Consider the following 56,728-nt stretch of genomic DNA (forward strand, 5'->3'; position numbering starts at 1 on the left):
TCGGTCATATCTCGATCCGTTCGTCCCGGGCATGATCGCCGGACAGGGCTGGCCGCCGATGCGTTTCGACCGGGGTCGGCACGCACGGCTGCGGGGAAAATTCTCTCGTCAGGCTGGCGATGGTGACGCCGGCGAGCGCCGAACGGATCGCGTCGTTCGCCACGTTCATATGCCCGCGCACCCGGCAATCTGGCTCCAGCACGCAATCATGCGCGCCCTTTTCGGCGCAGGCGGTCATCGCGATCGGCCCTTCGACCGCCTCTATGACATCCGCCAGCGTGATCGTCGCGGGCGGGCGCGACAGGCGCACGCCGCCGCCGGTGCCCCGGCTCGATTCGAGCAGGCCCGCGGCCGACAGCCGGCTGACCAGCTTCTGCGCGGTGGGCAAGGGGATGCCGGTTTCGGCGCTCAGCGTCGTTGCGTTCATCCGCACATGCCTGCTGGATGCGGAGCCACGCGCCGCGCCCGCGCCGCAATGACGCGCGGCGGCCGACATCAGCACGACGGCATAATCAGCAAAGCTCGACAGTCTCATGCGGAATTTGCGAACCATTCTCAAATCGGATCGAATCAATCCGATTGGCATGTGGCTCCCCAGGCGGCGTAAATCAAGGGCTTTGTGCCCGGCTTCAGCTCATCCGGTTGAGCGCCGCGACATCGCCGCCCAGCGAACGGCGCAACATGGTCAGCTGCGCGACCGCGCTCGGCTCGGTCAGCAACTGGTGCGGGGTCAGGCCGATGAAATGCCGGATCTCGCGGATGAAATGCGACTGGTCGTAGAAGGTCCCGTCCTCGCACAGCGTCTGCCAGTTTTCCCGGTCGATCGCGATCCGGGCGCTGCACCGAAGCGCACGATATTTGCGCGCCAACAGCTTGGGCGGCGCGCCGTACAGCTTGCGGGTCAGGCGCGCGACCTGGCGCGCGGACAGGCCGCTTTCGCGCACCAGTTCCTCGACGCGCGGCGACGCTTCGCCCGTCAGCCAGGCATCCACCGTGTGCAGGAACCCCCATGTCGCGGACGGCAACGGACGCAGCAGGCCGGACAGCATCTTCCAGACCTCGTCCGCCATCGACGCCGGATCATCCATCGTCCGCAACCGTTCCAGCAGCCCGACATGCAAATCGCCGGTCGGGCACGCAGCCATGTCGCGCGCGCGGTCGGTCCACAGGCTGGCGTCCTCGCCCTGCAGCGCGAGCCAGCCGGCTGGCAGCAGCGAAACGCCCAGCACATGCGAGGGACGATCGAGGATGAAGCGGGTGGCGCCCATCGTCGGCCCCAAAAGGCAGATTTCGGGTGTTTCCGTCGATCTGCCGTCGTGGAAATGATAATCGCCGCCGCCGGTCAGCATGAAGCGCAACTGGGGAACATCGGCGCGGGTCACATCGGCATAGCGCGCCATATCCACGGCAAAGATGTAGAGCGAACCGAAATAGGATCGCAACGCATATGGCGGAGCGAAATAGCGCAGGCTTATGGGGCCTCTTGCCCCGTCCACACTATAGGATAGCGGCTCGTGCGAATGGGCCACGATGACCGCCCCCGGCATATTGTGACTGCTAGAGTGTTTCGACGCCATCGGTCCTGTTCCGCCCCCGGAGAACTTCGATTGTGCGGCCGCGCTCAAGTTGACGCAAGCGCAACCTCGCTGCCCCCGCTATTTTTACAGTCGCTCAACCGCGCGAAGGAAGCAAAAAATGACCCGGCAGCCAGAAAGCTGCCGGGTCAGGAAAAGGTCTCTTAAGCCAATTGGCCAAGAGCCTTCGGGTCGCGAAATCGCTTTACCCCCGAATCGGGATAAGTTTATTGGACAGAATCGCCATCCGACTATTCAAAAACATCGGATTCGGGACGATTTCTGTTATCAAATGGCGTTCGCGGCACAGTGTGACGTTTAAGCGACAGCGACTCGACGCTGCCGCGTCGCGCTGGCATAGCGCGCCGATGTCATATCGCCTTCTCCGCCCGCTGCTGTTCGCCCTCGACGCCGAAAAGGCGCACCATGTCTCGCTCGGCCTGTTGCGGCTGATGCCGACGCCGCGACCGGCCGAATCCGACCCCGCCCTGGCGCAAACGGTCGCGGGGCTGACGTTCCCCAATCCCGTCGGCCTAGCGGCGGGCTATGACAAGGACGGGCTGGTCGCGCACAAGATGCATGGCCTGGGCTTCGGTTTCGCCGAACTGGGGACACTCACTCCGCTGCCACAGGCCGGCAATCCCCGGCCGCGCCTCTTCCGCCTCGTCGAGGATCGCGCCGTGATCAACCGGATGGGCTTCAACAATGGCGGCCAGGCGGCGGCGGCCGAGCGGATCGCGGTGCGGCGGCGACCGGGCGGACCGGTCGTCGGCGTCAATATCGGCGCGAACAAGGACGCGGCGGACCGCATCGCCGATTATGTCACCGGCGTCGTCTGCATGGCGCCGCTCGCCGATTATCTGACGATCAACATATCGTCCCCCAACACGCCGGGGCTGCGGGCGTTGCAGGATCGCGGCGCGCTCGACGCGCTGCTCGGCGCGGTGATGGCCGCGCGCGCGGCCGGCGGGGCGCGGGACGGGCGCGCCTTGCCTCCCGTCTTCCTCAAGGTCGCGCCCGACCTGCTGCCGGCCGATGTCGCCGATATCAGCGCCGCCTGCATCGATCATCGCATCGACGCGCTGATCGTTTCCAACACCACCATCGCCCGGCCGGCGCTGCGGTCGGCCCATGCGCGGGAAACCGGCGGCCTGTCGGGCGCGCCGCTGCACGACATGGCGCTGCAACGGCTGCGCGACTTTCGCGGGGCGACGGGCGGCGCGCTGCCGCTGATCGGCGTGGGCGGGATCGCCACCGCCGCCCAGGCCTATGCCCGCATCCGCGCCGGGGCGAGCCTGATCCAGCTCTACAGCGCGATGGTCTATGAAGGTCCCTATCTCGCGCGCCGGATCAACGCCGGGCTGAAAATGCTGATGGATCGCGACGGCGTGCGGAATATCGGCGATGTGGTGGGGATCGACGGCTGATCCGTTGAACCGGGACATGATCTTGCCCGCCCTCCCACGCCTGCCGGTTGCCCTGGCCGGATCAGGCGATAGGGTGCCGCGCATGACCCATCGCCTGCTTGGCCTGCTGGCCGCCATCCCCGCCCTCTGGCTCGCGCCCGCCGCGCTCGCGCGCGATCCGGTGTCGATCAACGCCACCGTGTCCGCCGCCGATCCCCGCGCCGCGCAGGCGGGGCGGGCGATCCTGCGCCAGGGCGGCAGCGCTACGGATGCGGCGATCGCGATGATGCTGGCGCTCAACGTCGTCGAACCGCATAACAGCGGCATCGGCGGCGGCGGCTTCCTGATGCACCATGACGGCCAGACCGGCGTGCTCGAATCGATCGACGGGCGCGAAACCGCGCCGGCCGCCGCCCGACCCGACCGCTTCATCGGCCCGGACGGCCAGCCCCTGTCCTTCCGCGACGCCTGGCCGGGCGGCTATTCAGCGGGCGTTCCGGGCAATGTGCGACTGGCGTGGGATGCGCATCGCAAATGGGGCAAGCTGCCCTGGGCCGCGCTGTTCCAGCCCGCCATCACGCTGGCCCAGGACGGGTTCGAAGTGCGGCAGCGGCTGGACGCGGCGTTGAAGGCCGTGGCGCCGGTCTGGGCCGACTTCCCGGAGATTCGCCGCCATTACTGGGTCGATGGCGCGCCCGCGCCGATCGGCACCATCCTCAGGAATCCGGCGCTGGCCGCGCTGTTCCGGCGCATCGCCGCCCAAGGGCCGGACGCTTTCTATCTGGGCGAAAATGCCAGGGCGATATCCGACGCCGTGACCAACGCGCCCAGAAATCCGGTGCCGATGACACTGGCGGACCTTGCCGCCTATCAGGCCAAGCCGCGCAAGCCGGTTTGCGGCACCTATCGCGTCCACACCGTCTGCGGCATGGGGCCGGCCTCGTCGGGCGGCATCACCGTGCTCCAGATACTGGGCATGGTCGAACGCTTTCCGCTGGGCGCGTGGGGCAAGGACGATGTCCGGTCCTGGCATGTGATCGGCGAAGCGATGCGCCTGGCCTATGCCGACCGCGAAACCTGGCTCGGCGATCCCGACTTCGTCACCGTCCCCATCGCCGGGCTGATCGACCCCGCCTATCTCAAGCGACGGTCACGCCTGATCGCGCTCGACAAGGCGATGGCGCGCCATGATCCGGGCACCCCGCCCGGAGCGCAGCCGCGCACGCCTGCCGCGCCGCGGCCCGAATCGGGCACCAGCCACTTCGTCGCGATCGACCGTAACGGCGATATCGCCGCCTGGACATCGACCATCGAAAGCTTCTTTGGCAGCCAGCTGATCGCCAATGGCGTCATTCTGAACAACGAACTGACCGATTTCAGCTTCACCCCGCAAAAGGACGGCGCGCCGGTCGCCAACCGGGTGGAACCGGGCAAGCGCCCGCTGTCCTCCATGTCGCCGACCATCGTCTATGACGACAAGGGCACGCCCGTCTTCACCGTGGGCGCGGCGGGCGGCAAGACCATCATCATGCAGGTGGTCAAGGCGATCATCGCCCATTTCGACTGGGGCCTGTCGGCGCAGGATTCGATCGCGATGGGGCTGATCTTCTTCAACAAGGACGGACTGGTGCTGGAAGCGGGCACACATCTGGAACCGATGAAGGCGCCGCTCGAAAAGATCGGCCATGGCGTCACCGTGTCGCGCATGGGCCTTAAGGCCAACGCCGCCGAACGTGGCGCCGACGGCCGCTGGACCGGCGCCGCCGACCCGCGCAGCCCCGGCGTGTCGTTGCAGGAATGATCAACTTTTGAGCGCAAGCCCCGCCACGTTGAATTCGAACGGCGCGGTCTTGTCCTTCGGGCCGACCACCAGATCCACCTTCACCTTCCGCGCGTCCCTGATCGCGTCATAGGCGCCCTGCGACGGGGCAATGGTGATGCCGTCCTTCGCCTGGGTCATGCGCCCCTGCCATTCGTGACTCTCGCCATCGTCCGTGGTCGCCGCGATCCGGCAATCGGACAGGTCGCAACTGAAGGGCGCGCCCACCAGCTTGACCGTCACGTCGGCCGTCCCCTCCGCCAGCGGCTGGACCAGCAGCACCGCGAATGTGTCGGGCGCGGTCAGGGTGGCGACGCTGTTGGCACTGCCGAGATAGGCGATTGTGGGCTTGCCGCCATCGGCCGCTTCATATTTCCAGACCTGGCCAATCCGATCGCGCTGGGTCGGCGCCTTGTCGCCTTCCGAACAGGCGGAAAGCAGGCCCAACAGGGCCACTATCGTCATTGCACGCATCGAAACACCTCCTTGTCGGAGGATCAACGCGCCCCGGACGCCAGCGGTTGCCTCAGCCGGCGTAGCGCGCGGCGGTCGCCCGGATCAGCGCGATCATGTTGGGAATGCCCTGGGTGCGGTTGGAACTGAGCTGGTTCTTGAGGTCGAACGGCGCGAGCGCGCCTTCGATGTCGGCCGCCGCGATGTCGGACGGCATCTCATCCTGCACCGTCATCAGCACCAGCGCGATGATCCCCTTGGTGATCGCGGCGTTGCTGTCGGCCAGGAAATGCAGCCTGCCATCGTCGCGCAGGGTCGGATAGACCCACACCGCCGCCGAACAGCCCCGCACCAGCGTCGCGTCGGTCTTGAGCGGATCGGGCATGGGTTCGAGCGCACGGCCCAGATCGATCAGCAGGCGATACCGATCGTCCGCGTCGAGAAATTCATATTCTTCCTGAAGGTCGGACAGGGTCTGCGCGTTGGTCATGGCCGGGCATATAGGGGGAAATATGCCGCGGGTAACCCCCAAAGCCCCGCATCCGGCCGCCTTGAGGTCCGTTTCGAAACAGGCTTTCGGCATATCCGCAACGGCGACGTCAATGCGCATTTTCGCGCATTTCGAGACAGCCTCCTACAGATCGACCCCCGCGGCGATCGCCTCCAGCTTGCGGATGCGTTCCTTGAGGTCGGCGACTTCGATCCGGGTCGCGGTCGAATGCGGCGCGCTGTCCTCGCCCCGGCGCATCAGTTCGGCGCGCTTGAGATCGAGCCAGCCGCTCCATCCCTTGAGCGCCACAAGCGCCAGGATGGCGACGGCGGCGAGCGCCGTGGCCGCGACGATCAGATAGAGAATGGGTTGATAGAGAATGGGATCCTGCATGGGGGTGCCTTCCCGGCTGTCTGGGGGGCCGCGCCTGGTCGCGGGCCGGTTGCATGTTTGACCTTCGTGCTTCAGCGCAAACGCGCTTTCCTTGTGCTAAACGATGCGACCCCGTGAAAGCCTTTCGATTTTATATGCTCGACGGGCGATTTTTCGACCGGCGTCGGCTTTGCTTCGACCAACGCTGCCTGCCCTGCGCTTTTTTAGCGCAGGCTGTCGATTTCGTCGGCCAGGCGCGTATTGCGGCTGGTATAATAGGTTTCGATGTCGGCCAGGCGACGGTCGATGTCGCGGAACTTGGAGCGGACATCGCGGGTGGAGCGCGCGGGATTGGTGCGCACGCCCTGCCAGAATTTCTCGTCGTCGCGATCCGAATAGAGGCCGCTCGGCTTGTTCTCGGCGAAATAGGCAGCCGCGAAATAGGCGATCAGCGTCCAGGGAAAGGCCCCCATCAGCGTCACCAGCACCGCGCCGACACGGACCCAGACCACATCGATGCCGGTATAGTCGGCAATGCCGGCGCACACGCCCATCCATTTGCCATGGGCCTTGTCGAGGTAGAATTTGGTGCGGCGGGCGGTCATAGCGGGGTCCTCCGGTCAAAGCTGTAATCGTCCGTCTCCAACGGACGCGCGGGGCGGAAATCGGGATTGTCGGCGGCGACGATGCGCTCGACCGTCTGCAACCTGTCTTCCAGCCGCCGGGCGAGCAGATGCAGCTCGTCCAGCAGCCGTTCGTCCTCGTCGGTGATCTTGGGCGCCTGCTTCCACTTGGTGATATAGTGAAAGATCAGCCAGGGCATGCCGATGAACAACATGCCCACCACGACGATGGGAACAAGTACGTCTTCCATGGGGTCAGGCTCCCTTGTTCATGCTGGCCTTGAGCGCGGCGAGATCGGCATCGACCTTGTCGTTCGACTCCAGCTCGGCAATCTCTTCCTCCAGCGTCTTGGGCGCGGCGCCCATGCCCATGGCGTCGGCGCGGCCCTCGGCCATGTCGACCCGGCGTTCGAGCAGGTCGAAGCGGGCAAAGGCGTCATTGACCTTCTCGCCGGCATAGGCTTCGCGCATTTTCAGGCGATTCTGCGCGCTTTCCATGCGCGTGACCAGACTGTTCTGGCGCGCGCGCGCCTCGCGCAGCTTGGCCTGGAGCTTGGCGATATCCTCTTCCGACGCGCCCAGCGCCTCGTCGAGCGTCGCAATCTCCTGGCCCAGCTGCTCGGCCATGTCGGCCGCCTTCTGCCGTTCGACCAGCGCCGCCTTGGCCAGGTCCTCGCGGTCCTTGCTGAGCGCGAGCTGCGCCTTTTGCGTCCAGCTGTCCTGCAAGCCTGCAAGCCGCGCGATATGCCGGCGCATCTCCTTCTGGTCGGCGATGGTCCGGGCGGCCGACGCGCGCACCTCGACCAGCGTTTCCTCCATTTCCAGGATGATCATGCGGATCATCTTGGCCGGGTCTTCCGCCTTGTCGAGCAGGTCGGTGACGTTGGCGGCGATGATGTCGCGGGTGCGGGAAAAAATACCCATGGGAACTACACTCCTGATGGTCTTTGTGGGGAGGCGCTTACGCCAGGTAACGGGCGGGCGCAGGGGCCGGTTGCGACGCCGCCATGACGGCGGCTTCGCTGGCGCGGGCCGGGCCGACCGCCGACAGGATCATGGTCGATCCGAACAGGACGGCGGCAAGAGCCACGGACAGCGCCTGGCCGATGCGGCCCGCTTCGATCTTGGTCTCTTCACGCATGGACTTCACTCCTGAACCTTTGGCCTTCATGTCTTTCCGCGCTTGTCGCGGTTACCGACAATATAGCAGGAGCTGTGCCAATTTGCCGGAACGCACGGAAATCCGCGCCTTTCCATCGATTGCCGCCTTAAGCTGAGCAAAATTATTGCCGAATGATGGTAATTTTTGCTAACTATTGGGAATGGACAGGAATACCCAGTTTGTCGGTCAGTCGCTGGCCTTTCTCGACGCGGTGGAACTGGCCGGCCGCGCGGCCGAACTCAACCGCCCGGTGCTGGTGATCGGCGAGCGTGGCACCGGCAAGGAACTGATCGCCGCACGGCTGCATCACCTGTCGCCGCGCTGGGGCGAACCGTTGATCGTCATGAACTGCGCGGCGCTGCCCGAAACGCTGATCGAAGCGGAGCTGTTCGGTCACGAGCAGGGCGCGTTCACCGGGGCGAACCGCGCCCGCCCCGGACGCTTCGAGGAAGCCGACGGCGGCACGCTGTTCCTCGATGAACTGGGAACGCTGTCGATGGCGGCGCAGGAACGGCTGCTGCGCGTCGTCGAATATGGCGAAGTGACGCGGATCGGCGCATCCAGGCCGCTGACGGTGGACGTGCGCATCGTCGCTGCCACCAACGAGGATCTGCCCGCCGCCGCACGGGCCGGCCGTTTCCGCCCCGATCTGCTCGATCGGCTGAGTTTCGAGGTCATAACCCTGCCGCCGCTGCGCGCGCGCGAAGGCGACGTGCGCGTATTGGCCGACCATTTCGGCCGGCGCATGGCGGCGGAGATCAAATGGCCGCAATGGCCAGGCTTCACGCCCGCGACCATGGCGGAACTGGAAGGGCATGACTGGCCCGGCAATGTGCGCGAACTGCGCAACGTGGTGGAACGCGCGGTCTATCGCTGGGACGATGCCACCCGGCCGATCAGCGCCATCAGTTTCGACCCCTTCGCCTCGCCATGGAAGCCGGCACCGCCAGGCGCGCCGCCCGCTTCGGCGCCCGCGCCCGCACCGCCAGTTCCCCAGGTGCCTGGCCTGCGCGCGGCGGTCGACGCCCACGAAGCGGCGCTCGTGCGCGCCGCGCTCGCGCATCACCGCTACAACCAGCGTGCGACCGCCAGGGCGCTTGGCCTCAGCTACGACCAGTTGCGCCACTGCATGAAGAAGCACGGTCTGGGCGTGGCGGCATAGCGCTGCGGCGCTGTCAGTCGAACAATTCCTCCAGGAAGCTTTTGCGGCGCTTTTGCGGATGATGCTGGCCGCTCCCGTACCCGCCATTGCCGTGGCTGCGGTCGGGGCGATAGCCCGGCTGGGGCGGCGCGGGCGGGGATGCGCCGACGGCGGAACGCTCGATGATCTTGTCGAGTTCGCCCCGGTCGAGCCACACGCCCCGGCATTGCGGGCAATAGTCGATCTCGACCCCCTGGCGATCGGTCATGGCCAGCCCGACATGACAGACCGGGCACAGCATCCCGGCAAGGCTGGCGGCATCACGCATCGTTCATGTCCTCTGGCCGGTCGGGGCAATGGTTCACGAGGGTAAGACTCCATCCTGTCGGGTCTTGAAAAACAAAGGATCGAGTGCGCCGATGCGGTCTTCGGGCGGTATTTGAGGGGGGGCAAATCCCCCGAACCGGCACCGAGCGCACTCGATGCGGTCCGACATCACGTCCGGTTCCCTTGTGGGGAGGTCCGGCCGCCAGAGGGGCCCGGCCCGCAACATCGATATTGGTTCGATGCCGGCGCAGTGCAAGGGGACGGACGACGAGCAATGATTTGTAACCGTTCCGCGAACGGCGCGCACGGGGGCGAAGCGCTTGACCCTCGCGCCTTCTCGCGCCATCGCTCGCCCATGTCCGAAGACCAGCACAGCCCCGCGCCCCTGCGCCTGTTCAACAGCCTCACCCGCACGGTCGAGCCGTTCGCGCCGATCGAGCCGAACCATGCGCGCGTCTACAGCTGCGGGCCGACCGTCTACAACTACGCCCATATCGGCAATCTGCGCGCCTATGTCTTCACCGATACGCTGCGGCGGGTGCTGCTGTGGAAGGGGCTGGACGTCACCCATGTCATCAACATCACCGATGTCGGCCATCTGACCAGCGATGCCGACGCGGGCGACGACAAGATGGAAGCGGCGGCCCGCGCCAGCGCCAGGAGCATCTGGGACATAGCCGCCCATTATACCCAGGCGTTCAAGGCCAATATCGCCGATCTCAACATCATCGCGCCCAGCGAATGGACGGTCGCGACCGACTATGTGCCGCAGATGATCGCCTTCGCACAGAAGATCGCGCCGGCGCATTGCTATCAACTGGACAGCGGCCTGTATTTCGACACCGCGACCGTGCCCGGTTACGGCGCGCTCGCCGGCGGGCGCGATGATGCGGCGCACGCGCGGATCGACCCGGTCGCGGGCAAGCGCAACCCTTCGGACTTCGCGATCTGGCGCGCGTCGCCGCCGGGCGAACAGCGCCAGATGGAATGGGACAGCCCCTGGGGCAAGGGCGCGCCGGGATGGCATCTGGAATGTTCGGTGATGAGCGAGGCCAGGCTTGGCCATCCGTTCGACATCCACACAGGCGGCATCGACCATCGCGAAATCCATCACCCCAATGAAATCGCCCAGAACCAGGCGTTCCACGCCTGTTGCGGCGGCACGGTCGACGCCGCGACGGCGGGATTCACCGGCGCGCGCTGGTGGATGCACAATAATTTCCTCGTCGACCGCAGCGGCAAGATGTCCAAGTCCAGGGGCGGTTTCACCACGCTCTTTTCGCTGACCGGCCGCGGCGTGCATCCGCTCGCCTACCGCCTGCTGTGCCTTGGCGCCCATTATCGCAGCGAACTGGAATTTTCGCCGGAAAATCTGGGCGCGGCGCTGACGCGATTGAAGCGGCTGGTGATGGCGATCGAGGCATTGAAGGCACGCGCGCAAGGGGTGACGTGGCAATCGCCCCGGCTCGATTATCTGCGCGCCAATCTCCACCCAGGGCTTGCCCCCCTGCTCGAACAGTTCGACGCGGCGATCAGCGACGATCTGATGACGCCGCGCGCGCTGCCGCTGGTCGAAGAAGTGCTGGGCATGAAGAAGGTGCCGGTCGACGAACGGCTGTGCCTGATCGCCGCGTTCGACCATGCGCTGGGCCTCAATCTTTTGACGCTGGCCCGCGCCGACCTGCGGCTTGCGCCCGCTGACGCCACCATGACCCCCGCAGAAATCGACGCCGAGCTGGACCGGCGACAGGCCGCGCGCGCGGACAAGGATTTCGCGCTGTCCGACCATATCCGCGATTCGCTGGCCGCGCGCGGCGTGGACGTGATGGACGGCGATCCGTTGCGCTGGGAATGGCGCGTGGCGCTCGACTGACGCCTTTTCAATTCCCCGGCGCTATGACGGCGATATCACGCCGCGAAACGCCAGTTCAAAGCCGGAGGCAAGCGCGCCGCGATCGCCGATCGGCCGCGTGCCTGCATGAACCGTCAGGCATCGGGTCATCACCAGCAGCGTTTCGACCCGCATGTCGATTTCCCGTCGGGAAAGCCCTTCCAGCACCGGTTCGATGATGGCGCGAAGGGCGCTGCGGAGGCGATGGTCGACGCGCACGACAAGGTCTGAAAATTTCGGGTTCCGCGCGGCTTCGGCCATGAATTCGAGCGTGAACGCGGCCCGATCGCTGTCCAGCAGCCAGATGATTTCCTTCGAAAATGTCTGGACGATGGCGTCGACGTCGCGACCGGCGCTGTCGCTGATTTTCATGATGTGCAGCATGAAATCGTCGAAGTCGCGCTCGCACAGCGCGAGCATGATCGCTTCCTTGTTCTCGAAATATTGATAGATGTGGCCAACGCTCATCCCTGCTTCGGCGGCAACGCGGCTCATGCTGGCCGCATGGATGCCTTCGACCCGGACGCAGGCGCGCGCCGCATCCAGGATCTGGGCCTGCCGCCGCCCGGTGCGTTCTTCCTGCCGCATAACCGCTGCCGCCGTCCGTACCATCGTCACCTTTCCTCACCGCTGTCGTGCACGCATCCAGGGATGCCGCGATATCCTATCTGCCTCAATACCGTACGAATGATCAATCATTCTTTTAATTGACTCTGCGGGTAAATGGGCGCAGTAGCGATTCTGCTTGGGGTCGGTCGTTCGAGCGAACCGTCGCAAAAGCCGATGAGGAGAGTGTGGACCATGACGTCGCAGCAGAGCTTTACCGATCCCGAAATCCAGAAATGCCCGTTCCCCTTCTACGACAAGCTTCGGGAAGAGCAGCCGGTATTCCATGATCCCGAAACCGGCCATTATGTCCTCACCCGGTACGAAGATGTCCGCAAGGCGCTGGTCAGCCATTCGGTCCTGAGCAACAAGACGCCCTATCTGGGCGACCGCTGGACACCGCAAGCCAATGAGATCATGGAAAAGGGCGGCTGGTTGCCGATGGACACGCTGGTGTCCAACGACCTTCCCGAACATCGCACCTATCGCACCCTGGTCGACAAGGTGTTCACCACCGGCAAGGTGAAGGGGCTGGAGCCGAGGATCGGCGAAATCATCGACGAGCTGATCGACGATTTCATCGACCGGAAGGAAATCGACTTTCTGGCCGATTTCGCCGTCCCGTTGCCGATGTACGTCATCGCCGAACAGCTTGGCGTGCGGCGTGAGGATCGCGAAATGTTCAAGCGCTGGTCGAACATGGCCGTGGAAACCACCGGCCCCGTGACGCCCGAGCGCGAGCTGGAGCTGGCCCATATCATGGTCGAAATGCAGCAATATATGGCGATCGAGATCGAGCGCGTTCGCACCGAACCCAACGACATGCTGCTCAGCCGACTGGTCAACCTGGACACCGAAGGGCGCAATCTCACCAACCAGGAACTTCAAAGCCTGATTTTCCAGATTCTGGTGGCGGGCAACGAAACGACAACGACAACGCTTGCTTCGGGCATGCGACTGATGATCGACCGTCCCGACCTGGCGGAACAGGTCCATGCCGACCCGTCGCGCGCCAAGGCGCTGGGCGAGGAAGCCTTGCGCGTGGCCACGCCGCTGCAATGCCTGTGGCGCACCGCGCTGGAAGACGTGCAGTTCGGCGATGTGACCATCCCCGCCGGTGCAATCGTGGAGGTGCGCTTCGGCGCGGCCAACCGCGATCCGGCGCAGTTCAGCTGCCCCGCCGAAGTCGATCTTGAGCGCAAGAACGCCACCAGCCACCTGGCGTTCAGCGCCGGCATCCATCTGTGCATCGGCAACCAGCTGGCGCGCGGCGAATTGCGCATGGCGTTCGAGGCACTGACCCAGCGGCTCAGGAATTTCCGCTACAGCCGGGGCGAAGACAGCTGCGTTCCGCTCGAAGGCTATACGCCCTACGGCTTGCAGACATTGTGGATGTCGTTCGACCGCCGCTGACCGCATGAAGGCCATCGCCGCCCTGCATGGCCGGGGCGGCCGATGTGCCGTTCCGGGTGGCCGCGCCCTCCGGCGGCAATGCCCGGACAGGGTCGGGTCCGATGCTTTCAGCCTTTGTAAAGTGCGACCAGCCGATCCTCATAACGCGCGCGGATGACATGCCGCCGGATCTTCATCGACGGCGTCATTTCGCTGTTCTCGATCGTGAACGGTTCGTCGGCGAGCACGAAACGCCGTATCCGCTCGATGACCGAAAGCTCCGCATTGACCCGGTCGACCGCCGCACGCAGCGCCGCCAGATAATCCGGCTCGTCATGGACGGCATCGACCGCCCGGCCCCGCGCCGCCGCCCATTCGCGCGTCCATTCGGCGTCCGGCACCAGCAAGCCGACGATATGGGGGCGGCGGTCGCCATAGACCATCGCCTGCCCGATTTCGGGTTGCAGCGTCAGCATCCCCTCGACCTTTTGCGGTGAGACATTGTCGCCCTTGTCGTTGACGATCAGGTCCTTCTTGCGGTCGGTGATGCGGATGCGGCCGGCGGCGTCGAACTCGCCGATGTCGCCCGTATGCAGCCAGCCATCCTGCAACACGCGCTCGCTTTCGGCCGGGTTGCGCCAATAGCCGTGCATCACCAGCTCGCCGCGCACGACGATTTCGCCGTCCTGCGCGATCCTGACCTCGACCCCGTCGAGCGGCGGGCCGACCGTGTCCATCGCGATCCCCGCGGCCGGCCGGTTGCAGCTGATCACCGGCCCCGCTTCGGTCTGGCCATAGCCCTGAAGCAGGGTGATGCCCAGCGACTGGAAAAACAGGCCGACATCGGGGTTGAGCGGCGCGCCGCCCGATACCATCGCCTTGATCCGCCCGCCAAAGCGCCCCTGCACCTTGGGCAGGATCGTGCGGCCGAGCAGCGCCTTCATCGGCAGGTCGAACAGCGAGCGCCTGCCCTGCTGCTCCTTCGCGCCGATGCGCAGCGCCTGGGCGAGCAGGAAGCCCGGCAACCGGCCCTGCTTTTCGATCGCCTTCATCACCCGCGCGCGCAGCACTTCGAACAGGCGCGGGACGACCACCATGATCGTGGGCCGCACTTCCTCGATATTCGACGCCAGCTTTTCCAGCCCTTCCGAATAATAGATCTGCCCCGCCAGCAGGATCGGCAGGAACTGGCCGCCGCTATGCTCGTACGCATGGCTCAGCGGCAGGAAGGACAGGAATATCTCGTCGTCCCAGCCGAAATCCTCTGCCAGCAATCGGGCAGCCCCCTCGATATTGCACAATATCGATCCATGATGCTGCATCACGCCGCGCGGGCTGCCGCCGGTGCCGCTGGTGTAGATGATGCAGGCGAGGTCGCTGCGCCCGGCGGTCTGGGCGGCGGCGCAGCTTTCCACATCGGCCGCGTGCGCCGCGATCAGCTCATCCCATAGATGGCAGGCGATCTGCCCCTGCATGCCGCGCACCGGCTCCATGCCGATGACGAAGGCCGCCTGCGACCGCAGCACCGCCGGCATCATCGTCGCGGCCAGCTTCGCGCTCGACACGATCACCCCGCGCGCGCCGCTGTCGGTCAGGATATGCTGGTGATCGCGCGTCGTGTTGGTGGTGTAGGTCGGCACGGTGACCCCGCCCGCCGCCATGATCGCCAGGTCGGCGATGCAGAATTCCGGGCGGTTCTCGCTCACCAGCACCACCCGGTCGCCGGGCCGCAGCCCGTTCGCGCGCAGTGCGGCGGCGAGCGCGGCGACCTGGGCGGCGACCTGCGCCCAGCTCATCGACTGCCACTGGCCCGCGCGCTTGCGCCACAGGAAGGGCGCGGCCCCCTTCTCCTGCGCCCGCGCAAAGAACAGTGCTGCCAGATTGGGAAATGTCTCTATCGCCCTCACCGCATCGGCTCCTCCGGTTGGACGCATCGACCGTGCGCCTGGCGCGGCTATACGCTCGCCCTGCCGCGACGGCTATCGGATTTAGGCTCATGGTTGAGACCGCACGATGCGGCGTCAGCGCATTGTCGGACCCGTCAGTCGAACAGCCCGTCCTGCACATCCGCTGGCGGATTGAGGCCCAGATGCTTCCAGCCCGGCCCGTTGAGGCAACGCCCCCGCGCGGTGCGCGCGATCAGGCCCAGCTGGATCAGATATGGCTCGATCACCTCTTCCACCGTGTCGCGCGGTTCGGACAGTCCCGCCGCCAGCGTTTCCACCCCCACCGGCCCGCCGCGATAGATATCGGCGATCATGTGCAGGTAGCGCCGGTCCATCAGGTCCAGCCCCAGATGATCGACCTCCAGCCGGTTGAGCGCCGAATCCGCCGCCTTGCGGTCGACTTCCGCCACGCCCGCGACATTGGCGAAGTCGCGCACCCGGCGCAGCAGCCGGCCGGCGATGCGCGGGGTGCCGCGCGCGCGCCGCGCGATCTCGCTCGCGCCATCCTGGGTGATGCCAAGGTCGAGCAGCCGCGCCGCGCGCCGCACCACCAGTTCCAGTTCGGGCACGGTATAGAATTGCAACCGCACCGGAATGCCGAAACGGTCGCGCAGCGGCGTCGTCAGCAGCCCCTGCCGCGTGGTCGCGCCGACCAGGGTGAAATGCGGCAGGTCGATGCGAACGCTGCGCGCGGACGGCCCCTCGCCGATCATCAGGTCGAGCGCGCGGTCCTCCATCGCCGGATAGAGGATTTCCTCGACCGCTGGATTGAGCCGATGGATCTCGTCGACGAACAGCACGTCGCCTTCGTCCAGATTGGTAAGCAGCGCGGCAAGGTCCCCCGACTTGGCGATGACGGGGCCGGATGTGGCGCGAAATCCCACGCCCAGTTCCTTGGCGACGATCTGCGCCAGCGTCGTCTTGCCAAGGCCGGGCGGGCCAAAGAACAATACATGGTCGAGCGCCTCGCCCCGTGCCCGCGCCGCCTGGATAAAGACCCGCAAATTCTCCTTCGCCGCCTGCTGGCCGATAAATTCGTCCAGCGTCTTGGGGCGCAGCGCGGCGTCGGCATCCTCAGCCCGGCGGGCCGGCGCGATGAGGCGGTCGTCGCTCACTTCGCCGCCTTCCGCAACGCCAGCCGCACCAGCGCTCCCCTGCCCGCACCCTCGGCACATGCGTCATGCTGAACCTGTTTCAGCATCCATCGCGCCTCAACTGCGGTTCTATCGGCGGCGAACCCAGCCCAACCGCCAGGTCGACCCACTGCGGATTGTCGGCCTCGATCAAATTGATTTTCCATTGCCGATGCCAGCGTTTGAGTTGCTTTTCGCGCAGAATCGCCTGCTCCATAGTCTCGCACATCTCGAAGCGGACCAGATGATGGACGGCGTAGCGGGCCGTAAAGCCGCGCACCGCATTCGTCCGGTGCTGGTAAAGTCGCGCGATCAGGTCCGATGTGACGCCTATGTAGAGCGTGCCGTAGGGTCGGCTGGCGAGGATATAGACGCACGGTTGTTTCACTGTCTCGACCCTCCGGCACGAAACGCGAAATGGATGCTGAAACAGGTTCAGCATGACAGGGGTCAGTCAATCCCCTCATTTCGCCGCCTTCCGCAACGCCAGCCGCACCAGCGCGTCGAGCGTCGCGCCCTCGCCCACTTCCGCCTCCGCCGCCGCCACCGCCGCGCTCGCTTCGGCCGGGCGAAAGCCCAGATTCTGCAATGCCGACACCGCATCCGCCGCATTGCCGCCCACCGGCATGGCGACCATCCCCGCCGCCACCGCGCTGCCCGCCGGCGCAACGCCGACCTTGTCCTTCAATTCCCGCACGATCCGTTCGGCGAGCTTGGGCCCGACGCCGTTCGCCCGCGCCACCATCGCCTTGTCGCCCATCGCCACCGCGCGATGCAATTCGGCCGGTTCCAGCGCCGACAGGATCGCCAGCGCCACCCGCGCGCCCACGCCCTGCACATGGGTCAGCAAACGGAACCAGTCGCGTTCCTCGGCGGAAGCGAACCCCATCAGCCGGATCGAATCTTCGGCCACCAGCATTTCGGTATGCACCGTCACCGCTTCGCCCACCGGGCCCAGCGCCGACAATGTGCGCGACGACGCCCCGACCAGATAGCCGACCCCGCCCACGTCGATGACGGCATGGTCCAGGCCTGTACTGTCCAGCCGCCCCTTCAGCTTTGCGATCATGCCATCCGCCCTTTGGTCATGGTCTGTTCTTTACATGCTGTGGCGCGGCGCGCCAGTGCAAAGAAAAAGCGCGCCGCCACGGCACCAAATGCGGCGCAGCGCGTAATGCAGGCCATTCCCCGCAACAAACCGAAAGACGACGTTTCCCATGCTGCCCCAACTTGGCCCCAAGGATTTTGAATTTCCCGCGATCATGCTGTCGGGCAATGTCGACCATGGCATGTATCTGCACTTCAAGAATGCATTGTCGACCGCACCGCAGGCCGGCCTGGTCGCGGTGGAAATTTCCACGCTGGGCGGCGACCCGGAAATCGCCCGGATGATGGGCGAGGACATCCGCTTCCTGTCGGATCTCTACCCCGATCGCCGCCTGGTTTTCCTGGGCAAGACCGCCGTCTATTCGGCCGGCGCGACCTTCATGAGCTTTTTCGCGCGTGAGAACCGCTATGTCACGCGCGGCACCCGGATCATGATCCACGAACGATCGATCACCAAGCAGATCCACCTGTCCGGCCCGCTTTCCACCTGCATCGCCTCGCTCAAGGCCACGATCAACGAGATCGAAGCGTCTATAGCGATCCAGAATGAGGGGTTCGCCAACCTGGTGCTGGGGTCGCAGATCAACATCGACGATCTGATCGAAAAAGCGACCGAAAACTGGTATCTCGAAGCGAACGAGGCCTGCGCGCTGGGGCTGGTCGAAGCGGTCCTGTAGCCTCGGGGACTGTCTCGAACCGCGCGACAGAACGGATTGGGGCTTTGGGCCGGGGCGGATGCGCCGAAGACGCATTTGGAAACACACTCTGACGCGCCAAAATCGTCATTGGCAGACGATTGGATATTGCATTGCAACAGGGTGTGTCGTCTGATCGACATATGTTAAAAGCCGCCCTGCACCACCTCACCGCTTATCGCTACAGCCGCCCGATCCGGCTTGGGCCGCAGGTCGTCCGCCTGCGGCCCGCCCCGCACAGCCGGACCAAGGTGCCCAATTACGCGCTGAAGATCGAACCGGCGGGCCATTTCCTCAACTGGCAGCAGGACCCGCACGGCAACTGGCTGGCGCGGATCGTGTTTCCCGATCCTGTCGACCGCTTCAGCATCGAGGTCGACCTGCTCGCCGATCTCGACATTATCAATCCCTTCGATTTCTTCGTCGAACCCTATGCGGAAAATTATCCTTTCACCTATGACGAGCAGTTGAAGACCGACCTCGCCGCCTATTTCGACATAGAGATGCAGGGTCCGCGCTTCGAGGCGCTGGTGGCGGAACACGCCGCCTTCCGCGGCCGGACCATCGACTTTCTGGTCGATGTGAACAGCAGGCTGCAACAGCGGGTCGGTTATGTGATCCGCATGGAAACGGGCGTGCAAAGCCCGGAAGAAACGCTGGATATCGGCACCGGATCGTGCCGCGATTCGGCCTGGCTGCTGGTGCAGCTGCTGCGGCGGCTGGGCTTTGCCGCCCGCTTCGTCTCGGGCTATTCGATCCAGCTGGTCGCCGATGTCGAACCGCTCGAAGGGCCCAAGGGGGTGACGCAGGATGTGGTCGACCTCCACGCCTGGGCCGAAGCCTATGTGCCGGGCGCCGGCTGGGTCGCGCTCGATGCGACCAGCGGCATGTTCGCGGGCGAGGGGCATATTCCGCTGTGCGCGACGCCGCATTATCGTTCCGCCGCGCCGATCAGCGGCATGGCCGAACCCGCCGAAGTCGATTTCAACTTCGAAATGAACGTCAGCCGCATCGCCGAAGCGGTGCGGATCACCAAACCCTTCACCGATGCGCGCTGGGCCGCGCTCAATGCGCTGGGCGAACAGGTGGACGCCGACCTGATCGCCCAGGACGTGCGGCTGACCACCGGCGGCGAGCCGACCTTCGTCGCCATCGACGATCCCCAGGCGGGCGAATGGAATGGCGATGCCGTCGGCCCGACCAAGGCGGGCTATGCCGACCGGCTGATCCGCCGCCTGCGCGACCGCTTTGCGCCCGGCGCGCTGCTGCATCACGGCCAGGGCAAATGGTATCCGGGCGAAAGCCTGCCGCGCTGGGGCTATTCAATCTTCTGGCGCACCGACGGCGTCCCCGTATGGCGCGACGTCAGCCTGATCGCGGGCGAGCCGGAAGCGGGCGACGTGACGGTCACCGCGGACATGGCCGGTCGCTTCCTTAATGCGATGGCGGACGGGCTGGGGGTCGAAAGCGATTTCGTCCAGCCGGTCTATGAAGACGCGCTCGCCTGGTCGGTCAAGGAAGCGGAACTGCCCGCCAACACGCAGCCGGGCGACCCCAAGTTCGACAATCCCGAAGAGCGCAGCCGCATGGTCCGCGCGTTCGAGGGCGGCCTGTCCAAGACGGTCGGCTATGTGCTGCCGATCCAGCGCTGGCAAAGCCAGGTGTCGCAACCCCGCTGGCAAAGCGAAATCTGGAAGGTGCGGCGCAAGGCGCTGTTCGCGGTGCCGGGCGATTCCGCGCTCGGCTATCGCCTGCCCTTGGGCACCCTGCCCTATGTGCCGCCGTCCGATTTTCCATATATCCATGCCCAGGACCCGAGCGAACCGCGCGGGCCGCTGCCCGACTATCGCGCCCAGTCCGATCCAAGGGAGCGCGTCGAACGGTCCGAAGCGGCGCAGGCCGAACATCAGGAGCGCGTCGAACAGACATTCATCGAAGGCGCGGTGCGGACCGCCATCACCGTCGAGCCGCGCGGCAATTTCCTGTCGGTGTTCATCCCGCCGGTCAAGACGCTGGACGACTATCTGGAACTGATCGCGCAGGTCGAGCGCGTGGCGGAAGCGACGCGCATCCCCGTGCGGATCGAAGGCTATACCCCGCCGCCGGACCCGCGCCTCAACCTGCTCAAGGTCACGCCCGACCCCGGCGTGGTCGAGGTCAATATCCAGCCGGCCAAAAGCTGGGCGGAAACGGTCGCCATCACCGAAGGGGTGTACGAAGCCGCGCGCGAAACCGCGATGACCGCCGACAAGTTCATGGTCGATGGCCGGTCGGTCGGCACCGGCGGCGGCAACCATCTCGTGCTCGGCGGCGCGAGCGTCGATGAATCCCCCTTCATCCGCCGCCCCGACCTGCTCAAGAGTTTCGTTCTCTACTGGCAGCGGCATCCCTCGCTCAGCTACCTGTTTTCCGGCATGTTCATCGGCCCCACCAGCCAGGCTCCGCGCATCGACGAGGCGCGGCACGACAGCCTGTACGAACTGGAGATCGCGCTGGCGCAGGTGCCCAATCCGGTAAGGGATGGCGACGGCGCGCTGCCGCCGCCCTGGCTGGTCGACCGCCTGTTCCGCAACCTGCTGGTCGACGTGACGGGCAACACCCACCGCACCGAAATCTGCATCGACAAGCTGTTCTCGCCCGACGGCCCCACCGGCCGCCTCGGCCTGGTCGAGTTTCGCGGGTTCGAAATGCCGCCAGACCCGCAGATGAGCCTGGCGCAGCAGCTTCTGTTACGCGCGCTGACGGCGTGGTTCTGGCGCGAGCCGCAGCAGGGCAGTCTCGTGCGCTGGGGCACGACCCTGCACGACCGCTTTTTCCTGGGGCATTTCGTCTGGGCCGATTTTCTCGAACTGCTCTCCGATCTGCGCGGCGCGGGCTATGATTTCGATCCCAACTGGTTCGAAGCGCAAAAGCAGTTCCGTTTCCCCGTCCATGGCACGGTGAACGCAGGCGGCGTCGAACTCGAAATCTCCCATGCGCTCGAACCGTGGAACGTGCTGGGCGAAACCGGCGCGATCGGCGGCACCGTGCGCTATGTCGACAGTTCGACCGAACGGTTGCAGGTGCGCGCCAACGGTCTGGTCGACGGGCGGCATATCGTCACCTGCAATGGCCGGCGGGTGCCGATGACCGCCACCGCCGTACCGGGCGAAGGGGTGGGCGGCGTGCGGTACAAGGCGTGGGCGCCGGCCAATTGCCTGCATCCCAACCTGCCCGCCGACGCGCCGCTGACCTTCGACGTGCTCGATAGCTGGAGCGGACGGTCGATCGGCGGTTGCGTCTATCATGTCGCGCATCCGGGCGGGCGCAATTATGACGATGTGCCGATCAACGCCTATGAGGCGGAGGCCCGGCGCAAGGCGCGGTTCCAGGATTATGGCCACACCCCCGGTCCCGTCGACATGCCGCCGCCCGAACCCCCAGGCGAATTCCCGATGACGCTGGACCTGCGGTTCAGGCATCGGGTCGCGTGACGATGGTCGATACGCCCGGCTGGGCGGACGACTATCTTGCCCGCGCCGCGTCGACGGGAACGGACGGCGACCTGTTCGCCGCCGCGCCGTCCGACACTGCCGGTCACTGGCAGACGCTGTTCGCGCGGTTGGGCGCCATTGCCCAGGGCAGCCCGGCGGCGCTGGCCGACAAGCTTGCGCGGCAGGCGCTCGACCTTGGCATGGCGTTCCGCCTGACCGGCGACGACCAGGAACGGGTCTGGCCGCTCAGCCCGCTGCCGCTGTTGATCGGCGCGCGGGAATGGGCACAGATCGAACGCGGGCTGGCGCAGCGCGCCGAGTTGCTGGAGCGCGTGCTCGCCGATATCTACGGGCCGCAGACGCTGGTGCGCGATGGCCGCCTGCCCGCCGCCGTGATCGCCGGCAGCCCGCATCACTGGCCGATCATGACCGGCGCGCCCCCGCCCGCCGGGCATCATCTCCATTTCTACGCCGCCGATCTCGGGCGCGGCCCCAACGGCGAATGGCGCGTGCTGGCGGATCGGGTCCGCACCCCGGTCGGCGTCGGCTATGCGCTCGAAAATCGCCTCGCCCTGTCCCGATCCACCGGCGACCTGCTGGGGGCGATGAACAGCCGCCGCCTCGCGCCCTTCTTCTCGGACCTGCGCCGGGGCCTCGCCGCCGATTGCGCGCGCACGGAACCGCGCATCGGCCTGCTCACCCCCGGCCGCTTCAACCAGAGCTATGCCGAACAGGCGCATCTGGCGCGTTATCTCGGGCTGTTGCTGGTCGAGGGCGAGGACCTGATCGTCACCGACGGGCAGTTGTTCGTCCGCACCATCCAGGGGTTGAAGCGCGTCGATGGCCTTTGGCGCTGGATGGACAGCCGCTTCCTCGATCCACTGGCCTTTGACGGGGAATCGCGGATCGGCGTGCCCGACCTGTTCGATGCCTGCGCCCATGGCGGGCTGATGGTCAGCAACTGGCCCGGCGCCGGGGTCATCGAATCGCGCGCCTTCGCCGCCTTCCTGCCACAGCTTGCAAGCGCGGTGCTGGGCGAAGCGCTGGTCCTGCCCAATGTCGCGACCTGGTGGTGCGGCCAGCCGACCGAACGCGCCCATGTCGAAACGGCATTCGACCAACTGGTGATCGGCTCGGCGTTCGACCGCGACGTCGCCGGGCTGGAAGGGGTGCGTTCGCTGCCCGGCTCGGCGCTCGACGCCCCGGCGCGCGCGCGGCTGCTCGCCGCCATGGCGCGGCGGCCGATGGACTATGTCGGGCAGGAAGTCGTGCGCCTGTCGACCACGCCCGCGATCGTCGAGGACCAGCTCACGCCGCTGCCCTTCACCCTGCGCGTGTTCGTCGCGCGCGATGCCGCCGGGGGCTGGCGGATCATGCCCGGCGGCTTCGCCCGGCTCGCCGCCCATGGCGACATCCGCGCCGCGCTGATGGGCGAAGGCGACCTGTCGGCCGACACCTGCATCATCGACGACCTGCCGGTGCCGCCCGACACGCTGCTGGGATCGGACAGCCCGCCGATCCGCCGCGTCGGCGGGATGCTGCCGGCCAAGGCAGCCGACAATCTCTATTGGCTCGGCCGCTATATCGAGCGCGCCGAAGCGACGCTGCGCGTCATCCGCGCGGTCGTCGGCGGATCGATCGAGGCCGACCTTGGCCCCACGCTCGCCTCGCCGACGATGAGCGGGCTGATCGACATGCTGGTCGGATGGAACGCCGCCGTGCGCGATGGCGGTTCGATCGCCGCGCTCTGCGCCAGCGCGATCGGCGACGCCGGCCAGCCCGGCAGCGTCCGGGCGCTGATGACGACGGTGGCGGGAATCGGCGCAGGGCTGCGCGACCGGCTGGCGGTCGACTTCTGGCGGCTGCTGCGCCAGCCGTTACCCATATTCGATGCCCTGGTCACCGAAAGCCTGCTCGATGCGTCCTCGCGGATGATCGACCGGATTTCCGCGCTGTCGGGGCTTGCGGCGGAAAATATGGCGCGCGGCGATGGCTGGCGCTTCCACGACATGGGCCGGCGGATCGAACGCGCGATCATCGGCTGCCAGCTTGCCGCCCGCTTCGGCGCGGACGGCGCGTCGGCCGATGACCTGACCGTGCTGCTCGACCTCAACGACAGCCAGATCAGCTATCGCAACCGCTATCTGACCGGAGCATCGGTGCGGCCGGTGCGCGACATGGTGCTGCTGGAGCCGCACAATCCGCGCTCGCTCAGCTACCAGGCCGCGCGCATCGCCGACCATCTCTCGGCGCTGCCGGTACTTGCCACCGACGGCCTGCCCGAACCGCCGCAGCGGCTGGCCGGCGGCATCGCCGCGCTGCTTGGACCGCTCACCGGCGACAGCATGACCATGGCCGATCTCGCCGATGCCCAATATCGGCTGCTCGGCCTGTCGGACGCCATCGGCCAGCGCTATTTCCTGCAATGGCGCAAGGCGGAAAAGGCCGAAGGGTCGGCGCTGCTGTCATGATCTACCAGGTCCGTCATGTGTCGACGGTGCGCTATGCCGCACCGGTCCAGCTCGCCCGGTTCAACCTGCGGCTGCGGCCCGCCGCCTGGCCGGGGCAATGGACATCGGACTTCACGCTCGGCGTCGATCCGCCGGCGCGGTCGGTCGACGGGCGGCCCAGCGCCTGGCTGGTCAATGTCGCGCGGCTCGTGATCGAAAGCCCGATCCGGCAGCTGCGGATCGAAACCAGCTTCCGCGCCGGTGTCACCGACGCCGCGATCGCTCCCCGCGCCGACGATCCCACCATCGCCGAGGCAGCCGCCGCCGCGCTGCTGGATCGCGCGACCGGCGCCGCTGCGCCCGCCAATTATCTGTTTGCCTCGCCCCGCGTGCCGCTGCTTGCCCAGATCGCCGCATGGGGCGGCGACGACCTGTCGCCCGACCGGCCGGTCGTCGCCGCCGCGCTGGCCCTCGCCCGGCGCATCCAGGCCGAATTCGCCTATATCCCCTTCGCCACCGACGCGCGCACCCCGGTCGCGCAGGCCTTTGCCGCGCGCCATGGCGTGTGCCAGGATTTCGCGCATGTCATGGTCGCCGCGCTGCGCCTCGCCGGCCTGCCTGCCGCCTATGTCAGCGGCTATCTGCGCACCGACCCGCCGCCGGGCCGGCCCCGGCTGGTGGGCGCGGACGCGATGCACGCCTGGGCGATGCTGTGGTGCGGGCCGACGCGCGGCTGGATCGGCTTTGATCCCACCAATGGCTGCATCGCCGGCGACGGCCATCTGTTCGTCGCCATGGGCCGCGACTATGCCGATGTCGCGCCGATGGACGGGCTGTTCGTGGGCGGCGCGGGCCAGCGCCTCAGCGTCATGGTCGACGTCGCGCCGGTGGCGGAATAGGGCAGCGTTCGAATGATCGGGATCGCCTGGCGCCCGTTCGGCCTGAACGAAGTCAAACCGGCTCGAACATCAGCAACATGCCCCTGCGCGGCCGCACCGTCAGGCGGCTGATCGGTTCGGGCTTCCAGCCGGGCTTCACCGCCAGCCGATAGCGGCGCAGCACGGTGGCGATCACCGTCATCACCTCCTGCTGGGCAAAGCCCGCGCCCACGCACACGCGCGGTCCCCGGCTGAACGGGAACCAGGCCTGCTTGACCATTTCGGCATTGGCGGGATCGTCGAACCGGTCGGGGTCGAAGCTGTGCGGACAGGCCCAGTTGTCGCTGTTGCGCTGGGTCAGCCACGGCGCGACCACCAGCATCGCCCCGACCTTGAGGTCCTTGTCGCGCATCCGCATCGGACAGGGCACCTCGCGCGGGAAAAAGGCGAGCGGCGGGTAGAGCCGCAGCGTTTCGCGAAAGATATTGCGGACATGCCCCATGTCCTTGAGCATCGGCGCGGTAAAGGCCTGCTCCCCGGCTGCCTCCATCACCTGCGCGCGCGCGCGTTGCTGAATATGGGCGCATTCGGCGAGCAGGTAGAGCGCCCAGGTCATGGTGCTGGCCGTCGTCTCATGCCCGGCCAGGAACACGGTCGACACCTGCCCCATCACCCCCTCGAAATCGAAATGCTCGCCCGTTTCGGGGTGCTTCGCCTCGATCAGCGATTGCAGGATGTCGGCATGGGGCGCCGCGCCGGTCGCGTGGAACGCATCGTAGCGTTCTTTCACGATCGGCCGGAACACCGCATGGATCGCCTCGGCCGGCTGTTCCGACCGTTTCTCGAACCATTTGCTCGGCAGGCCGTAAAGGCCCAGCATGGATGCCGAATGCGCCGCCCGCTGGAACCGTCCGAAGGCGTTGTGGATGATCAGCGACCGCTCGGCGTCCAGCGTCTGCGAAAACAGCGTGCGAAAGATGATGTCGGCCGCGACATGCGTCATCAGCGGATCGACATTGACCGGCTTGCGCAGGTCCGCGGCCGCTAGCCGGTCCAGCAGCGCGTCGGCCGCCCCCACCATCAGCGGCATCGACTTGGCCAGCGCGGTATGGGCAAAGGCCGGATTGACCATCGCCCGCTGGTTCTCCCAATCCTCGCCATTGGCGGAAAACACGCTGTTGCCGATCAACGGCCGCATGCCCTTGACCATTTCGCGATGCTTGGGAAATTCGGTGCCGCCGCGCAGCACCTGGTCGACCAGCGACAATTCGTTCAATATATACATGTGCTGGCCGCGCCCGCCGACCTCGCCCATCTTCATCGTATAGCTTTTTTCGTACAGCACATGGATCCAGCTGTTCCACCCGACGGTGAAGCGCTTGAGCTTTTGCAGCTTGCTCGCCTTGGGCTGGGGATAGGGGGGCTGGAACAGTTCGGTCATGCTATCGTCCTGAAACGCTCGACCGCCTGGTCTACCGTACTGCGCCCGGCGGTCAGGCTGATGAAATCGACGGGCGATGGGCGGTCGCCGACCCGCAGATAGTCGAAATGCGCCTCATATTTGTTCGACCAGCCGCCATGATAATTTTCCGGGTCATAGAACAGGTGGAAGCGCGGCGACAGCATGTCCACCCGCGCGACATGCGCGTCGCTGTGCAACAGCAGCGGATTGACGTTGAAATAGGCCGCGCCGTCGGGCGGCGAGGAAATGTCGACATAGCGAAACCGCTTGTCGGCCAGCGCGCGCAGATCGGCATGATACCAGGTCGCATCCCGGCGCAGGCCGACCACCGGCACCACCTGCCCCAGCCCCAGCATCACGAAATGATCGGGCATCGCCCCTCCGCGCAGGTCGAACAGGCGGCGCATGACGCTCATGCCCAAAATCGTGCCGGCGCTGTGGGTGACGAACAAAATTTCGTCCCATGGGCCGTCCAGTTCGTCGGCGATGCGCGCGGCGAACTGGTCGAGCCGCGCATCCAGCGCCTCGCCCGGCCCGCCGGCGGCGAGCCTGTGATGATAATAGGTAAAGCGCAGCAGCCACGGCACCACCAGCTTGGTGATCCAGCGCCCCGACAGCAGCGCGCTCGCCGCCACCCCCGCCAGCGCCGCCGCCCACAGCGGCAGCACGATCCACAGCAGCAAGGCCGGGATCAGCGCGAACAGCAGCGGGATCATCACCGCCAGGAAGGGGGGATAGAGGATGGTCAGCACCGGCCCCGGCCGCAACTGCTTCATCCGCTTGAACTGCATGTGGCGGGCATGGCCGACATAGGTGGCGATCGACCGCCAGCCCAGCTTGAGCGGATTGCGGATCCACACCTTGCCGACCAGGTCCTCCCAGCGCAGATATTCATAGTCGGTCTCCACCCCCGCATCCGGATTGGACACCGTCCAGATCGCCGAGTTGATCGGCCCCGCCCGCCGCGCGCTCACCTCCACCGCTTCGCCCGACAGCGCGGCATAGCGCGCCGCCTGCTCGCGATAGAGCTGATGATAGAAACGCACGCCGCGCGGATCGAAACCGCCGAGGTAAAAGACTTTGCGCTTGAATTTTTCCACCGGCCCCGCCCTAATCGGGGCATGACCACGCCCGAACGCGATTACTGCTATTTCATAGATCACCGCAAATACAACCGCAATGTCGGCTGCCGGCGTCACGACAACGCCTATGGCATCAACGGCGGCGGCGGCGAGCGCGACCGGTGGCGCGCCGATTACGCGCTCTACCGGCACATGCGCGACAATGGCGATCCGGTGGCCCTGCTCGCGCTTGCCGGGTGCCTCGCCTATGGCTGGTTCTTCTGGAACTATCATCCCGGCCGCTGGCTGTGGCGCGGACAATTGCTGCGCCGCTTCGTCAAGGCGCCGGGCCAGCGCAAGGATTGACGTGCGTCCTCGCCGACGCGGTTCGCGCGGCGGGATCAGCGCGCGATGAATGCCATGGGATCGACCGGCCGACCGTCGCGGCGAACTTCATAGTGAAGATGCGGCCCGGTTGATCGCCCGGTTGATCCGACCTCGCCGATCATCCCTCCCTTGCGCAAATAGGTGCCGGGAACGACGTGGATGCGCGACAGATGCGCATAACGGGTTTCATAGCCATTCATATGGCGGAGCCTCACGAGCAGGCCATAACCTCCTGCCGCCCCGGCTTGCGCAACCCATCCATCGGCGGTGGCATATACGCCCATGCCGGGCCTTGCGGAAAGATCCGCGCCGGAATGAAGCATGCGCCGGCCCAGGATCGGGTTGACGCGCATGCCCATTGGACTAGTCACCGTCGCGCTGCGGGGCACCGGGGTCGAGGGTGTAGGGCGCACGGGCGGGCGGTCGCTTGGCCGCGTGTGGCTGGCCTTGCGCCATTGATCGAACAGCGCGCGCAGCCGCGCCTCGTCTTCCCCCGATGACGCTGCACGCGCCGATGCGCAAATTAGCCCGGCCATCCCGATCAGGCCCCATATCCGTGCGACCCTGGCGACGCGCCTCGCCACGGACTGGCGACAATTTTCCATCATTGCGCCTCCGGTCGGGCACCTACGGCTGCGAACGGCGCCTGCGGGCGCTGTACCCAGGGCAACAACGGCTTGTCACGCCGGAACCGCCAGCGGTCGGCCCAGCCTTGACGGGACAAATCCTGCGCTACTTCGATGATCGTGAGAATGGCAAGGGATACCGGGATCGACATAGTGAGTAGCGGACGGATGAAGGGGCCAACCTGGACGACATATTCTACCGGCACCTGAGTATCAAAGAAGTAGCTGTCCTTCACCAAAACGGGCAGGCGATCGATGTTGAGATCGAGCGGGATGCACACGACATAGGCGACAATGATCGCATAGCGCCGGATCCCGCTTCGGCAGGGCTCCATGAAACAGAATAACAGCACCAGTATCTGCGTGTAGGAACTCACCTCCGTCGAAAACAGCGCTATGCCGATGCTGAGCGTCAACATCCTGTAGCGGGGAACGACTTCGGGCCGCAGGAAACAGGCCAATGCGGCCAGCATGACTATCGCCTGCGCGCCCCCCATCAGCACGGGCACGAGAAATTCGATCAACTCGACGCGGGACGATCCGATATAGAGGGATGTAGGAAATATCTGGGAATTGGTAAGCTGCTGCAATGGCAGCAGCGAAGACGCCATCCAGATATCCAGCGGGTTGTTGATGATGAGCCCTTCGGCGTAAGAAGTAATATTTTGATAGATTTCGGCCGGACTACCCGATCCGAACAGAAAATAGGTCACGCAGAATATGATCGCGGTGGCCAGCGCCGCTCCTTCTGCCCACCGCCAGCGGCGATGCAGCAACTGCGCTGCGATGGTGCCGATAAGGTACACCTTCATGTTGACAGCCAGGCCAGCGTATATCCAACGCATCCTGGCCGAACGCACGAGCGGCCCATAGGCGAGCAGAACGAAAATATAGGTGATCAAAATCACGTTGCCGCGATCAAGGCCCCACATCATCGGCAGTCCGATCGATATCGCCAACGATCGTGGCAGCGCAGTCCGCCGGTCGACTTTCATCAGCGTGCGTGCGGTCAGGATGATACACAGCGCATATATGACGTGCAGCGATCCAATCCCTAGCCAGTCGCATTCCCTGGATGGGCCGCCCTGCGCTGAGGTGTAGCAGGGACCGTAGGTGATCAGCCGAAGCATGACATAGGTCAGCGGCGGATAGATCGTCATGTAGGAATCATATGCGCCCGGCTCATGTGACCAATAGGCGGGATTGAACCAGTCCATCCAGGTATCGCCGATATCGTAGAAGAACGGCTGCGGGAAATGCTGGTAGGTAAAGAAGAACCCGAAACTGTAGGCCAGGCCGACAACGATCAATATGGCAAAGCCATATTCCAGTCCCAGAAACGAGAATAGCCGAGCTTTCACGCCGACTTCTCCGAGAAAACCAGTCTTTTGAGCACGAAGAAATTGACCACCGACACGAAAATGGTCGCGATCAGTCCGGCGATATAGGGTGATTCCACCACCGTTGCCACGAGCGCCAGCGTCGCCAGGTTCAGGACATAATTGCCGGCATAGGACAGGATAAAACGCATCCGGCTGCCTGGTTGCCCGGCGAAGGTATAGCGGCTGTAGGTGAAATAATTGAACGCCACGCCCAGCACATGCGACACGATCTGCGCCACATACATGTCCATGCCCGCCCACACGAACAGGGCGAACAGGCCATAACCGAAGGCCATGTTGATGACTCCGGCCTGATAGTAGCGGAAAAGCCGCTTCCACTCGCCGGGCGACTTCCAGTCGAACATCGCGTCAATATTCCGGCGGAAAGTTGATGCGTTCGCGCTCCAGCACCAGCGGCTGGTTGCGCGTGCGGTCGGACACCAGCCCGATCTGGACGCCCAACAGCCCCAGGAACAAGAATAGCAGGCTGAACTGTCCTTCCAGCATGGCCGCGAACAACCACAATTGCACAGACCGGCCGGTAAAGGCCGCGACCATCGCCCCGATCAGGCATATAAGCGTCAGCAGGCCGATGAAAAAACCGACATAGAGCGGCGCTCGCAAAAGATTCTTGGACGATCCGGCCAGGCCGTTGAGCGCAAAGTCGAGCAGCGTGAAGAAATTATTGTTGGATCGCCCTCCCGCCCGCAATGGGCGCTTGAAGGAGATGGTTTCGATGCTGAAGCCGGTTTCGACCAGCAGGCCGCGAAAAAACGGATGGGGTTCGTTGAGCGTGCGGATCGCCTCCACGACGCGGCGATCGTAGATGCCAAAGCCGGTGGCGTTGGGAATGATGCGATAATCGCCGAACCGCTGTTGCAGCGAATAGGACAGGCCGCGCATGAAACCGAGCACCGCGCCCGACTTCTCGCTCTCGCGCACGCCCAGCACGATGTCGGTGCCGTTGCGCCAGCGCGCCACGAATTCGGGGAGCAGGGCGGGCGAGTCCTGAAAGTCGGCGCACATGGATATCACGGCGCGACCGCCGGCCTGGTAGATGCCGTGGGTGGGCGACCGCATCTGACCGTAATTACGGGTATTGACGATCAGCCGGATGCGCGGGTCGCGCGCGCACATCCCCTTGATGATTTCGACAGTGCGGTCCTGCGATTCATTGTCGATGAAGATGATGTCGAAACTCTCGCACAGCGGCTCGAGTTCAGCGATGACCGCAGCGGCGATCGCTTCGGCGTTGGTTTCCTCGTTGCGACAGGCGATGACGACCGAGACTTCGGGCGTGATGGCAACATTGCTCATGACGCCTCCGGGGTGACGCGGGCGCCGACAGGGGGGCGGAGGCGATAGAATTCGATTGCCGCCCAAAGCATCGCCAGGGCGATCGCCACCGCCGCCGCAGGCCACCATATCTGTCGCTCACTGTCGACGAAGGGCGGTTCGAGGATGCGGACATTGGCTGAAGACGTCAGATTCTCCACCGCAGTTCCCTCCAGAAAGCGCAGATAGCTGTCATATAGCGCTCGCTGGATTCCCAATTCGCGTTCCAGCTTGAACAGCTGGCTTGACTGCGCGACCGCGTTGCCGACCGTGCCTTCGACGGCACTCTGCGTCCCCTTCACCTCTTCCAGCTGACGCCGGATCGCGACGATTTCGGCCTTGATCTGGGTGATCATGACATTGTCGTCGGTATAGAGCTGGCGCGCGGTCTCAAGCGCGATCTGCTTCGCCTTGATCGCGCTTTCCAGGTTCATGATCCGGTCGGTGACGATCGCCGCCTCGGCCAGCGGACTGGGATTACGGTTGCGCAGGCGAAAGGCGTCATAGGCGGCCTGCGCCTGGGCGAGGTCGCCCGATGCCTCGGATACGAGCTGACGCAGCACGCCCCGCTTATATGCTGTCTGCGTCCGGCTGATCTGGCCCAGCCGTTCCTGGATCGCTGTGGCGTAGGCAGCGACGATGTCGCGCGCCAGCGCTCCGTCGCGCCGCTGCATCTCGATCAGTATGATACCCCCGCGCAGCGATCGAATATCGACCTGTCTGTCCAGCCAGCGATGCAATGCCAGCCGGTCCTTGCCGAGTCTCTTGTCGAGCTTCGTCCGGTCGATGACGATGTTGCGGACATAGTAGCTTTTCCCCACTCGCAACGCGATCTCGACCGCGGCCTGGTTGCCGAACACATTGTTGATCGCGCCCAGCTGCCCGAGCGTGCCGCTGAGGCCCAGGCTCTGCGGATCGGTGGGGGTCAGCGTCACGGCCGCGCGATGACGTTCGGGAAACACCGACAGCAGGGCGAACAGCAGGATCGGCAAGCCGAACACCAGCGCCCGGGCGCGAAAGTGGGAAAGCCAGCGCAAGCCGGTAATCGTCCCCACGAAGCTGCGTGGCGGGGTCATCGTGCGACCGCCACGACCGTTGCTGCGCTCAGGCCCAGTTGGAACAGCGTCTGCGTGACATCCTTGAACTTGGCCCACCAGCTGTTGCCCTGGGTCCTGACCGGCACAAAGACGATGTCGCCGGGCAGGATGCGGGCGTTGAGCGATCCGCGCTTGCGCGAGACGACCTCGCCATTGGCACGGACCAGAAAGATGTTGCCCCGGTCCGCCGCACGCAGCGTGCCTCCAGCCATCTCGACATAGTCCTTGACCCGCCTGGGCGCTTTGCCGCCGCCGACCAGGAAGGATGCCGGGCGGTAGACCGCGCCGAACACGCCCACCGTGGACGCCATCGGCGGCACGTAGATCGCGTCATTATTCTCCAGCAGGATGTTGCCGGGAACGTCGGCGGCATCTGGCGACAGTTGCAGCACGACGCGCCCGTCCGGTTCAACCTGGCGCAGGCGATCCAGCACCGCGCGGGCGCCCGCGATCTGGCTGCTGCGCTCGGCCTCGCCGATGGCCGTGTCGGCGGTCAATGGCGCCGCGGCCAGGGTCAGTTCCAGCTGACGGATCGCCTCGCGATAGCTTTCCTGCTGCTGAATCTTCACCGATTGCCGTGTGAATTTGGTGCCGAAGGGGTAGGCGCGGGGGGTGAGGCCCCCGGCGCGCGCCATAATCTCGTTGATAGGGGTATTGGGCGCGGCGTAGTAAATGCCCGGCTGCCGCACTTCACCCTCCACTCGAACCAGCACCGACTGGCGATCAATCGGCATGGTCAGACTGCCCGTGGACAGCATTTGCACGATGTCGCCGCCTTTGATCGGCTCGCCCCCTGCCGCCGTGAATGCGATTTGGCGAGGCCCGACCTGCTCGGCTTCGCCAGTGCGATAGAGGATGACGCGCGACCGGTCGGCCAATGTGTTCGGTCCGCCCGCGGCCGCCAGCATGTCCGCCAGATTCTCGCCCGGCTTCGCCTCGTAGATCGCTTCTTCCTGCACGCTGCCGATCACGGCGACCTGCTCGCCGGCGGGCGGAATGAACAGAACATCCTCATTTTGCAATTGCACGTCGTTGACGCTGCGGCCGCCACGCATCAGCTGGTAAAGATCGAAATCGACCACCTCCTGGCCATTGCGATACAGCTTGATACTGCGCCAGCTGCCACCGGACGAGGGGCCGCCCGCCTGAAACACGGCATTGGCAAGCGTCGACAGGCTGCTGAGCGTGAAAGCGCCGGGATTGTTGGCAAGGCCGGTCACATAGACGCGGATGCCGCGCAGCTTGCGGATATCGACCGAAACCGTAAAGCCCCGGAACTGCGTGCCGATCGCGCGGGCGATCACGTCGCGCAATTCGGCATGGCGCACGCCGGCAACCTGGACGGGGCCAACGCCGCTGATGAACAACCGGCCGCTATTGTCAACCTCCTGCTCGATGCTGCCGTTCATGGATCCGGCGAGCGCGATCACGATCGTATCGCCCGGTTGCACCACATATTCCGGTGGCACGGTTGCCGTTGCCGGTGCCGCGAAGTCGCGTTGCGCCGGCAATATCAGGGATTCTCCATAGCGCGGCAGCTTCCGGCCCAGCAGACGCTCGACATAGATTTCGAATTCGCCCGGCTTGGCGAACTGGCGGGTCAGCGCCTGGTCGTCTTCCTTCCGCTGGCTGCGGGCGCCCAGCAACTGTTGCAGGGTCAGCATATCGTTGCTGTTCGTCGTCACATTATATGGCTGGATGGCCTGCTGGCCAACGAAGGGATTCTCGGAAGCCGTGCTGCCCTGCGAAAGGCCCGATGCGCTCACATTGTCATTGCCCTGCCGCGATGACGATCCGGTCCCGTTCATGCTGTCGAGCGGCGATCCGGAAGGAATGCCGGTGTTCATCTGTGCGACCGCGACCGGCGCGACCGCAAAAGACAGCAGCAACGCGGCGATCCTGCCACGCCCGATTGTTCTGCTCTCGACTGCTCTTGTCAAATTCCCGCCCTTTATATGCATCGCTGTCAACACTTGCGCTATTCTATCCTCGGTCATGCCCGACCGCACAAAACAAAAAAATCGGAAGGCGGTTGGTCCGGGGATTGCCCCTTTTGCCGCTCGATGATCCGCCCTCTCTTGCCCAAGGCGTTCATCGACATGCCGACTGAACCAGCCGGCCGGCGATGTCGTCGATAGCAGCCGGCAGATCATAGGCCAGACGCAGGCCCAGCGTCTCACGCGCGCGCGCCACGCTTGGAATATATCTGTCCACCCGGTCGGACGTGAAGGACGGAACATCGGCATCCACGTCGAAACGGCGCGCCACCATCTGCGCCACCTGCCCTACCGTATAGGCCTCATCCGATCCGACATTGAATATCGGGCAACCGCTGTCGGCTACCGTAGCGATCGTCATCAGCCAGTGCACCAGGTCGTCTGCGTGCATATAGCTGCGATAGACCGCGTGTCGCGCCTTGACCTCGATCCGCCGACCCGCCAGCCCGTCGGCCAGGAAGTTGCCGATGGCGAAATGCTGGTCGCGCGGCAGATAGGCGCCCACGAAAGCGAAGCAGCGGGCCACCGCCACCGCCACCCCGTCCGATCCCAATTGCGCGATGCGCATCTCGGCGGCGCGCTTGGCGATGGCATAATCCTGTTTGTAGGTGACGAGTTCGCTGACCGCGCCGCCGTCATCCTCTTCGGATATCCGCTCGATCAAAGGGTCAATCTGCCCGTAAACCGCGCCGCTGCTGGTATAGACGATCCGGCTCGATCGGTGATGCAGCGCCGCGATCCGGCAGAAATTCTCGGTCGATGCCTCGATATTGGCACGTTCCTGCGCAGCGGCATCGACATAGCGCTGCGCGTCTGTGGAACTGGCGGCATGAATGATGATGTCGGCATCGGGCAAGCGGTCCACCGCTCCCACATCGGCATCTATCAACTCGACGCCCGCGGCCGTCAGATCGGAATGCGTATAGGCAAGCTGGCGGGCATGTCGCGCGACCACGATGATGCGGCCAATGTCCCACGGGGCCAGCCGGCCGCGACGAAAGGCATCAAGAAAGGATTTTCCGAAAAAGCCCGAACCGCCAATGACCATGAGGGACATGGACGTCACGGCTTGCGCGCCCCTGCGCGATCGGGCCGATTACAGATCGGCATAGTCGATTTCCGGCGTCATCCGGTCGATGGGATTGGATTCCATTGATCCGCTTTCGGTGATGCGGCTGGTGATCTTGGGGAAATAGGTCTGTTCCGGATCTATCGGGACAATGAAAGCCTGCGGCCCGGCTGATTCCATCCTTGCGAGGAATTCGGGCGAGCGCTCAAAGCCCAGCTCCAGTTCCAGCACCGGGATATCCCAGGCGTCGAACACCCGGTTCCACTGGGGCAGGCCAAGCCCGGACTGACGATCGCAGCCCAGATATTTGCCATTGAAATAGCTGCGCTGGGTCATGCGGATCGATGCATGGCCCTGATCGTGGAAGATGAACATCTTGAGATTGCACTGGTTGACCGAAACCGTGCCAAGTTCCTGCAGATTCTGCGCGAAACCGCCGTCGCCCTCGATCAATATGGTGCGGCGTCCGCCATGGGCGGCGATTGCAGCACCGATCGCCCCCGACAGGCCGTAGCCCATCGACGCCAGCGACTTGTCCGTCACCACGCGCTGACCGAATTTCTGCTTGTACAGTTGCATCGACAGCGTAAAGGCGCTGCCGCTGCTGCACGGAATGATCAGATCGTCCGGGCGGGTCAACCCCTCCAGCGTGACGATGAAATCATAGGGCGAGATATAGCCCTCGCCCGTGTTGTTGACGCTTTCGACGCGGGGGATAGCCTGGCGGATGCCTCGCGCCTTATTCAGCCAGTCGTCCTTGGCCGGCAAGTCGCGTTCCAGAAGCCGCGTGATGAAGTCGTTGGCATCCACCCGCAACTTCATGTCGGTTCGAGGGTGTCCCTTTTCCAGTTCGCTGGCGTCGATCTCGACATGGACGATCGTCGCCCCCCGGCCGAACTCCTGCCACCTGAAGCCGGTCTGTTGCAAACCCAGCCGCGTGCCGACGGCTATGATAAGGTCGGCTTTCTGGATGATGATGTTGCTGCTGCGCTGTCCCCAGGTATTGGGACGGCCCAGATAGGTCGGGTCGTCGCCATCCAACCGGTCGGCGCCGTTATAGGTCGTCATGGATGGCACGCGCAGGGCGTTGAGCCGCGGGCGCAGGGTGTCCATGGCCGCATAGTCAATGCCCCCGCCGATCAGCAGGATCGGCCTTTGCGCCTTTGCATAAAGGTCGGCCACCGCGTCGATGTCGGCGGCCAGCGCAACGGGCAGTCCGCAGTCGGCAACAGGGGGCAACGCCTCTTCCTCCACCGACGCGGCCTGCACGTCCAGCGGCATCTCCAGGAACACCGGACCCTTGCGAGGCGTCCAGCTGATCGAAATTTTCTCAAGGAACTCGGCCGCAGTCAGCGGCTTGCGCAGGCGATAGGCTTCCTTGGTCGCCGAACGTACCAGTGCGACGCCGTCGATTTCCTGGATGCCGCGCGATCGCAATTCGCTATTCGCCAGGTCGGATGTCTTCACCTGACCGCCGATCACCAGCAGTTCGCGGCTTTCAAGGAAAGCGCCGGCGATGGCGGTCACGATATTGGTCAACCCCGGTCCCGCCGTGACAAGCGCCAGCGCCTTTCGACCGTCGCCTATCTCGTTGAAATATTCCGCGGCGATGCCCGCCGCAACCTCATGCACGACCGGAACGCCGGTCAGGTAGCGGTCGAGGCTCTCGGTCAGGTGCATGATATTGCCCCCCCCGACGAAGAAATAATGGGTGTATCCCGCGGCCTTCAGCCAGGCGGCGATCTGATCGCTGTATTTCACGGACAATCCTGTTCGGTCAGGGCAAGCAGGGAAGAAATGATGTTGACGATCTGGTTGGCTGACAGACTGCCCGGCGTGCCCTTGTCATAACCCCAGTCGGCGTGCAGCGGAAGGTGGATCTGCCCTTCGAACGGCTCAAGATGGCTGTTCATGTCGTCGACATAGACAACCAGCCATTTGCCACGTTCCAGCCAGGCCTGTTCCTTGGCAACGGCCAGCTTGCTGCCCAGCCGCCTGATATCCTCCTGCCCGAAAATCGGCAGCACATCGGCATCATGAAACGCCATCGCCTCACGGATCGACTGGACGTTGCGCGTCGAAAGGATCGCGAAGCGTTCGGGATGCGCCCGCAGGATGGGCTTGAGCAGGTAGAAGAAGTCGTAGGGCGGCATGACTTTTGGCCAGTCCGGGTCCTGCATCATCACTTTGCGCGCATCGAAAAAAGCATGCGCGAATGCCCAGTCTTCTTCCGTGGGACTGACGGTAGGCAACGATTCCGGGGGAATATAATGATGCTCGCTATAGAGCCGGAAATATTGCCACGCATCGGTCACCGCCGCGCGATAGACCAGGAATTCCTCATAGCTGATGTCCTGGCGGAAACCGGGTCGCCCCTCAGCGCATCTGTTGGCGACGCTATAGGCTTCGAAGGCGCTGTTGAAAAGGACGCCGTCGAAATCGAGCAGGAACTGAAGCTGCATCAGAGCCTCGCGCGGATTTGCACGACGCGCGCTGCGGCCGACGACGCGATGTCGCCATGATGGGCATGCTGCATGTCCAGCAGGGCGCCTTCAACAGCAAAGGCCGCATTGAGCGCGCCGTCCTCCAGGAAGCGCTCGACCGGCATCACGCATTTGCGCGTTTCCACACATTCGACCAGTTGGCGCAATTCGGTGTCGCTGCGCAGCAGCGCGATCGTGTTCTTGTTGACCGATCCGCCCATCGTAAAGCCCAGACCCCGCTTGTGCGCCGCGCGGGCCACCGTCTTGACCATCGCGATGGTTTCGTCGCTGTCGACGTTCGTCCCGCCATAGCTGGCCGTCAGATCGCTGCGGCCCACCGTCACTTCGGTCAGCTTGACGCCTGCATCGAGGATGTCGTTGATCCGCCGCACCGCATCGATCGTCTCGATCGTCACGCCGACCTGCTCGAACCCGCCGTCGGGCAGCATCTCCTGATATTTGCGCATCGCGAACGGGCTCTCGATCATCGGTGCGACGATGCGAGAGATGCCCATCATCATGCAGAACCGCATGTCCGACTTCGCCTCGCACCCGCCGATCTTGACGAGATAGGGCAGGCCGTTGCGGGCGGCGAACGCGGCTTCGGCGGCGATGCTGTCGCGCGACAGCCCCTCTGCCTCGAATTCGCCCTTCAAGGCGACGATCTGGCTGAAATTCATGGCTTTTGCTCCCGCTTATCGCGACGGCCGGCTGGCGAGGAAGGCACGAACCTTGTCGCCGACATATTCGATATGCGATGCGTCGAGACCGGGGAACACCCCGATCCAGAAGGTGCGCTCGGTTACGATGTCGGCGTTGGTCAGGTCGCCCACGACGCGATAGTTGCGCCCCTTCATATAGGGCTGACGCAACAGGTTGCCGCCGAACAGCAAGCGCGTGGCGATCTTCATTTCGTCGAAATACTGGGTCAACTCTTCGCGCTGGAACCCGACATTCTCGCGCAGCGTCAGCGGATAGCCGAACCAGGAAGGCTCACTATTGCGCGTCGGCTCCGGCAGGATGAACACATCCTCGAATTCACGGAACACTTCCGTCAGCAGGTCGAAATTGCGGCGGCGGGCGGCGATGAAATCTTCCAGATGATCCATCTGCGCCAGGCCGACGGCGGCCTGCATGTCGGTGATCTTGAGGTTGTAGCCGACATGGCCATAGGTATATTTATGGTCATAGCCCTGCGGCAGGCTGCCCAGCTTGCGGCCGAACCGCTTGCCGCAGGTATTGTCCATGCCCGGCGCGCACCAGCAGTCGCGGCCCCAGTCGCGCATCGATTCGATGACGCGCTTGAGGCGCGGCTTGTCGGTGAACACCGCGCCGCCCTCGCCCATGGTGATGTGGTGCGCGGGATAGAAGCTCAACGTGCCGATATGGCCGAACGTGCCCACGCCCTTGCCGTCATAGGTCGCGCCCAGCGCGTCGCAGCAATCCTCGACCACCCACAGATTATATTTCTCGGCGACGCGCATCACTTCGGCCAGGTCGAACGGATTGCCCAGCGTGTGCGCGATCATGATCGCGCGGGTCTTGTCGGTGACCGCCGCCTCGATCATCTCGGGCTTGATGTTGTATGTCGGGATGTCGACATCGACGAACACCGGAACCAGCCCATATTGCAGCGACGGGTTGACCGTGGTCGGAAAGCCGGTGGCGACGGTGATGACCTCGTCCCCGGCCTTCAGCGCGTCTCCGCGGAAATAATGCGATGTCAGGGTCGACAGCGCCAGCAGGTTGGCCGACGATCCCGAATTGGTGGTCAGCGCGTGGGCGACCCCCATGCGCTTGGCCAGCCGCGCTTCGAACGCCTCGTTGAAACGCCCGGTGGTCAGCCAGAAATCGAGCGCGGAATCGACCAGCATCTGCATGTCGGGCGCGCCATAGACCTTGCCGGACACCGGCACCGGGCTGCTGCCGGGGACGAACGGCTTTGGCGCATGGAAATTGTCGGCATATTTGCCCACCAGGTCGAGGATGAGGGCGCGCAATTGCGGCTCGTCACATTGACCGACCAGCGCTTCGATCGCTTCGGGTCCGGCCTCCAGGGTCGAAATCATAGACTATACTCCAAAATATTCGCGCGAAAGCGGTCGCGATAATCCCGCAATTGGGCCAGGCTGACGGCGCGCGCATCCTCACCGCGCGCCACGGCCCTGTGCCATTCGACCACCTTTTCAAGTGCTTGCTCCAGGGGCAGGCTCGGCCGCCAGCCCAACACGCTTCGCGCCTTGGAACAATCGAGCTTCAGGATGCGCGCTTCGTGCGGCTGCTCTCCCTGTTCGGGCCGGTCCCATCCGCTCGCCCCCCATGCCTCCAGCATCCGTTCGACGATCCAGCCGACGGGCTTGCTGTCATCGTCGGCGGGGCCGAAATTCCATGCCGAGGCCATCTCCGGGTCGCCGTCCATCATCCGCTCGGCGATCAATATGTAGCCGCCCAGCGCTTCGAGCACATGCTGCCAGGGCCGGACCGATCCCGGCGCGCGGATCAAGGGCCGCCTGCCCGCTTCCAGCGCCCGGACGATGTCGGGGACCAGCCGGTCGAGCGCCCAGTCGCCGCCGCCGATGACATTGCCCGCACGCACCGATGCCAGCGCGGCATCCCCGCCACCGCTGAAATAGGACCGGCGATAGGAAGCGATCACCAGCTCGGCCGCGCCCTTGCTGCTGCTATATGGGTCGTGGCCGCCCATCGGGTCGTTCTCGCGATAGGGCCACACCCATTCGCGATTCTCGTAGCATTTGTCGGTAGTGATGCACACGATCGCCCGGACGTCGGGCGTCCTGCGACATGCTTCGAGCAGATGGACCGTGCCCATCACGTTGGTTTCATATGTTTCGACCGGCGCGTCGTAGGAATAGCGGACCAGCGGCTGGGCGGCCAGGTGGAACACCACTTCGGGCCGGGCCTGCGCCATCGCCACGGCCAGCGCGGCGCCATCGCGCACATCGCCCTCGATATGTTGCACGACCTCGCGCACCCGCGCCTGCTCGAACAGGCTGGGGTCGGTCGGCGCGGCCAGCGAATAGCCCGTCACCTGCGCCCCCAGATCGGACAGCCACAGCGCGAGCCAGCTGCCCTTGAACCCGGTATGGCCGGTAATGAACACTCGCCTGCCGGCCCAGCCGGCATCCTTCGCCGTCACGGCGTCACCACTGCTTCCAGGGCGCGCCCGCGGCCCATAATTCTTCGAGATGGATTTTGTCGCGCAGCGTATCCATCGGCTGCCAGAACCCGTCATGCCGGAAAGCGACCAGGTCGCCATCGGCCGCCAGCCGTTCCAGCGGGCCTTGTTCCCAGACCGTTTCTGGTCCTTCGATCAGGTCGAGCACGCTGGGATCGGCGACGAAGAAGCCGCCATTGATCAGGCCCCCGTCCCCGTCGGGCTTTTCAAGGAAGCTGGTGACGCAGTCGCCGTCGAACTGCAATGCGCCGAAGCGCCCCGGCGGCGCGACGGCGGTGATCGTCGCCTTGCGGCCATGGGTTTTATGGAAATCGACGAGCGCGCCGATGTCGACCGAAGCGACGCCATCGCCATAGGTGAAGCAGAAAGGCTCGCCGTCGACCAGATAGGGCCGGATCTTCTTGAGCCGCCCGCCCGTCATCGTCGTCGCGCCCGTTTCCACCAGCGTGATGCGCCAGGGCTCGCTCCAGTTCTGATGCACCTCGACCGCATTGTCCTTCAGGTCGATCGTCACATCGGCGGTATGCAGGAAGTAATTGGCGAAATACTCCTTGATCATATACCCCTTATAGCCGAGGCAGATGATGAACTCGTTGATGCCATGGAATGAATAAATCTTCATGATGTGCCAGATGATGGGCATGCCACCAATCTCGACCATAGGCTTGGGACGGACCGAAGTCTCTTCACCCAAGCGACTCCCCAGTCCGCCTGCGAGAATTACCGCTTTCACTTTAATCAAATTCCCCCGGAAATTAATGTCGCTCGCCTTGGAACTCTTTCGTTCTGTTGAGCGCCATATACTTTGTCAACCCGCTAGTAACAAATTCGAAACTATCCTGCCCACTGTCGCAAAGACGTCACGGCGGGCGAAAAACCGTCAGCTTCGCCGCAATATTTTCATCGCGCCGCCGCTGCTTGGGGGCCTATCGGCTCCGGCCGCCCCGCAGGTCGACGATGCGGATGAACGGCCCGCCGATCCTGTCCTGTTCGGGCCGAAAGGTCGCGCGCAGCCGGCCGCCGCGCACGAACCGCTCGTAACGCGCGGCTTCGCGCGCATATAGCGCGCCCTCCGCCTTGTAGCGGTCATAATGGGAAAACACCGCGAAATCGGCGCGACAGCTTGGCAGGCCCCCTTCGTCCATCGTGCCGAAATCGACCACCGCGCGCTTGCCCCGCCAACTGTCGAGCGCGCCGGGTCCGGCCTTGGCTTCCAGTTGCCCGCTCGCCTCCAGGCATCCCCGGTCGCCGGCGGGCAACAAAAATGTCCATTTCGGATCGAGAAGATCGAACGCCAGATGTTCAAGGACGATGCGGCTGCCCGCCGGCACATGGTCGCGCACCCATGCGGACGCCAGCGCCCGCGTATCGTGCGCCCGCTCGGTCGCGCGCGCCGCAAGCGCGGACATGGCGGGCGGAACCAGCGCGGCCATCATCACCGCCGCAACGGCCAGCGCGGCCGGCCTGCCCCCCTTCGCCCGCGCCCATGTCACCAGTGCGCTGACCGCCAGCCCCGTGAACAGCGCGGCAAGGGGCAGCAACGGCACCGCCCATCGCTCCCAGATCAGCGTCTGCGCCGAAATCAGGATGAAGAACAGCAGCGCGATCGGCAGCAGCGTCGCGCGGGCCACGCCGCCGCGCAGCAGCACCAACACCATCCCCGCCGCAGCCACGACCAGCCCCGCCGCGCCCATCGACCCGCCCAGCGGACGGCGCAGATACCAGCCCAGATTGGCGGCCAGCCCGCGCCCGGTCGCGCCGACATGATGCGCCTGCGCCTCGCCGCTCAGATTGGCGACCACGGTGTGGACATCGATGAGGATATAGGGCGATATGACCAGCAGCGCCGCGACCGCCGCCAGCGCCGACAGCGCCAGCCGCATGATCTCGCCGCGGCGATCCCCTCCCGCCACGCCGGCTTGCGCCGCGCACCGCATCGTGCACGCGCCGATCACGCACACGAACACGGACGCCGCCGGCCATTTGGTCGCGCACGCCGCGCCCGCCAGCGCCCCGGCGACCAGATAGGCGCGCAATCGCCCGGTCTGCGCCACGCCGATCGCGGCGTTCAGGCACAACAGCATGAACAGGCTGGCCTGGATGTCGGTGCGGATGATCTGCGAATAGGCGATGTGCACCGCGTTGATCGCCAGCAGCCCCGCTGCCACCAGCCCCGCGCCCTCGCCGCCCAGCCGCTTGCCGATCCGCCAGGTCATATAGACGCTCGCCACCCCGCACAGCATGATCGACACGCGCCCCGGCAGGATCAATATTCCAGGGTCGGCATAGGCGGCGGTGGTGATCGCGTGCAGGCTGTCGAACCGCCCGGTCAGCAACGAAACGCCCACGACCAGGATGTCGACCAGCGCCAGGCCATAGATGGTGGTGGTGCCCGGATGCCCGAACCAGCCGGGGTTGAGCGTCCGTTCGGCAAGCAGCTTGACGGCGCTCAGCGCGAACAGCGGCTCGTCGGGGTCGTACAGCGCGGGCAGGCCAAAGCCGATCCCCTGCAACCGCGTCACGACCGCCAGCAGCAGGATTCCGAACAGAAGGATCGCGGGTCCCCGCGCGAATGGGCCTTGCACCCGCATCACATGTCATCCCGATCGCGGCCTGTCCCGGCGTCGCCGAGGGTCCCCGCCCCTACAGGCCGCCCCCGCGCGGCGCAAGCCGCCGCCCCGCGCGCGCGGGAATTGATGCCAGCCCCGCGTGAAAATGCCTCGCCCCCGCCCTCCCTTGCGCTTGGCCCTTCACAACGGTAGAGGCGGCCCCTATTTTTCAGCGATACGCACAGGAGTAACAGGCCGTGGCGGCGAAGTGGACGCCCGACAGCTGGAGAAGCCATCAGGGCCTCCAGATGCCGGAATATCGGGATGCAGCGGCGCTCGCCGCGGCCGAGGCGCAACTTGGCCAGTTCCCCCCGCTCGTCTTCGCCGGCGAAGCGCGCAACCTCAAGGCCGATCTGGCCAGGGTCGCGGCGGGCAACGCCTTCCTGCTCCAGGGCGGCGATTGCGCCGAAAGCTTCGCCGAATTCCACCCCAACAACATCCGCGACACCTTCCGCGTGCTGCTCCAGATGGCGGTGGTGCTGACCTTCGCGTCAAAGCTGCCGGTGGTGAAGGTGGGCCGCATGGCCGGCCAGTTCGCCAAGCCGCGTTCGGCCGCGACCGAGACGATCGACGGCGTCGAGCTGCCCAGCTATCGCGGCGACAATGTCAACGACATCGCCTTCACCGCGGCGGGGCGCGAGCCCGATCCGCAGCGGATGGTGCGCGCCTACAACCAGTCCGCCGCCACATTGAACCTGCTGCGCGCCTTTTCGACCGGCGGCTATGCCAGCCTCGACAGGGTGCATGGCTGGATGCTGGATTTCATGGGCCGGTCGCCCTGGGCCGCGAAGTTCGAGGCGATGGCCGACCAGATCGGCCAGGCGCTCGATTTCATGCGCGCCTGCGGCCTCAACGCCGAAACCGTGCCCCAGCTTCAGGGCACCAGCTTCTACACCAGCCATGAAGCGCTGCTGCTGCCGTTCGAACAGGCGCTCACCCGTCAGGATTCGCTGACCGGCGACTGGTATGACACCAGCGCGCACATGCTGTGGATCGGCGACCGCACCCGGTTCGAAGGGTCGGCGCATGTCGAATATCTGCGCGGCATCGGCAACCCCATCGGCATGAAGTGCGGGCCGAGCCTGGAGCCGGACGCGCTGCTGCGCCTGCTCGACATCCTCAATCCCGCGCGCGAACCGGGCCGCATGACGCTCATCACCCGCTATGGTCATGACAAGATAGAGGCCGGCCTGCCAAAGCTGGTGCGGGCGGTGATGCGCGAAGGGCATCCGGTGGTCTGGTCCTGCGACCCGATGCATGGCAATGTCGTCAAGGCCGCCAACGGCTACAAGACCCGGCCGTTTGAACGCATCCTGGCCGAAGTGCGCGGCTTCTTCGCCGTCCACCGCGCCGAAGGCAGCTTTGGCGCGGGCATCCACGCCGAGATGACCGGCCAGAACGTCACCGAATGCACCGGCGGCGCGATCGCCATCACCGACGAAGGGCTGGCCGACCGCTACCACACCCATTGCGACCCGCGCCTCAACGCGGCGCAGAGCCTGGAACTGGCCTTCCTGCTCGCCGAAATGCTGAACGACGAACTCAAGGAACGCCGCGCGGCGGCCTGACCCGGCAGCCCCTCCCAGGCGGGGAGGGGCTGGCCGTCCTCCCCGATTCGGGGCAGCCTATTTCCGCTTCGCCTTGCGCGCGGCATAGCGCGCGTCGCGCTCGGCCTTCTTCTCTTCGTCGGTCTTTTCGATCTTCACCGGCCGCGCCGCTTCGGCCGCCGCCGCCGCCGCTGTCTTCTCTTCGGCGATCCGCGCCTTTTCGGCTTCGCGCGCCGCGCGCTTTTCCGCCGCCGCCGCCAGCGCCGCCTGCTGCTTGGCTTCGGCCGCGATCCTGCGTTCCTCCAGCACCGCCGGGTCCACCGGGGGCTTGGCCTTCAACTTGTCGAGCGCCTTCTGCCGCGCCTGCGCCGCGAGCGCGGTGCGTTCCTGAAAGCCGGGGTCCTTGTAGGAAGCCATGTTCGTCCTTGATGATGTGCAAATGCGGGCCGCCTAGCATGGTTCGGCGCGAAAGGGGAGATGTGTTGAGGGGGGGGTGGGGAAAGGCGGGCCGGCGCGGCACGCGCCTCTCCTCGACGCTCGAACCACCGCGCCGGTCGCAGTGCGTCGTGGCGCTCCCATGACGAAGCTGTCCCATACGGCTTCCTTCCATTCCAACGAAAGGATCGCACCATCAAACCGTGGGATCAAACATCTGGTTACCTGAAACCGAAGTTCGCTACATTGATATCGTCATCCCGGGTCAAGCCCGGGGTAACGGCAATGAAACGAACTTCAATTCCACCATATTGGGCCGCCGGGGCACCGCATCCATGCCGCCCATGCGGCATGGATGCGGTGCTCTGATGAAGGCTAGAATCTGTAGCTCGCCTCAAGGCCGTAGGTGCGCGGCGGATTCCACACCACCGTATATTGCGCGGTAAGCCCGTTGAAATAGCCGCTCGCCTTGTAATCGACATTGCGGATATTCTTGACGAAGGCGCGCAGGCTGTATTTGTCGCCGTCCGGGGTGAAGGTCACATAGGCGTTCTGGATAGTGTAGGCGGACTGGTCCAGGATCCGCGTGTTGAACTCGTTGAAGTGAATTCTGCCGCTCCAGTAGGATTCGCCCCGGACCATGATTTCGCCGCCGCCGACATCTGCGGTATATTGCAGGCCGATGCTGACGCTGTACGGTGCCGCGCGGTTGAGCCAGTTGCCCGCCACCTGCTGGTTGCGCGCCGGATCGCTGGCGGGGCGACCATCCGAAGCCGCGCAGGCGACCTGCGGCGCGGGCAGAACGATAGTCTGGTTGCAGTTGACGAAATCGGTATATTTCGCGCTCTGCACCATGACGGCGGCGTCCAGCTTCAGGCGCGGGGTGATCGCCGCATCCAGATTGGCCTCGATCCCCTTGATGCGCGAATCCGCCGCATTGAGGACGGTAAAGCCGCCAATCGTACCCAGGGTCTTTTGCACCTGAAGATTGCCATAATCATACCAGTAGCCGGCAATATTCAGGCGGATCCGGTTATCAGCAAACTGGGTCTTGATGCCAACCTCGCCGCCCTTGATGGTTTCGGGCTCATAGGCGTTGCCGCATGTCCCCGCCGAGACGCCGCCCGCCTTGAAGCCCTTCTGATAGGTGGCATAGGCCATGATCTTGTCGGTCACGTCGAACTGGATGCCCGCCTTGGGGGTCCAGGCGGTGAACTTCTGATTGGTTTTCTTGTCGAGGCAGGCGGTATTGAGGATGCTCTGGAGCGTATCCTTCTTGTCGATATTATAGCGCACCCCGCCGATCAGGCGCAGTGCGTCGGTGACGCTGAAGGTCTGGTCGGTGAAGAAGGCGATCGACCTAGCCTTCAACCGGTTGGTTGTCGCGTAGGTAGAGATGGCCGGAGCCGTGGGGTTGGCCAAGGCGCTAAAAACCTGCGAAGCCGAAGCCACCCGATCGTTGAAATAGTACACGCCGAATATCGATTTCAACCGTCCGTCGAAGCTGTCGGCATTCAGGTTCAATTCCTGCGTATAGGTATCTGATTTAAAACGATTGTAGATGGTTTGCGCCGTGAACCCGCTGGCATCCGCATCCAGGGGCATGGAATTTCTGTATTTCTGATAGGCCGATATCGACTTGAGCTGCACATCGTCGCTGATGTCCCAGGTCAAAGTCGCCGTCGCCGCATATTCCTTACTGTTGTTTTCGCTCGGATAATCGGAATAGACCTCTCGCGGACGGAAGGATTGCAGGCCAAGCACAGCCCGACGGGCGGGATTGAGCGATGGCGCGAGAACGCCGGGATTGAAGGAACTGCGCGTGTTGCCATAAGACCCCTCAAGGTCGAACTGCACCGTGTCGCTCGGCTTGAACGCGAGGATGCCGCGAACGCCCGTGAACTTGTTCTCGAAATAGCGGCTCTTGGGCGCACCGGGCAGAAGATTCCTGACGAAACCCTTGTCGCGATTGTCGAGCATGCCCGATATGCGAAAGCCGACCGTGTCGCTGATCGGGCCTGAAATATAGCCCTGAAGCGCGTAGCTGTCGAAATTGCCGACCCGCCCGGTAATCTGCGCTTCGGTCCGTTCGGTCGGCCCCCGAAGAACATAGTTGATCACGCCGCCGGTCGCGTTGCGGCCGTACAAGGTGCCCTGCGGCCCCGACAGCACTTCGATCCGTTCGAGATCCATGAGCGTGAGGTTCAGGCTGCGCGCGCGCGCCTGATAGACGCCATTGACGTGAACCGCGACCGATGGATCCTCGAACCCGCCCGTCAGGTTGGTGCTGATGCCGCGCAGCGTCACCGTGTTGCTGCCATAGGTATAGCCGACCTGCAATGACGGCACACGGGTCGTCAGGTCGCCAAGCCCGCGAATTTGCCGGTTCTCCAGCGTCTCCTGCGAAAAGGCTGCGATGCTCGCAGGAACGTCCTGAATATTCTCGGCGCGCTTCTGGGCCGTGACGACGATATCCCCGACGCCCTGACCGGCCTCAACGACCGGCGCCTGCGCGAAGGCGGGCGTGGCGACGATGCCGGCCGACACAGCCAGAACGACCGGGATGAGGGCGGACGACCCCATTATAGATGCCTTGTACATAATATCCCCTTTTCGCGGACATCATTATGTCCGCAGCATTGACCTGGTGAATGTGATGGAAAAACAGCGATCCATGGCTTGCTGACATGAAATTGATCGTATGCGTCCGGCCGGTGCGAACGCGCCTCCCAACGAGCTGCCTTATGTCAAATCAATATTGCCGAACCCCTTCACAAACAGCCATTGCGATCCGGAGCCGCCAGTTCCGGACCTGCGCCTATCATCGATGGGATAAGACTACTAATGCGGTTGAGTATTTCCTATCAAATGAGTTTTGCAAATCGACCTATTTGGGAGGATCAAGGATGCCGCCCGACGCGCGGCGCAGCCTATCGAGTTCGGCGCGATATGCGTGGATCAAATGCTGGCTCGCGCCGATCCCCTTTTGCCCACCCTGCCCTTGCGCGTCCGCTTCGCACAACGCCCAAAATCCTACTCCCCTGTCCTACACCCCCGCCCCCATGCCACACTCCCGCGCATGACCGATCCCGACGATGTCCTCGCCTTCGTTCCCGTGCCGCTCACTCGCCTCCGCGCGCGCGGGTGGAGTGCTGACCAGCAGCATGCGTTCATCGCCATGCTGGCGCGCTGCGGCGTGGTGGCGCATGCGGCGCGCAGCGTCGGCATGAGCGCGCGGTCGGCCTATCATCTGCGCGGCCGGCCCGGCGCGGACAGCTTTGCCGCCGCCTGGGACTGGGCGCTGGAAATGGGGCTGGACGCCGCCCGCGACGCGGCCATGGAGCAGATCGCGGCCGCGCGCGCGCAACCGCTCGTGCGGCGCGGGCGCATCGTCGGCACCCGGCATGGGGAGGATCACCGCCTGATCTTCGCGGCGATGCGCGCCTTTTCCGCCGAGGTGCGGGGGCGGCGGGCGGCCATGCCCCATCGCCTGCGGATGGACGCGCGCGCGCTGCGGGAAACATTCGATGCGCCATGGCCCTGGGACCCGGACGTGCCGCGTCCGCCTGAAACAATCGAACCCGGCGACGACATGAAAAACCCGATCGAGCGGGAAAAGTGCGAAGTTAAGCGCCGCCCGGCCATCCGGGCCTTTTGAAAAATGGATGCCGCTATTCCGCCGCCCCGGTTACTCCGCCGCCATCGCATAGTCGGCCAGCGGCAATTCGCGCTCCAGCGCCGCGACCAGATCGCGCATCAGCCGCTGCATCGCGGCAAGGCCGGGGCCGGGCCGCTCCATCGCCGGGTCGAGATACAGCCGCCGGTCGATCTCGACCTGCAACGCGTGCATCCCCCGCTCGGGCCGGCCATGCCGCTCCAGCAGATGATCGCCGGCATAGGGATTGTTGCGCGCCGTCACCATCCCGCGCCCCTCCGCGACATCGGCCGCGACCTGCATCAGCCGCGCCGCCGCGCTCCGCCCGAACCGGTCGCCCAGCACGATCCCCGCCGCCTCGCCCCCGCCCGGCGGCGGGGCGAGCGGGGGCATCGAATGCAGGTCGATCAGGATCGCATGGCCGAACGCCGCGCGCGCCCGCGCCATCATCGCCGCCAGCGCCGCATGATAGGGCCGGTGATAGCGCTCCACCCGCTCGCACACCGCGGCCCAGGGCAAGGCATGCAGCCACAGGTCGCCGACCCCCGGCAACCGCCGCGGGATCAGCCCCAGCCCGGCGCGCATCTTCCCGCTCGTCTGCAACGGCTGCTGGTGCGGCAACCCGCTCACCATCGCCGGGTCGACCTCGCGCTCGTTCCGGTTGAGGTCGATCATCGCCCGCGGCATCCGCGCCACCAGCACCGCATGGTCCGCCGCGATCAGCGGGTGCGCGATCAGGTCGGCGCCGCGATCCTCCATCCGCCCCAGCAATTCGGGCCGCACCCGCGCCGCGCGCAAAAGCTCGGCGGGATAGGCTCGCCCGGCATGGGGGATGGAAACGACGACGGGACTGACCGGCGCATCCGGTCCGTAGCGATAAAAGGCGGGGCTGGTTTCCGCCGGCGGGCGGGGCGCGCTGCGTTCCAACGGGTCTCCTTTCACCCTCGCCGAAAAATGGTTAGCCGGCTGGATAATATTAAGCGCTTGTCGCATAATGTCGCCCGTCGCGCCAGCCGGGGGGCCGGCACATAAGGGGTTGGTTGGGGACATGGTGCGTATTCTACTGGCAGAAGACGATGAAAGCATGCGCGCCTATCTCGCCCGCGCGCTGGAACGATCGGGCTATGAGGTCATTTCGGTGAGCACGGGGACGGACGCCGTGCCGCTGATCGCGTCGGACCGGTTCGACCTGCTGTTGACCGATATCGTCATGCCCGAAATGGACGGCATCGAACTGGCGCAGCACGCCGCGACTGCCGCGCCCGACATGCGGATCATGTTCATCACCGGCTTTGCCGCGGTCACGCTCAAGGCCGGCAAGGCAGTGCCGCAGGCCAAGATTTTGTCCAAGCCCTTCCACCTGCGCGACCTGGTGCTGGAGGTCGAGCGCATGTTCGGCACCGAAAGCCTGACCGGCCTGAGCTGATCTGCGCCGGCCAGTCGGGGATCAATCGGGGATCACCTCTTCCATGTCGGGCGTGGGATCGAGCGGCACGCCCGCCATCGCCGCCTGGAATCGTTCGCGGTCCAGCCCCTTTTCCCAGGCGGATACCACCACGGTGGCCACGGCGTTGCCGATGAAGTTGGTCAGGCTGCGGCACTCGCTCATGAACCGGTCGACGCCCAGGATCAGCGCCATGCCCGCCACCGGCACCGAAGGCACGATCGACAGCGTCGCCGCCAGCGTGATGAATCCCGCCCCGGTCACCCCGGCCGCGCCCTTGCTCGACAGCATCGCCACCAGCAGCAGCAGCAGCTGGTCCTGCAAGCTCAGATCCACGTTGGTCGCCTGCGCGATGAACAGCGCGGCGAGCGTCATGTAGATGTTCGTGCCGTCCAGGTTGAAGCTGTAGCCGGTCGGCACCACCAGCCCGACCACGGACTTGCGACACCCGGCCCGTTCCATTTTCTCGATCAGGCTCGGCAACGCGGCTTCGGAGGAGGATGTGCCAAGAACCAGCAGCAGTTCAGCCTTCAGGTAGCGAATGAGGTGCAGGATGTTGAACCCGGCAACGCGGGCGACCGCACCCAGGACGACCAGCACGAAAAGGATCGAGGTCAGGTAGAAGGTCGCGACCAGGCCGATCAGGTTGAGCAGCGCCCCCACGCCATATTGGCCGATGGTAAAGGCCATCGCCCCCAGCGCGCCGACGGGCGCGGCTTTCATCAGGAAGGCGACCAGCTTGAAGATCGCATGGCTGGCCGAATCGAGCACGACCAGCAGCGGCGCGGCCTTGTCGCCGATCAGGGTGAGGGCAATGCCGAACAGGATCGCGACGAACAGCACCTGGAGGATATTGTGGCCATCGGCGACCGCGGAAATCAATGTGCCGGGAATGATGTCGAGCAGGAAGGCGGTCAGCGTGCGGGCGTGCGCCTGTTGCTGGAATTCCACCACCTTGCCCGTATCGAGCGTGGCGGGATCGATATTGAGGCCCGCGCCCGGCTGGATGAGGTTGCCGACGATCAGGCCGACGACCAGCGCAAGCGTGGAAAAGGTCAGGAAATAGCCGAACGCCTTGGCCGCCACCCGGCCGATCGCGCTTACCTCCTTCATCCCCGCGATGCCCGTGACGATGGTCAGGAAGATGACCGGCGCGATGATCATCTTGACCAGCTTGATGAAGGCATCGCCCAGCGGCTTGAGCGCCACCCCGGTCTGTGGCCAGAAATGGCCGATCAGCACGCCCAGCGTGATCGCGATCAGCACCTGGACGTAAAGCTGCCGATACCAGGGCGGCGTCGGCATGGTCTGGATCGGCGATGATGATGGCTGCATGGTGCGCGCATACCCCTTTGTGCGCCGCAACATATTGCGTTGTTGCACCCTGTCCAGCGGATTAGACGAATCTGCCTCAGATTCCCGCTTGCGCGCTTGGATGCTCGCCGCTATGCGCTCCCTTCCCCGTGTGGGCGTGTAGCTCAGTGGTAGAGCACTGTGTTGACATCGCAGGGGTCGCAAGTTCAATCCTTGCCACGCCCACCATGATAAAGCCCGCCTGTCCCCGGATCGGCGGGCTTTTTCTATGGCCGCAGCCCAAGGAGTTTCGCCCATGACGTCCTGCACGATCATCGCCGGTCGCCGCGTCCTGTTCGTGATGGCGCTGAGCCAGGAATATGGGCCGCATCTGCAGGCGCGATTCACGCCGCTGATGACCGGCGTGGGGCCGATCGAAGCGGCGCTGTCGGTCGGCATCGCTCTTGACCGCATGGCGCAGGCGGGCGGCCTGCCCGACCTGGTCGTGTCGCTGGGATCGGCGGGATCGCGCCGATGCGCGCTGGGGGAAGTGTTTCAGGTGACGAATGTGTCATGGCGAGACATGGACGCCTCGCTGCTGGGGTTCGCCAAGGGCGTTACCCCCTTCATCGACCATCCGGTCGCGCTGCCGCTGGCAACCCCGCTCGACTGGCCCTGCGCCACGCTGTCGACCGGCGCCGACATCGTGGGCGGGGCGGATTATGACGCCATCGACGCCGATATGGTCGACATGGAAAGCTTTGCGGTCGCGCGCGCCTGTCATCGGTTCGCCGTGCCGATGATGGGCCTTCGCGGTATTTCGGACGGACCGGGCGAACTGGCGGGAATAGACGACTGGACCGCGCTGCTGGCGCTGCTGGACGAGCGGCTGGCGGACGTGGTGGATGTGCTGGGCGACGCTTTGGCGGCGGGGACCGTCACCGTCGACCAGGGCTGATCGCCGGGCTTGAGGGGCCTGGCGATAGCGATTGCCGACCGGGATCGCCCGCACGATAGACGGCGCGACCGCGTTGCGGACATGCTATGATGCGGCCGCGCCGGACAATCCCGGCAAACCCGTGACGCCGGGCCGCAACACGCCTGCGTGACGATGGAGGAGACCCTCATGCCCATCGCCTTTCGCCCGCCTTTCCCTGCCGTCGTGGGAGGCTGACATCGCCGGAACGACCACGGGCCGGGTCGCAATCATCGGCGCGGGGCATGTCGGCGCGACGACGGCCTATGCGCTGATGCTGCGCGGGCTGTTCGCCGAAATCATCCTGATCGACAGCGATGTCGCGCTGGCGACCGCCGAAGCAGCGGATATTTCCGACGCGAGCGCGCTGGCGCGGCCCGCGCGCATCGTCGCTGGCACCTATGCCGATGCAGCCGCCGCACAGATAGCGATAGTGACCGCAGGAGCGGCGACCAGGGGGACGCAGAGCCGGCTGTCGGTCGCCGATGACAGCGCCCGCATCGTCACCGCCTGCGTCACGCAACTCATCGCGGCGGGTTTCGACGGCATCATCATCGTCGCGGCCAATCCGGTCGACCTCATGGCGCTGGTCGCGTTGCGATGTTCGGGGCTGGCGGCGGCGCGGGTCATCGGCACCGGCACCCTGCTCGACAGTTGTCGCCTGCGCCAGGATATCGCCGCCGATTGTGGCGTCGCGCCCGCATCGGTCGATGGCTGGGTGCTGGGCGAACATGGCGATGGTGAGGTTGCCATCCGCTCGTCGGTCAGGGTCGGCGGCCTGGCGCTCGACCGGTTCCGGCCCGAACCGGCGGCATTCGACTTCGACCAAGTCGCGGTTGCGGTGCGCGATGCCGCGTACCAGATCATCGCAGGCAAGGGGTACACATCCTTCGGCGTCGCCACGGCGGCGGTCCGCATCTGCGAAGCGATCGTGCGCGACGAACGGGTGGTCCTGCCGGTATCATCGCTGCTGGGCGGGCAATTGGGCATCACCGACCTGTATCTGAGCCTGCCCTGCCTGCTGGGCGCGGAAGGGGTTGAACAGATACTCGTCCCCGATCTGGATGACGCCGAACTGGCAGCCTTGCGCCGTTCGGCGGACGCCATGCACGCCATCATCGCCGGCACGCCCTCCATTGCCGCCCTGTGGCGGGTCAGTTGACCGGGGCGCGCCGCCGGTAGCTTAGCGCCTCGGCGATATGCACCCGCCCCACCTGCTCGGCGCCGGCAAGGTCGGCGATGGTGCGGGCGACGCGCAGGATACGGGTATAGCCGCGCGCCGACATCTTCATCGCCGCGGCGGCCTGCGCCAACAGGTGCCGGCCCGCCTCGTCGGGCGTCGCCACCGTTTCCAGATGCTCGCCATCGACGTCGGCATTGGTGCGCGTCTTCGTGCCGGCGTAGCGGGCGGTCTGGATCGCGCGCGCGGTCCGCACCCGCGCCGCGACCTCTTGCGACCCTTCCGCCGGCGGCGGCAGCACCAGGTCGGCGGCGGTCACGGCATTGACCTCGACATGCAGGTCGATCCGGTCGAGCAGCGGCCCCGACAGCTTGGCCTGATAGTCCACGGCGCAGCGCGGCGCGCGCGAACAGGCGAGCGCGGGATCGCCCAGATGCCCGCAACGGCATGGGTTCATCGCCGCGATCAACTGCACCCGCGCGGGAAAGGTGACATGGGCGTTGGCTCGCGCCACCGTGACTTCGCCCGACTCCAGCGGCTGGCGCAACGAATCGAGCACGCCGCGCTGGAATTCGGGCAATTCGTCGAGGAACAGCACGCCCAGATGCGCCATGCTGACCTCGCCCGGCCGCGCTTTCAAACCGCCGCCGACCAGCGCCGCCATCGACGCGCTGTGATGCGGATTGCGGAACGGCCGCGCCCGGCTGATCCGCCCGCCCTCCAGCGTGCCGGCGACGCTCGCCACCATCGAGCTTTCCAGCGCCTCGGCCGGCGTCATGTCCGGCAATATGCCGGGCAGGCAGCTCGCCATCAGCGACTTGCCCGCCCCCGGCGGCCCGATCATCAACAGGTTGTGCGCGCCCGCCGCCGCGATCTCCAGCGCGCGCTTGGCGCTCTCCTGCCCCTTGACCTGCTTGAGGTCCACCGTCCGAACCGGCGCGTCGACCGGCCCCGGCTGCGGCGGCGACAGCGCGGCGGTGCCCTTGAAATGGTTGAGCAGGCCCAGCAGGTCGGGCGCGGCGATCACCTCGACATGCCCTGCCCAGGCGGCTTCGGCGCCCTGCGCCACCGGGCACACCAGCCCCAGATCGCGCTCGCCCGCATGCAGCGCCGCCAGCAGCACGCCCGGCGTCGGCGCGACTCGTCCGTCCAGGCTCAGCTCCCCCACCACCACATAGCCCGCCAGCGTCTCGGCATCGATCACCCCCATCGCCCCCAGCAGCGCCAGCGCGATGGGCAGGTCGAAATGCGACCCTTCCTTGGGCAGGTCGGCGGGCGACAGGTTGACGGTGATCCGCTTGGGCGGCAGCGACAGCCCGATCGCGGCGATCGCGTTGCGCACCCGCTCACGGCTTTCGGCCACCGCCTTGTCGGGCAGGCCGACCAGGATGAAATTGGGCAGCCCCGGAACCAGTTGGCACTGCACTTCCACCGCGCGGGCCTCCAGCCCCAGATAGGCCACCGTCGCCACTGTCGAAACCAAAGCCACCCCCGCGTCCGTTCGCCGCCAGCTTGGTCAGCCCCGCCACGGAAGTCGAGCGCTTTGTTCGGGCCGCGCGATCCGCTAAGCATGGCGGCCATGACCAAGTTCACCGTCAACGACCGTCCCGTCCATTATCGCATGGACCCTGACACGCCGCTGCTGTGGGCGCTGCGCGACGCGTCCAACCTCACCGGCACCAAATATGGTTGCGGCACCGGCGATTGCGGCGCGTGCACGGTCGATATCGACGGCGAAGCGGTGCGCTCCTGCCAGATCAGCATCGCCCGCACCGAAGGCCGCTTCGTCACCACTATCGAGGCGCTTTCGCCCGATCGCGGCCATCCGCTGCAACAGGCGTTCGCCGCCGACAATGTCTCGCAATGCGGCTATTGCATTCCCGGCGTCATCATGGCGGCATCGGTGCTGCTGCGCCGTACCGACGATCCGAGCGATGAACAGATCGACGCGGCGATCACCAATATCTGCCGCTGCGGCATCTATCCCCGCCTGCGCGGCGCGATCAGGCGCGCGGGCAGGATCATGCGCGGCGAGGAACAGGTTGCCGCCGCGCCACCGCCCGGCATCACGCCGCAGGATGCCGCCCGCACCGTGCCCGCGCTGGGCCGGCCCGACCCCGCGCCATAAGGCCAACCCAACTCTTTCCTTGCGCCCCCGCGCTCGCTAAGGCGCCAGCCTATGACCGATATTAGCGCTCTTAAAGCCGGCCTGATCGCCGACATCGCCGCCGCCGACACGCCTGACGCGGTCGAAGCCCTGCGCGTGGGCGCGCTTGGCAAGAACGGCGTCGTCACCGCGCTGCTCAAGACGCTGGGCGGCATGAGCCCGCAGGAGCGGCTTGAACAAGGCCCGCCGATCCAGGACCTGCGCGAATCCGTGACCGCCGCGATTGCAGGGCGCAAGGCCGCGCTGGAGCAGGCCGCGCTCGACGCCCGCCTCGCCGCCGAACGCATCGACATGACCCTGCCCGCCGATCTTGGCCCCCAGGGCAGCGTCCACCCGGTCAGCCAGGTGATGGACGAGCTGGCCGAAATCTTCGCGGACCTGGGCTTTTC

The 56,728-nt window shown here is 65.3% G+C and carries 55 protein-coding genes and 1 tRNA gene (2 of these 56 only partly in view); 18 read left to right on the forward strand and 38 right to left on the reverse strand.

From position 1 onward, the window contains the following. From sufB to WG908_RS03655, 3 genes are all read right to left on the reverse strand, one after another. Window positions 1–8, reverse strand: partial view of a Fe-S cluster assembly protein SufB gene (gene sufB / locus WG908_RS03645; RefSeq protein ID WP_340185211.1) — the 5' portion only. It extends 1,480 nt beyond the left edge of the window; only the first 8 of its 1,488 coding nucleotides appear in the window; its start codon is at window positions 6–8; its stop codon lies beyond the left edge, outside the window. After that, window positions 5–535, reverse strand: coding sequence for an RrF2 family transcriptional regulator (locus WG908_RS03650; protein WP_340185383.1), 531 nt, complete (start codon window positions 533–535; stop codon window positions 5–7). The genes sufB and WG908_RS03650 overlap by 4 nt, the downstream gene beginning before the upstream one ends. Before the next feature lie 94 nt (window positions 536–629). Then, complete coding sequence (locus WG908_RS03655; RefSeq protein ID WP_340185212.1) at window positions 630–1,547, reverse strand: helix-turn-helix transcriptional regulator; 918 nt, start codon at window positions 1,545–1,547, stop codon at window positions 630–632. A gap of 395 nt (window positions 1,548–1,942) precedes the next feature. On the opposite strand from WG908_RS03655, the gene WG908_RS03660 reads away from it, so the two are divergent. After that, complete coding sequence (locus WG908_RS03660) at window positions 1,943–3,001, forward strand: quinone-dependent dihydroorotate dehydrogenase (RefSeq protein WP_340185213.1); 1,059 nt, start codon at window positions 1,943–1,945, stop codon at window positions 2,999–3,001. Between the two features lie 82 nt (window positions 3,002–3,083). Beyond that, window positions 3,084–4,781, forward strand: coding sequence for a gamma-glutamyltransferase (gene ggt / locus WG908_RS03665; protein WP_340185214.1), 1,698 nt, complete (start codon window positions 3,084–3,086; stop codon window positions 4,779–4,781). Here the strand turns inward: ggt and WG908_RS03670 are convergent, their stop codons facing one another. The 7 genes from WG908_RS03670 to WG908_RS03700 form a co-directional block, all read right to left on the reverse strand. Next, window positions 4,782–5,273 carry a DUF5110 domain-containing protein gene (locus WG908_RS03670; RefSeq protein WP_340185215.1) on the reverse strand — a complete coding sequence of 164 codons (492 nt, stop codon included), beginning with the start codon at window positions 5,271–5,273 and terminating at the stop codon, window positions 4,782–4,784. It abuts the gene before it with no gap. 52 nt (window positions 5,274–5,325) lie between these two features. Continuing rightward, window positions 5,326–5,742, reverse strand: a complete 417-nt coding sequence (locus tag WG908_RS03675; RefSeq protein ID WP_340185216.1) for a SufE family protein — start codon at window positions 5,740–5,742, stop codon at window positions 5,326–5,328. Window positions 5,743–5,886: 144 nt separating this feature from the next. After that, the gene (locus WG908_RS03680) at window positions 5,887–6,135 is read right to left on the reverse strand and encodes a hypothetical protein (protein WP_340185217.1); all 249 of its coding nucleotides are present in this window, start codon (window positions 6,133–6,135) and stop codon (window positions 5,887–5,889) included. A gap of 203 nt (window positions 6,136–6,338) precedes the next feature. Then, window positions 6,339–6,719, reverse strand: coding sequence for an envelope stress response membrane protein PspC (gene pspC / locus WG908_RS03685; protein WP_340185218.1), 381 nt, complete (start codon window positions 6,717–6,719; stop codon window positions 6,339–6,341). Further along, window positions 6,716–6,988 (reverse strand): envelope stress response membrane protein PspB, encoded by a 273-nt coding sequence (gene pspB / locus WG908_RS03690; protein ID WP_340185219.1) that lies wholly within the window; start codon window positions 6,986–6,988, stop codon window positions 6,716–6,718. The genes pspC and pspB overlap by 4 nt, the downstream gene beginning before the upstream one ends. 4 nt (window positions 6,989–6,992) lie before the next feature. Then, a complete protein-coding gene (gene pspA / locus WG908_RS03695; protein WP_340185220.1) occupies window positions 6,993–7,661 on the reverse strand; it encodes a phage shock protein PspA in 669 nt (222 codons plus the stop codon). 37 nt (window positions 7,662–7,698) lie between these two features. Then, window positions 7,699–7,878 (reverse strand): hypothetical protein, encoded by a 180-nt coding sequence (locus WG908_RS03700; RefSeq protein WP_340185221.1) that lies wholly within the window; start codon window positions 7,876–7,878, stop codon window positions 7,699–7,701. A 181-nt stretch (window positions 7,879–8,059) separates the two neighbouring features. Here WG908_RS03700 and pspF point away from each other — a divergent pair, with 181 nt between their 5' ends. Beyond that, window positions 8,060–9,061 (forward strand): phage shock protein operon transcriptional activator, encoded by a 1,002-nt coding sequence (pspF, locus tag WG908_RS03705; protein ID WP_340185222.1) that lies wholly within the window; start codon window positions 8,060–8,062, stop codon window positions 9,059–9,061. Between the two features lie 13 nt (window positions 9,062–9,074). Here pspF and WG908_RS03710 read toward each other — a convergent pair whose 3' ends face one another. Beyond that, complete coding sequence (locus WG908_RS03710) at window positions 9,075–9,368, reverse strand: TFIIB-type zinc ribbon-containing protein (protein ID WP_340185223.1); 294 nt, start codon at window positions 9,366–9,368, stop codon at window positions 9,075–9,077. A 354-nt stretch (window positions 9,369–9,722) separates the two neighbouring features. Here WG908_RS03710 and WG908_RS03715 point away from each other — a divergent pair, with 354 nt between their 5' ends. Next, window positions 9,723–11,240, forward strand: coding sequence for a cysteine--tRNA ligase (locus WG908_RS03715; RefSeq protein ID WP_340185224.1), 1,518 nt, complete (start codon window positions 9,723–9,725; stop codon window positions 11,238–11,240). 21 nt (window positions 11,241–11,261) lie between these two features. On the opposite strand, the gene WG908_RS03720 is transcribed toward WG908_RS03715, so the two are convergent. Next, window positions 11,262–11,870 (reverse strand): TetR/AcrR family transcriptional regulator, encoded by a 609-nt coding sequence (locus WG908_RS03720; RefSeq protein ID WP_340185225.1) that lies wholly within the window; start codon window positions 11,868–11,870, stop codon window positions 11,262–11,264. A gap of 189 nt (window positions 11,871–12,059) precedes the next feature. Here WG908_RS03720 and WG908_RS03725 point away from each other — a divergent pair, with 189 nt between their 5' ends. Continuing rightward, on the forward strand, window positions 12,060–13,277 hold the full coding sequence (locus WG908_RS03725) for a cytochrome P450 (protein ID WP_340185226.1): 1,218 nt from the start codon (window positions 12,060–12,062) through the stop codon (window positions 13,275–13,277). Window positions 13,278–13,384: 107 nt separating this feature from the next. Here the strand turns inward: WG908_RS03725 and WG908_RS03730 are convergent, their stop codons facing one another. From WG908_RS03730 to ruvA, 5 genes are all read right to left on the reverse strand, one after another. After that, window positions 13,385–15,163, reverse strand: coding sequence for an AMP-dependent synthetase/ligase (locus WG908_RS03730; RefSeq protein WP_340185227.1), 1,779 nt, complete (start codon window positions 15,161–15,163; stop codon window positions 13,385–13,387). A gap of 134 nt (window positions 15,164–15,297) precedes the next feature. Beyond that, a complete protein-coding gene (ruvB, locus tag WG908_RS03735; protein WP_340185228.1) occupies window positions 15,298–16,317 on the reverse strand; it encodes a Holliday junction branch migration DNA helicase RuvB in 1,020 nt (339 codons plus the stop codon). Beyond that, window positions 16,314–16,403 carry a ribbon-helix-helix protein, CopG family gene (locus WG908_RS03740; RefSeq protein WP_340185229.1) on the reverse strand — a complete coding sequence of 30 codons (90 nt, stop codon included), beginning with the start codon at window positions 16,401–16,403 and terminating at the stop codon, window positions 16,314–16,316. The genes ruvB and WG908_RS03740 overlap by 4 nt, the downstream gene beginning before the upstream one ends. After that, entirely contained in the window at window positions 16,397–16,723 is a 327-nt protein-coding gene (locus WG908_RS03745) for a GIY-YIG nuclease family protein (protein WP_340185230.1), read from the reverse strand. Before WG908_RS03745 ends, WG908_RS03740 begins: the two co-directional genes overlap by 7 nt. Before the next feature lie 75 nt (window positions 16,724–16,798). Beyond that, window positions 16,799–17,404 carry a Holliday junction branch migration protein RuvA gene (gene ruvA, locus WG908_RS03750; RefSeq protein WP_340185231.1) on the reverse strand — a complete coding sequence of 202 codons (606 nt, stop codon included), beginning with the start codon at window positions 17,402–17,404 and terminating at the stop codon, window positions 16,799–16,801. A gap of 148 nt (window positions 17,405–17,552) precedes the next feature. Here ruvA and WG908_RS03755 point away from each other — a divergent pair, with 148 nt between their 5' ends. From WG908_RS03755 to WG908_RS03770, 4 genes are all read left to right on the forward strand, one after another. Next, on the forward strand, window positions 17,553–18,119 hold the full coding sequence (locus WG908_RS03755; RefSeq protein ID WP_340185232.1) for an ATP-dependent Clp protease proteolytic subunit: 567 nt from the start codon (window positions 17,553–17,555) through the stop codon (window positions 18,117–18,119). 161 nt (window positions 18,120–18,280) lie between these two features. After that, window positions 18,281–21,610, forward strand: a complete 3,330-nt coding sequence (locus WG908_RS03760; RefSeq protein ID WP_340185233.1) for a transglutaminase family protein — start codon at window positions 18,281–18,283, stop codon at window positions 21,608–21,610. A 2-nt stretch (window positions 21,611–21,612) separates the two neighbouring features. Continuing rightward, complete coding sequence (locus WG908_RS03765) at window positions 21,613–24,081, forward strand: circularly permuted type 2 ATP-grasp protein (RefSeq protein WP_340185384.1); 2,469 nt, start codon at window positions 21,613–21,615, stop codon at window positions 24,079–24,081. Continuing rightward, window positions 24,078–24,959: a transglutaminase family protein gene (locus WG908_RS03770; RefSeq protein ID WP_340185234.1), complete on the forward strand. Its 882-nt coding sequence runs from the start codon at window positions 24,078–24,080 to the stop codon at window positions 24,957–24,959. The genes WG908_RS03765 and WG908_RS03770 overlap by 4 nt, the downstream gene beginning before the upstream one ends. Window positions 24,960–25,011: 52 nt before the next feature. Here WG908_RS03770 and WG908_RS03775 read toward each other — a convergent pair whose 3' ends face one another. Both WG908_RS03775 and WG908_RS03780 read right to left on the reverse strand, forming a co-directional pair. Further along, window positions 25,012–26,379 (reverse strand): cytochrome P450, encoded by a 1,368-nt coding sequence (locus WG908_RS03775; RefSeq protein ID WP_340185235.1) that lies wholly within the window; start codon window positions 26,377–26,379, stop codon window positions 25,012–25,014. Then, the gene (locus WG908_RS03780; RefSeq protein ID WP_340185236.1) at window positions 26,376–27,500 is read right to left on the reverse strand and encodes a hypothetical protein; all 1,125 of its coding nucleotides are present in this window, start codon (window positions 27,498–27,500) and stop codon (window positions 26,376–26,378) included. The genes WG908_RS03775 and WG908_RS03780 overlap by 4 nt, the downstream gene beginning before the upstream one ends. Before the next feature lie 21 nt (window positions 27,501–27,521). Between WG908_RS03780 and WG908_RS03785 the strand changes: the two genes are divergently transcribed. Next, a complete protein-coding gene (locus WG908_RS03785; protein WP_340185237.1) occupies window positions 27,522–27,827 on the forward strand; it encodes a hypothetical protein in 306 nt (101 codons plus the stop codon). A gap of 35 nt (window positions 27,828–27,862) precedes the next feature. Here the strand turns inward: WG908_RS03785 and WG908_RS03790 are convergent, their stop codons facing one another. The 14 genes from WG908_RS03790 to WG908_RS03855 form a co-directional block, all read right to left on the reverse strand. Continuing rightward, a complete protein-coding gene (locus WG908_RS03790) occupies window positions 27,863–28,456 on the reverse strand; it encodes a M23 family metallopeptidase (protein WP_340185238.1) in 594 nt (197 codons plus the stop codon). After that, window positions 28,453–29,835 carry a hypothetical protein gene (locus WG908_RS03795; RefSeq protein ID WP_340185239.1) on the reverse strand — a complete coding sequence of 461 codons (1,383 nt, stop codon included), beginning with the start codon at window positions 29,833–29,835 and terminating at the stop codon, window positions 28,453–28,455. The genes WG908_RS03790 and WG908_RS03795 overlap by 4 nt, the downstream gene beginning before the upstream one ends. After that, entirely contained in the window at window positions 29,832–30,221 is a 390-nt protein-coding gene (locus WG908_RS03800) for a GtrA family protein (protein WP_340185240.1), read from the reverse strand. Before WG908_RS03800 ends, WG908_RS03795 begins: the two co-directional genes overlap by 4 nt. A 4-nt stretch (window positions 30,222–30,225) precedes the next feature. After that, window positions 30,226–31,173 carry a glycosyltransferase family 2 protein gene (locus WG908_RS03805; protein WP_340185241.1) on the reverse strand — a complete coding sequence of 316 codons (948 nt, stop codon included), beginning with the start codon at window positions 31,171–31,173 and terminating at the stop codon, window positions 30,226–30,228. Further along, complete coding sequence (locus tag WG908_RS03810; protein WP_340185242.1) at window positions 31,170–32,267, reverse strand: GumC domain-containing protein; 1,098 nt, start codon at window positions 32,265–32,267, stop codon at window positions 31,170–31,172. The genes WG908_RS03805 and WG908_RS03810 overlap by 4 nt, the downstream gene beginning before the upstream one ends. Then, window positions 32,264–34,177: an SLBB domain-containing protein gene (locus tag WG908_RS03815; protein ID WP_340185243.1), complete on the reverse strand. Its 1,914-nt coding sequence runs from the start codon at window positions 34,175–34,177 to the stop codon at window positions 32,264–32,266. The genes WG908_RS03810 and WG908_RS03815 overlap by 4 nt, the downstream gene beginning before the upstream one ends. Window positions 34,178–34,379: 202 nt before the next feature. Then, entirely contained in the window at window positions 34,380–35,342 is a 963-nt protein-coding gene (locus tag WG908_RS03820; protein ID WP_340185385.1) for an NAD-dependent epimerase/dehydratase family protein, read from the reverse strand. A gap of 39 nt (window positions 35,343–35,381) precedes the next feature. Next, on the reverse strand, window positions 35,382–37,115 hold the full coding sequence (locus WG908_RS03825) for a thiamine pyrophosphate-binding protein (RefSeq protein WP_340185244.1): 1,734 nt from the start codon (window positions 37,113–37,115) through the stop codon (window positions 35,382–35,384). Continuing rightward, window positions 37,112–37,816: a hypothetical protein gene (locus tag WG908_RS03830; protein ID WP_340185245.1), complete on the reverse strand. Its 705-nt coding sequence runs from the start codon at window positions 37,814–37,816 to the stop codon at window positions 37,112–37,114. The genes WG908_RS03825 and WG908_RS03830 overlap by 4 nt, the downstream gene beginning before the upstream one ends. Then, window positions 37,816–38,517 (reverse strand): aldolase/citrate lyase/malate synthase family protein, encoded by a 702-nt coding sequence (locus WG908_RS03835; protein WP_340185246.1) that lies wholly within the window; start codon window positions 38,515–38,517, stop codon window positions 37,816–37,818. Before WG908_RS03835 ends, WG908_RS03830 begins: the two co-directional genes overlap by 1 nt. Window positions 38,518–38,532: 15 nt before the next feature. After that, window positions 38,533–39,906: a lipopolysaccharide biosynthesis protein RfbH gene (gene rfbH / locus WG908_RS03840; protein WP_340185247.1), complete on the reverse strand. Its 1,374-nt coding sequence runs from the start codon at window positions 39,904–39,906 to the stop codon at window positions 38,533–38,535. After that, window positions 39,903–40,994 (reverse strand): CDP-glucose 4,6-dehydratase, encoded by a 1,092-nt coding sequence (gene rfbG / locus WG908_RS03845; RefSeq protein ID WP_340185248.1) that lies wholly within the window; start codon window positions 40,992–40,994, stop codon window positions 39,903–39,905. Before rfbG ends, rfbH begins: the two co-directional genes overlap by 4 nt. A 4-nt stretch (window positions 40,995–40,998) precedes the next feature. After that, complete coding sequence (gene rfbF / locus WG908_RS03850; protein WP_340185249.1) at window positions 40,999–41,766, reverse strand: glucose-1-phosphate cytidylyltransferase; 768 nt, start codon at window positions 41,764–41,766, stop codon at window positions 40,999–41,001. Window positions 41,767–41,959: 193 nt separating this feature from the next. Further along, complete coding sequence (locus WG908_RS03855) at window positions 41,960–43,624, reverse strand: ArnT family glycosyltransferase (protein ID WP_340185386.1); 1,665 nt, start codon at window positions 43,622–43,624, stop codon at window positions 41,960–41,962. A 215-nt stretch (window positions 43,625–43,839) separates the two neighbouring features. On the opposite strand from WG908_RS03855, the gene WG908_RS03860 reads away from it, so the two are divergent. Beyond that, window positions 43,840–45,210: a class II 3-deoxy-7-phosphoheptulonate synthase gene (locus WG908_RS03860; protein WP_340185250.1), complete on the forward strand. Its 1,371-nt coding sequence runs from the start codon at window positions 43,840–43,842 to the stop codon at window positions 45,208–45,210. 57 nt (window positions 45,211–45,267) lie between these two features. On the opposite strand, the gene WG908_RS03865 is transcribed toward WG908_RS03860, so the two are convergent. Further along, entirely contained in the window at window positions 45,268–45,606 is a 339-nt protein-coding gene (locus WG908_RS03865) for a DUF6481 family protein (protein ID WP_340185251.1), read from the reverse strand. Between the two features lie 393 nt (window positions 45,607–45,999). Beyond that, entirely contained in the window at window positions 46,000–48,225 is a 2,226-nt protein-coding gene (locus WG908_RS03870) for a TonB-dependent receptor (protein ID WP_340185252.1), read from the reverse strand. Between the two features lie 478 nt (window positions 48,226–48,703). Between WG908_RS03870 and WG908_RS03875 the strand changes: the two genes are divergently transcribed. Then, entirely contained in the window at window positions 48,704–49,282 is a 579-nt protein-coding gene (locus tag WG908_RS03875) for a hypothetical protein (RefSeq protein WP_340185253.1), read from the forward strand. 30 nt (window positions 49,283–49,312) lie between these two features. Here the strand turns inward: WG908_RS03875 and WG908_RS03880 are convergent, their stop codons facing one another. Beyond that, window positions 49,313–50,206, reverse strand: a complete 894-nt coding sequence (locus WG908_RS03880) for an N-formylglutamate amidohydrolase (protein WP_340185254.1) — start codon at window positions 50,204–50,206, stop codon at window positions 49,313–49,315. A 121-nt stretch (window positions 50,207–50,327) separates the two neighbouring features. Here WG908_RS03880 and cpdR point away from each other — a divergent pair, with 121 nt between their 5' ends. Next, window positions 50,328–50,705: a cell cycle two-component system response regulator CpdR gene (gene cpdR, locus WG908_RS03885; RefSeq protein WP_340185255.1), complete on the forward strand. Its 378-nt coding sequence runs from the start codon at window positions 50,328–50,330 to the stop codon at window positions 50,703–50,705. Between the two features lie 21 nt (window positions 50,706–50,726). Here cpdR and WG908_RS03890 read toward each other — a convergent pair whose 3' ends face one another. Continuing rightward, complete coding sequence (locus WG908_RS03890; protein ID WP_340185256.1) at window positions 50,727–52,058, reverse strand: dicarboxylate/amino acid:cation symporter; 1,332 nt, start codon at window positions 52,056–52,058, stop codon at window positions 50,727–50,729. 132 nt (window positions 52,059–52,190) lie between these two features. Here WG908_RS03890 and WG908_RS03895 point away from each other — a divergent pair. The 3 genes from WG908_RS03895 (at window position 52,191) to WG908_RS03905 (ending at window position 54,154) form a co-directional block, all read left to right on the forward strand. Then, window positions 52,191–52,265 (forward strand) — tRNA-Val (locus WG908_RS03895). A 67-nt stretch (window positions 52,266–52,332) separates the two neighbouring features. Further along, complete coding sequence (locus WG908_RS03900; RefSeq protein ID WP_340185257.1) at window positions 52,333–52,974, forward strand: 5'-methylthioadenosine/S-adenosylhomocysteine nucleosidase; 642 nt, start codon at window positions 52,333–52,335, stop codon at window positions 52,972–52,974. 250 nt (window positions 52,975–53,224) lie between these two features. After that, window positions 53,225–54,154: a lactate/malate family dehydrogenase gene (locus WG908_RS03905; RefSeq protein ID WP_340185387.1), complete on the forward strand. Its 930-nt coding sequence runs from the start codon at window positions 53,225–53,227 to the stop codon at window positions 54,152–54,154. Here the strand turns inward: WG908_RS03905 and WG908_RS03910 are convergent. Further along, window positions 54,147–55,655, reverse strand: a complete 1,509-nt coding sequence (locus tag WG908_RS03910; protein WP_340185388.1) for a YifB family Mg chelatase-like AAA ATPase — start codon at window positions 55,653–55,655, stop codon at window positions 54,147–54,149. The two genes, WG908_RS03905 and WG908_RS03910, sit on opposite strands and share 8 nt — an antisense overlap. Before the next feature lie 96 nt (window positions 55,656–55,751). On the opposite strand from WG908_RS03910, the gene WG908_RS03915 reads away from it, so the two are divergent. Next, window positions 55,752–56,300 carry a (2Fe-2S)-binding protein gene (locus WG908_RS03915; protein WP_340185258.1) on the forward strand — a complete coding sequence of 183 codons (549 nt, stop codon included), beginning with the start codon at window positions 55,752–55,754 and terminating at the stop codon, window positions 56,298–56,300. A gap of 51 nt (window positions 56,301–56,351) precedes the next feature. Then, a protein-coding gene (gene pheS, locus WG908_RS03920; protein ID WP_340185259.1) for a phenylalanine--tRNA ligase subunit alpha crosses the window boundary here: on the forward strand, window positions 56,352–56,728 show its 5' portion. The gene runs 715 nt beyond the window's last position; the window shows 377 of its 1,092 coding nt (coding positions 1–377); it begins with the start codon at window positions 56,352–56,354; the stop codon falls past the right edge of the window.

Source organism: Sphingobium anseongense (assembly GCF_037725245.1).
Taxonomy (GTDB): domain Bacteria; phylum Pseudomonadota; class Alphaproteobacteria; order Sphingomonadales; family Sphingomonadaceae; genus Sphingobium.

What these genes read in the sequence shown, in the direction of transcription:
- WG908_RS03715 (WP_340185224.1), top strand. Translation starts at nt 9,723, where the DNA reads ATGTCCGAAGACCAGCACAGCCCCGCGCCCCTGCGCCTGTTCAACAGC.
- ggt (WP_340185214.1), top strand. Translation starts at nt 3,084, where the DNA reads ATGACCCATCGCCTGCTTGGCCTGCTGGCCGCCATCCCCGCCCTCTGG.
- WG908_RS03755 (WP_340185232.1), top strand. Translation starts at nt 17,553, where the DNA reads ATGCTGCCCCAACTTGGCCCCAAGGATTTTGAATTTCCCGCGATCATG.
- pspF (WP_340185222.1), top strand. Translation starts at nt 8,060, where the DNA reads ATGGACAGGAATACCCAGTTTGTCGGTCAGTCGCTGGCCTTTCTCGAC.
- ruvA (WP_340185231.1), bottom strand. Translation starts at nt 17,404, where the DNA reads ATGATCGCAAAGCTGAAGGGGCGGCTGGACAGTACAGGCCTGGACCAT.
- WG908_RS03760 (WP_340185233.1), top strand. Translation starts at nt 18,281, where the DNA reads ATGTTAAAAGCCGCCCTGCACCACCTCACCGCTTATCGCTACAGCCGC.
- WG908_RS03835 (WP_340185246.1), bottom strand. Translation starts at nt 38,517, where the DNA reads ATGAATTTCAGCCAGATCGTCGCCTTGAAGGGCGAATTCGAGGCAGAG.
- WG908_RS03700 (WP_340185221.1), bottom strand. Translation starts at nt 7,878, where the DNA reads ATGCGTGAAGAGACCAAGATCGAAGCGGGCCGCATCGGCCAGGCGCTG.
- WG908_RS03800 (WP_340185240.1), bottom strand. Translation starts at nt 30,221, where the DNA reads ATGTTCGACTGGAAGTCGCCCGGCGAGTGGAAGCGGCTTTTCCGCTAC.
- pspA (WP_340185220.1), bottom strand. Translation starts at nt 7,661, where the DNA reads ATGGGTATTTTTTCCCGCACCCGCGACATCATCGCCGCCAACGTCACC.
- WG908_RS03820 (WP_340185385.1), bottom strand. Translation starts at nt 35,342, where the DNA reads ATGTCCCTCATGGTCATTGGCGGTTCGGGCTTTTTCGGAAAATCCTTT.
- WG908_RS03865 (WP_340185251.1), bottom strand. Translation starts at nt 45,606, where the DNA reads ATGGCTTCCTACAAGGACCCCGGCTTTCAGGAACGCACCGCGCTCGCG.
- WG908_RS03805 (WP_340185241.1), bottom strand. Translation starts at nt 31,173, where the DNA reads ATGAGCAATGTTGCCATCACGCCCGAAGTCTCGGTCGTCATCGCCTGT.
- WG908_RS03790 (WP_340185238.1), bottom strand. Translation starts at nt 28,456, where the DNA reads ATGATGGAAAATTGTCGCCAGTCCGTGGCGAGGCGCGTCGCCAGGGTC.
- WG908_RS03775 (WP_340185235.1), bottom strand. Translation starts at nt 26,379, where the DNA reads ATGACCGAACTGTTCCAGCCCCCCTATCCCCAGCCCAAGGCGAGCAAG.
- WG908_RS03675 (WP_340185216.1), bottom strand. Translation starts at nt 5,742, where the DNA reads ATGACCAACGCGCAGACCCTGTCCGACCTTCAGGAAGAATATGAATTT.
- pspC (WP_340185218.1), bottom strand. Translation starts at nt 6,719, where the DNA reads ATGACCGCCCGCCGCACCAAATTCTACCTCGACAAGGCCCATGGCAAA.
- WG908_RS03785 (WP_340185237.1), top strand. Translation starts at nt 27,522, where the DNA reads ATGACCACGCCCGAACGCGATTACTGCTATTTCATAGATCACCGCAAA.
- WG908_RS03680 (WP_340185217.1), bottom strand. Translation starts at nt 6,135, where the DNA reads ATGCAGGATCCCATTCTCTATCAACCCATTCTCTATCTGATCGTCGCG.
- WG908_RS03890 (WP_340185256.1), bottom strand. Translation starts at nt 52,058, where the DNA reads ATGCAGCCATCATCATCGCCGATCCAGACCATGCCGACGCCGCCCTGG.
- WG908_RS03900 (WP_340185257.1), top strand. Translation starts at nt 52,333, where the DNA reads ATGACGTCCTGCACGATCATCGCCGGTCGCCGCGTCCTGTTCGTGATG.
- WG908_RS03875 (WP_340185253.1), top strand. Translation starts at nt 48,704, where the DNA reads ATGACCGATCCCGACGATGTCCTCGCCTTCGTTCCCGTGCCGCTCACT.
- WG908_RS03655 (WP_340185212.1), bottom strand. Translation starts at nt 1,547, where the DNA reads ATGCCGGGGGCGGTCATCGTGGCCCATTCGCACGAGCCGCTATCCTAT.
- WG908_RS03660 (WP_340185213.1), top strand. Translation starts at nt 1,943, where the DNA reads ATGTCATATCGCCTTCTCCGCCCGCTGCTGTTCGCCCTCGACGCCGAA.
- WG908_RS03915 (WP_340185258.1), top strand. Translation starts at nt 55,752, where the DNA reads ATGACCAAGTTCACCGTCAACGACCGTCCCGTCCATTATCGCATGGAC.
- WG908_RS03770 (WP_340185234.1), top strand. Translation starts at nt 24,078, where the DNA reads ATGATCTACCAGGTCCGTCATGTGTCGACGGTGCGCTATGCCGCACCG.
- WG908_RS03870 (WP_340185252.1), bottom strand. Translation starts at nt 48,225, where the DNA reads ATGTACAAGGCATCTATAATGGGGTCGTCCGCCCTCATCCCGGTCGTT.
- WG908_RS03740 (WP_340185229.1), bottom strand. Translation starts at nt 16,403, where the DNA reads ATGCTGAAACAGGTTCAGCATGACGCATGTGCCGAGGGTGCGGGCAGG.
- pspB (WP_340185219.1), bottom strand. Translation starts at nt 6,988, where the DNA reads ATGGAAGACGTACTTGTTCCCATCGTCGTGGTGGGCATGTTGTTCATC.
- rfbH (WP_340185247.1), bottom strand. Translation starts at nt 39,906, where the DNA reads ATGATTTCGACCCTGGAGGCCGGACCCGAAGCGATCGAAGCGCTGGTC.
- WG908_RS03830 (WP_340185245.1), bottom strand. Translation starts at nt 37,816, where the DNA reads ATGCAGCTTCAGTTCCTGCTCGATTTCGACGGCGTCCTTTTCAACAGC.
- WG908_RS03855 (WP_340185386.1), bottom strand. Translation starts at nt 43,624, where the DNA reads ATGCGGGTGCAAGGCCCATTCGCGCGGGGACCCGCGATCCTTCTGTTC.
- WG908_RS03765 (WP_340185384.1), top strand. Translation starts at nt 21,613, where the DNA reads ATGGTCGATACGCCCGGCTGGGCGGACGACTATCTTGCCCGCGCCGCG.
- WG908_RS03720 (WP_340185225.1), bottom strand. Translation starts at nt 11,870, where the DNA reads ATGGTACGGACGGCGGCAGCGGTTATGCGGCAGGAAGAACGCACCGGG.
- WG908_RS03725 (WP_340185226.1), top strand. Translation starts at nt 12,060, where the DNA reads ATGACGTCGCAGCAGAGCTTTACCGATCCCGAAATCCAGAAATGCCCG.
- WG908_RS03670 (WP_340185215.1), bottom strand. Translation starts at nt 5,273, where the DNA reads ATGCGTGCAATGACGATAGTGGCCCTGTTGGGCCTGCTTTCCGCCTGT.
- WG908_RS03810 (WP_340185242.1), bottom strand. Translation starts at nt 32,267, where the DNA reads ATGACCCCGCCACGCAGCTTCGTGGGGACGATTACCGGCTTGCGCTGG.
- WG908_RS03650 (WP_340185383.1), bottom strand. Translation starts at nt 535, where the DNA reads ATGAGACTGTCGAGCTTTGCTGATTATGCCGTCGTGCTGATGTCGGCC.
- cpdR (WP_340185255.1), top strand. Translation starts at nt 50,328, where the DNA reads ATGGTGCGTATTCTACTGGCAGAAGACGATGAAAGCATGCGCGCCTAT.
- WG908_RS03710 (WP_340185223.1), bottom strand. Translation starts at nt 9,368, where the DNA reads ATGCGTGATGCCGCCAGCCTTGCCGGGATGCTGTGCCCGGTCTGTCAT.